The 57,671-nt window shown below is 46.3% G+C and carries 55 protein-coding genes (2 of these 55 cut by a window edge); 37 read left to right on the top strand and 18 right to left on the bottom strand.

Going from position 1 to position 57,671, the window contains the following annotated elements; all coding sequences use genetic code 11:
* The 3 genes from HFD99_RS18980 to HFD99_RS18970 all read right to left on the bottom strand — a co-directional run.
* Positions 1 to 24, bottom strand: the 5' end (the start) of a protein-coding gene (locus HFD99_RS18980; protein WP_123797667.1) for an ABC transporter permease. It extends 1,227 nt beyond the left edge of the window; only the first 24 of its 1,251 coding nucleotides appear in the window; it begins with the start codon at positions 22 to 24; the stop codon falls past the left edge of the window.
* Positions 8 to 1,327, bottom strand: a complete 1,320-nt coding sequence (locus HFD99_RS18975; protein WP_025365889.1) for an HlyD family secretion protein — start codon at positions 1,325 to 1,327, stop codon at positions 8 to 10. The genes HFD99_RS18980 and HFD99_RS18975 overlap by 17 nt, the downstream gene beginning before the upstream one ends.
* Positions 1,328 to 1,463: 136 nt before the next feature.
* Entirely contained in the window at positions 1,464 to 1,997 is a 534-nt protein-coding gene (locus tag HFD99_RS18970) for a MarR family winged helix-turn-helix transcriptional regulator (protein WP_017425590.1), read from the bottom strand.
* Between the two features lie 240 nt (positions 1,998 to 2,237).
* Here HFD99_RS18970 and HFD99_RS18965 point away from each other — a divergent pair, with 240 nt between their 5' ends.
* A complete protein-coding gene (locus HFD99_RS18965) occupies positions 2,238 to 3,413 on the top strand; it encodes an alanyl-tRNA editing protein (RefSeq protein ID WP_025365888.1) in 1,176 nt (391 codons plus the stop codon).
* 12 nt (positions 3,414 to 3,425) lie between these two features.
* Here HFD99_RS18965 and HFD99_RS18960 read toward each other — a convergent pair whose 3' ends face one another.
* On the bottom strand, positions 3,426 to 4,127 hold the full coding sequence (locus HFD99_RS18960; RefSeq protein ID WP_025365887.1) for a YoaK family protein: 702 nt from the start codon (positions 4,125 to 4,127) through the stop codon (positions 3,426 to 3,428).
* Positions 4,128 to 4,320: 193 nt separating this feature from the next.
* Entirely contained in the window at positions 4,321 to 4,839 is a 519-nt protein-coding gene (locus HFD99_RS18955; RefSeq protein WP_017425587.1) for a DJ-1/PfpI family protein, read from the bottom strand.
* 149 nt (positions 4,840 to 4,988) lie between these two features.
* Between HFD99_RS18955 and HFD99_RS18950 the strand changes: the two genes are divergently transcribed.
* The gene (locus HFD99_RS18950) at positions 4,989 to 5,381 is read left to right on the top strand and encodes a winged helix-turn-helix transcriptional regulator (protein ID WP_016820397.1); all 393 of its coding nucleotides are present in this window, start codon (positions 4,989 to 4,991) and stop codon (positions 5,379 to 5,381) included.
* A gap of 170 nt (positions 5,382 to 5,551) precedes the next feature.
* On the opposite strand, the gene HFD99_RS18945 is transcribed toward HFD99_RS18950, so the two are convergent.
* The gene (locus HFD99_RS18945) at positions 5,552 to 5,887 is read right to left on the bottom strand and encodes a winged helix-turn-helix transcriptional regulator (protein WP_013312049.1); all 336 of its coding nucleotides are present in this window, start codon (positions 5,885 to 5,887) and stop codon (positions 5,552 to 5,554) included.
* Between the two features lie 256 nt (positions 5,888 to 6,143).
* On the opposite strand from HFD99_RS18945, the gene HFD99_RS18940 reads away from it, so the two are divergent.
* The 6 genes from HFD99_RS18940 to HFD99_RS18915 all read left to right on the top strand — a co-directional run bounded on the left by HFD99_RS18940 (position 6,144) and on the right by HFD99_RS18915 (position 15,200).
* The gene (locus tag HFD99_RS18940; RefSeq protein WP_025365886.1) at positions 6,144 to 7,241 is read left to right on the top strand and encodes an FAD-dependent monooxygenase; all 1,098 of its coding nucleotides are present in this window, start codon (positions 6,144 to 6,146) and stop codon (positions 7,239 to 7,241) included.
* An 83-nt stretch (positions 7,242 to 7,324) separates the two neighbouring features.
* Positions 7,325 to 8,089: a GTP cyclohydrolase II gene (locus HFD99_RS18935; RefSeq protein ID WP_016820395.1), complete on the top strand. Its 765-nt coding sequence runs from the start codon at positions 7,325 to 7,327 to the stop codon at positions 8,087 to 8,089.
* Complete coding sequence (ribD, locus tag HFD99_RS18930; RefSeq protein ID WP_016820394.1) at positions 8,086 to 9,186, top strand: bifunctional diaminohydroxyphosphoribosylaminopyrimidine deaminase/5-amino-6-(5-phosphoribosylamino)uracil reductase RibD; 1,101 nt, start codon at positions 8,086 to 8,088, stop codon at positions 9,184 to 9,186. Before HFD99_RS18935 ends, ribD begins: the two co-directional genes overlap by 4 nt.
* A gap of 617 nt (positions 9,187 to 9,803) precedes the next feature.
* A complete protein-coding gene (locus tag HFD99_RS18925) occupies positions 9,804 to 12,728 on the top strand; it encodes a glycosyl hydrolase (RefSeq protein ID WP_123797666.1) in 2,925 nt (974 codons plus the stop codon).
* 42 nt (positions 12,729 to 12,770) lie between these two features.
* Entirely contained in the window at positions 12,771 to 13,400 is a 630-nt protein-coding gene (locus tag HFD99_RS18920) for a class I SAM-dependent methyltransferase (RefSeq protein ID WP_025365884.1), read from the top strand.
* A 681-nt stretch (positions 13,401 to 14,081) separates the two neighbouring features.
* Positions 14,082 to 15,200 (top strand): slipin family protein, encoded by a 1,119-nt coding sequence (locus tag HFD99_RS18915; protein ID WP_017425580.1) that lies wholly within the window; start codon positions 14,082 to 14,084, stop codon positions 15,198 to 15,200.
* Positions 15,201 to 15,256: 56 nt separating this feature from the next.
* Here HFD99_RS18915 and HFD99_RS18910 read toward each other — a convergent pair whose 3' ends face one another.
* Entirely contained in the window at positions 15,257 to 15,670 is a 414-nt protein-coding gene (locus tag HFD99_RS18910; protein ID WP_025365882.1) for a chemotaxis protein CheW, read from the bottom strand.
* A gap of 274 nt (positions 15,671 to 15,944) precedes the next feature.
* On the opposite strand from HFD99_RS18910, the gene HFD99_RS18905 reads away from it, so the two are divergent.
* The 16 genes from HFD99_RS18905 (at position 15,945) to HFD99_RS18830 (ending at position 31,195) form a co-directional block, all read left to right on the top strand.
* Positions 15,945 to 16,880 (top strand): sugar-binding transcriptional regulator, encoded by a 936-nt coding sequence (locus tag HFD99_RS18905; protein WP_017425578.1) that lies wholly within the window; start codon positions 15,945 to 15,947, stop codon positions 16,878 to 16,880.
* Between the two features lie 209 nt (positions 16,881 to 17,089).
* Complete coding sequence (gene deoC, locus HFD99_RS18900; RefSeq protein WP_016820387.1) at positions 17,090 to 17,752, top strand: deoxyribose-phosphate aldolase; 663 nt, start codon at positions 17,090 to 17,092, stop codon at positions 17,750 to 17,752.
* A gap of 30 nt (positions 17,753 to 17,782) precedes the next feature.
* Entirely contained in the window at positions 17,783 to 18,178 is a 396-nt protein-coding gene (locus HFD99_RS18895) for a cytidine deaminase (protein WP_016820386.1), read from the top strand.
* A 75-nt stretch (positions 18,179 to 18,253) separates the two neighbouring features.
* On the top strand, positions 18,254 to 19,432 hold the full coding sequence (locus tag HFD99_RS18890; RefSeq protein ID WP_016820385.1) for a NupC/NupG family nucleoside CNT transporter: 1,179 nt from the start codon (positions 18,254 to 18,256) through the stop codon (positions 19,430 to 19,432).
* 29 nt (positions 19,433 to 19,461) lie between these two features.
* Positions 19,462 to 20,646, top strand: a complete 1,185-nt coding sequence (gene deoB / locus HFD99_RS18885; RefSeq protein WP_180361613.1) for a phosphopentomutase — start codon at positions 19,462 to 19,464, stop codon at positions 20,644 to 20,646.
* A 90-nt stretch (positions 20,647 to 20,736) separates the two neighbouring features.
* Positions 20,737 to 21,444, top strand: coding sequence for a purine-nucleoside phosphorylase (gene deoD / locus HFD99_RS18880; RefSeq protein WP_013373173.1), 708 nt, complete (start codon positions 20,737 to 20,739; stop codon positions 21,442 to 21,444).
* Between the two features lie 32 nt (positions 21,445 to 21,476).
* Positions 21,477 to 22,778: a pyrimidine-nucleoside phosphorylase gene (locus tag HFD99_RS18875; RefSeq protein ID WP_019688661.1), complete on the top strand. Its 1,302-nt coding sequence runs from the start codon at positions 21,477 to 21,479 to the stop codon at positions 22,776 to 22,778.
* A gap of 201 nt (positions 22,779 to 22,979) precedes the next feature.
* Complete coding sequence (locus tag HFD99_RS18870) at positions 22,980 to 23,552, top strand: TetR/AcrR family transcriptional regulator (RefSeq protein ID WP_017425574.1); 573 nt, start codon at positions 22,980 to 22,982, stop codon at positions 23,550 to 23,552.
* Between the two features lie 48 nt (positions 23,553 to 23,600).
* Positions 23,601 to 24,791, top strand: a complete 1,191-nt coding sequence (locus tag HFD99_RS18865) for an MFS transporter (RefSeq protein ID WP_123797665.1) — start codon at positions 23,601 to 23,603, stop codon at positions 24,789 to 24,791.
* Between the two features lie 145 nt (positions 24,792 to 24,936).
* Positions 24,937 to 25,251, top strand: a complete 315-nt coding sequence (locus HFD99_RS18860; RefSeq protein ID WP_016820380.1) for a hypothetical protein — start codon at positions 24,937 to 24,939, stop codon at positions 25,249 to 25,251.
* A 60-nt stretch (positions 25,252 to 25,311) separates the two neighbouring features.
* Positions 25,312 to 25,809: a hypothetical protein gene (locus HFD99_RS18855; RefSeq protein WP_025365878.1), complete on the top strand. Its 498-nt coding sequence runs from the start codon at positions 25,312 to 25,314 to the stop codon at positions 25,807 to 25,809.
* Positions 25,810 to 25,925: 116 nt separating this feature from the next.
* A complete protein-coding gene (locus HFD99_RS18850; protein ID WP_025365877.1) occupies positions 25,926 to 26,609 on the top strand; it encodes a hypothetical protein in 684 nt (227 codons plus the stop codon).
* Between the two features lie 366 nt (positions 26,610 to 26,975).
* Entirely contained in the window at positions 26,976 to 28,040 is a 1,065-nt protein-coding gene (locus HFD99_RS18845; protein WP_025365876.1) for a sulfate ABC transporter substrate-binding protein, read from the top strand.
* Between the two features lie 79 nt (positions 28,041 to 28,119).
* Positions 28,120 to 28,953, top strand: coding sequence for a sulfate ABC transporter permease subunit CysT (cysT, locus tag HFD99_RS18840; protein WP_016820376.1), 834 nt, complete (start codon positions 28,120 to 28,122; stop codon positions 28,951 to 28,953).
* 73 nt (positions 28,954 to 29,026) lie between these two features.
* Positions 29,027 to 29,902 carry a sulfate ABC transporter permease subunit CysW gene (cysW, locus tag HFD99_RS18835; protein ID WP_013373166.1) on the top strand — a complete coding sequence of 292 codons (876 nt, stop codon included), beginning with the start codon at positions 29,027 to 29,029 and terminating at the stop codon, positions 29,900 to 29,902.
* A gap of 162 nt (positions 29,903 to 30,064) precedes the next feature.
* Positions 30,065 to 31,195, top strand: coding sequence for an aminotransferase class V-fold PLP-dependent enzyme (locus HFD99_RS18830; protein ID WP_025365875.1), 1,131 nt, complete (start codon positions 30,065 to 30,067; stop codon positions 31,193 to 31,195).
* Between the two features lie 85 nt (positions 31,196 to 31,280).
* Here HFD99_RS18830 and phnE (HFD99_RS18825) read toward each other — a convergent pair whose 3' ends face one another.
* From phnE (HFD99_RS18825) to HFD99_RS18810, 4 genes are all read right to left on the bottom strand, one after another.
* Positions 31,281 to 32,078, bottom strand: a complete 798-nt coding sequence (gene phnE, locus HFD99_RS18825) for a phosphonate ABC transporter, permease protein PhnE (protein ID WP_016820374.1) — start codon at positions 32,076 to 32,078, stop codon at positions 31,281 to 31,283.
* Complete coding sequence (gene phnE, locus HFD99_RS18820) at positions 32,075 to 32,929, bottom strand: phosphonate ABC transporter, permease protein PhnE (RefSeq protein ID WP_019688655.1); 855 nt, start codon at positions 32,927 to 32,929, stop codon at positions 32,075 to 32,077. The genes phnE (HFD99_RS18825) and phnE (HFD99_RS18820) overlap by 4 nt, the downstream gene beginning before the upstream one ends.
* Positions 32,926 to 33,696, bottom strand: coding sequence for a phosphonate ABC transporter ATP-binding protein (gene phnC / locus HFD99_RS18815; RefSeq protein ID WP_023990372.1), 771 nt, complete (start codon positions 33,694 to 33,696; stop codon positions 32,926 to 32,928). The genes phnE (HFD99_RS18820) and phnC overlap by 4 nt, the downstream gene beginning before the upstream one ends.
* 101 nt (positions 33,697 to 33,797) lie before the next feature.
* Positions 33,798 to 34,766 (bottom strand): phosphate/phosphite/phosphonate ABC transporter substrate-binding protein, encoded by a 969-nt coding sequence (locus HFD99_RS18810; RefSeq protein WP_019688653.1) that lies wholly within the window; start codon positions 34,764 to 34,766, stop codon positions 33,798 to 33,800.
* 254 nt (positions 34,767 to 35,020) lie between these two features.
* Here HFD99_RS18810 and HFD99_RS18805 point away from each other — a divergent pair, with 254 nt between their 5' ends.
* The 4 genes from HFD99_RS18805 (at position 35,021) to HFD99_RS18790 (ending at position 41,524) form a co-directional block, all read left to right on the top strand.
* Entirely contained in the window at positions 35,021 to 36,928 is a 1,908-nt protein-coding gene (locus tag HFD99_RS18805; protein ID WP_025365874.1) for a bifunctional 2',3'-cyclic-nucleotide 2'-phosphodiesterase/3'-nucleotidase, read from the top strand.
* Positions 36,929 to 37,174: 246 nt separating this feature from the next.
* Positions 37,175 to 38,581 (top strand): hypothetical protein, encoded by a 1,407-nt coding sequence (locus HFD99_RS18800; protein ID WP_025365873.1) that lies wholly within the window; start codon positions 37,175 to 37,177, stop codon positions 38,579 to 38,581.
* A gap of 197 nt (positions 38,582 to 38,778) precedes the next feature.
* Complete coding sequence (gene thiD, locus HFD99_RS18795) at positions 38,779 to 39,588, top strand: bifunctional hydroxymethylpyrimidine kinase/phosphomethylpyrimidine kinase (RefSeq protein ID WP_025365872.1); 810 nt, start codon at positions 38,779 to 38,781, stop codon at positions 39,586 to 39,588.
* Between the two features lie 238 nt (positions 39,589 to 39,826).
* On the top strand, positions 39,827 to 41,524 hold the full coding sequence (locus HFD99_RS18790; protein ID WP_123797664.1) for a M3 family oligoendopeptidase: 1,698 nt from the start codon (positions 39,827 to 39,829) through the stop codon (positions 41,522 to 41,524).
* Between the two features lie 161 nt (positions 41,525 to 41,685).
* Here the strand turns inward: HFD99_RS18790 and HFD99_RS18785 are convergent, their stop codons facing one another.
* Positions 41,686 to 42,657: a ring-cleaving dioxygenase gene (locus HFD99_RS18785; protein WP_102997610.1), complete on the bottom strand. Its 972-nt coding sequence runs from the start codon at positions 42,655 to 42,657 to the stop codon at positions 41,686 to 41,688.
* Between the two features lie 262 nt (positions 42,658 to 42,919).
* On the opposite strand from HFD99_RS18785, the gene HFD99_RS18780 reads away from it, so the two are divergent.
* On the top strand, positions 42,920 to 43,459 hold the full coding sequence (locus HFD99_RS18780) for a GNAT family N-acetyltransferase (RefSeq protein ID WP_123797663.1): 540 nt from the start codon (positions 42,920 to 42,922) through the stop codon (positions 43,457 to 43,459).
* Between the two features lie 98 nt (positions 43,460 to 43,557).
* Here HFD99_RS18780 and HFD99_RS18775 read toward each other — a convergent pair whose 3' ends face one another.
* From HFD99_RS18775 to HFD99_RS18760, 4 genes are all read right to left on the bottom strand, one after another.
* Positions 43,558 to 46,104 (bottom strand): ABC transporter permease, encoded by a 2,547-nt coding sequence (locus HFD99_RS18775; RefSeq protein WP_123797662.1) that lies wholly within the window; start codon positions 46,102 to 46,104, stop codon positions 43,558 to 43,560.
* A complete protein-coding gene (locus HFD99_RS18770; protein WP_025365868.1) occupies positions 46,101 to 46,778 on the bottom strand; it encodes an ABC transporter ATP-binding protein in 678 nt (225 codons plus the stop codon). Before HFD99_RS18770 ends, HFD99_RS18775 begins: the two co-directional genes overlap by 4 nt.
* Positions 46,779 to 46,885: 107 nt before the next feature.
* Complete coding sequence (locus HFD99_RS18765; RefSeq protein WP_117290010.1) at positions 46,886 to 47,803, bottom strand: sensor histidine kinase; 918 nt, start codon at positions 47,801 to 47,803, stop codon at positions 46,886 to 46,888.
* Positions 47,804 to 48,481: a response regulator transcription factor gene (locus HFD99_RS18760; RefSeq protein ID WP_025365866.1), complete on the bottom strand. Its 678-nt coding sequence runs from the start codon at positions 48,479 to 48,481 to the stop codon at positions 47,804 to 47,806.
* Between the two features lie 323 nt (positions 48,482 to 48,804).
* On the opposite strand from HFD99_RS18760, the gene HFD99_RS18755 reads away from it, so the two are divergent.
* From HFD99_RS18755 to HFD99_RS18725, 7 genes are all read left to right on the top strand, one after another.
* Positions 48,805 to 49,758 carry an ABC transporter permease gene (locus tag HFD99_RS18755; protein ID WP_019688644.1) on the top strand — a complete coding sequence of 318 codons (954 nt, stop codon included), beginning with the start codon at positions 48,805 to 48,807 and terminating at the stop codon, positions 49,756 to 49,758.
* Positions 49,748 to 50,698: an iron chelate uptake ABC transporter family permease subunit gene (locus HFD99_RS18750; RefSeq protein ID WP_025365865.1), complete on the top strand. Its 951-nt coding sequence runs from the start codon at positions 49,748 to 49,750 to the stop codon at positions 50,696 to 50,698. Before HFD99_RS18755 ends, HFD99_RS18750 begins: the two co-directional genes overlap by 11 nt.
* Positions 50,692 to 51,450 (top strand): iron ABC transporter ATP-binding protein, encoded by a 759-nt coding sequence (locus tag HFD99_RS18745; RefSeq protein WP_025365864.1) that lies wholly within the window; start codon positions 50,692 to 50,694, stop codon positions 51,448 to 51,450. The genes HFD99_RS18750 and HFD99_RS18745 overlap by 7 nt, the downstream gene beginning before the upstream one ends.
* Positions 51,451 to 51,462: 12 nt before the next feature.
* The gene (locus tag HFD99_RS18740; protein ID WP_031462258.1) at positions 51,463 to 52,443 is read left to right on the top strand and encodes a siderophore ABC transporter substrate-binding protein; all 981 of its coding nucleotides are present in this window, start codon (positions 51,463 to 51,465) and stop codon (positions 52,441 to 52,443) included.
* Between the two features lie 32 nt (positions 52,444 to 52,475).
* A complete protein-coding gene (locus tag HFD99_RS18735) occupies positions 52,476 to 53,219 on the top strand; it encodes an alpha/beta hydrolase (protein ID WP_025365862.1) in 744 nt (247 codons plus the stop codon).
* A gap of 158 nt (positions 53,220 to 53,377) precedes the next feature.
* Positions 53,378 to 54,289: an aldo/keto reductase gene (locus HFD99_RS18730; RefSeq protein WP_025365861.1), complete on the top strand. Its 912-nt coding sequence runs from the start codon at positions 53,378 to 53,380 to the stop codon at positions 54,287 to 54,289.
* A gap of 152 nt (positions 54,290 to 54,441) precedes the next feature.
* Complete coding sequence (locus HFD99_RS18725) at positions 54,442 to 54,768, top strand: thioredoxin family protein (RefSeq protein WP_019688638.1); 327 nt, start codon at positions 54,442 to 54,444, stop codon at positions 54,766 to 54,768.
* 125 nt (positions 54,769 to 54,893) lie between these two features.
* Here the strand turns inward: HFD99_RS18725 and bacA are convergent, their stop codons facing one another.
* A complete protein-coding gene (gene bacA, locus HFD99_RS18720) occupies positions 54,894 to 55,691 on the bottom strand; it encodes an undecaprenyl-diphosphate phosphatase (protein ID WP_017425548.1) in 798 nt (265 codons plus the stop codon).
* 127 nt (positions 55,692 to 55,818) lie between these two features.
* Positions 55,819 to 57,183 (bottom strand): hemolysin family protein, encoded by a 1,365-nt coding sequence (locus HFD99_RS18715; protein WP_017425547.1) that lies wholly within the window; start codon positions 57,181 to 57,183, stop codon positions 55,819 to 55,821.
* Positions 57,184 to 57,407: 224 nt separating this feature from the next.
* Here HFD99_RS18715 and HFD99_RS18710 point away from each other — a divergent pair, with 224 nt between their 5' ends.
* Positions 57,408 to 57,671: the start of a DUF1836 domain-containing protein gene (locus HFD99_RS18710; RefSeq protein ID WP_025365859.1), read on the top strand. The gene runs 537 nt beyond the window's last position; 264 of the gene's 801 nt are visible here — the first part of the coding sequence; it begins with the start codon at positions 57,408 to 57,410; its stop codon lies beyond the right edge, outside the window.

Here is a 57,671-nt window from a genome sequence, read left to right as displayed (position 1 = left end):
CCATTCATCACGAAGTGATTTCATTCGTATTCACCTCAACTGTCATGCCTGGTAGCAAAGCGGCTTCTCTTGTTACATATACACGTACTTGGAATGTGGCGGTATCTGCCTCACCTTTTTCACGGGACATCTTTACATTAGCGAATTGCGGCGCAGCGGTCACATAACGTACGGTACCTTTCAAGTCCTTGTTGAGAGCAGATACTCGGGTTTTAACTTCTTGATTGGCCTTGAATTTACCCGCTTGTTCCTCATTGACATACAGATCGTAATATAAATCGTTGGTTTCCAGGGTAATCACAGGCGCTCCTTGCGCGACATTTTCCCCGACTTTTGTACTAATCGAAGTAACCTTGCCATCCTGTGGTGCCTTTAATACCAGTCGCTCTTTTTTGAGCAGCAATGTTTTAAGCTGAACTTCCTGTGTGTCTTTTTGTTGCTTTAAAAGGTCGATAGCCAACTTCTGATCTGCCAACTGTTGACGGCTTTGCTGAATGGTTTCCAGTTGGGTTCTGGAACGATTGACGGACAATTGGGCACCACGGATTTCCTCCTCGGCTTGTTTTACCGCAACCGCTGCTTGTGTGGTCTGTTCACTGGCCTGCATACGTTCTTCAGGAGTAGCGCCATGGAGCAGCTTTTGAAGAGACTCCTTTTGCTGGCTCAACTGATTTGTCGCTAAAGTCAATGAGGATTCAGCATCATCTAACACTGCTTTGGATGCACTTCCTGCATCATAAAGTGCTTTATTACGTTTGTAGTTAGTCTGAGCCGTCTGAACGTTTTTGGTGGCAGAAGCTACGGCAATTCGTTGCTGCTGAACATCTTCATCCCGAGCACCATTATTGACCTGTTGTTCCGCAGCAGTGGCTTGACGCTCAGCTGCCTGTGCCCGCAGCAGTGCCGCTTGGCTTTTGCTCTCAGTGACTTGAGCTTGCGCGATATCCAGCTGTGCTTGTTTTTCCTGAGTTGTTGCTCGTGTGTACCCTAATTGGATGGATTGTTGCTGTTGGCTGATCTGTGTATTGAACTGCGCAATTTGTGTCCGCAGCTGCTCAATTTGCAAATCCACATCTTTGGAATCCAAAGCCATAAGGACAGTTCCTTTTTTCACTTTCGTTTCTTCTGTTACCGGGATGTTTAGGACTTTGCCGCCTACTTGTTCAAAAGATACATGAATGCTATCAGCATTGAGCGTTGTGCCTTTAACGGATCGCGAAGCAGTGACTTGATCTTGTCCGTTAGTCTGAAGCAGGAACCCCCCGCCGATCAGACAGGCAATAGAAATGACAGGGATGATAAGGCTGGTGACTTGTGTGCGATTCATGGGTAATATGCTCCTTAAGTTCATAAAATGGATTCAACCTAGACTCGAATAAATATCCTGATTATGTACATTTTATTTATTCTATTATTTAATAATTTAGATGTTAGCCGGCTAACTAAAATGCAAAAATTAAAACTTACTCTGGCTTTGCTGCTTTATATATCTCTTTTGCTTCAGGGATGCCGCTTTCTATTTTTTTCAGTAATGTCAGGAGCAGTTCTTTTTCATCGTTGGATAGATGGCTCATCAGTGTGGAAGTGCATGTAAAATGTACAGGCAGCAGTCTCTCCATCATTTCTGTTCCTTGTTCGGTCAGTTTAACAATACTCATACGGCGGTCGGAAGGGTGAACGGATCTCATAATAAGCCCATCGCGTTCCAGACGGTCAAGCAGACCGGTAACGGTAGGCTTGCTAACCCCTACTTTCTCCGCAAGCTCTGTAGCCAGCAACCCTGTTTGAATGTTGCGATACAGGAGAATTAATATTGAAAATTTTCCGTGAGATATACCAAACTTCTCAAAGCCTTCAAAGCTGACTTTAAAAAGACTGGAGGATACGCGCATAAAAAATAGCATCGCTTCTGTCGCTCTTACATCAATCTCTGGGATACGCATAGAAAATTCTTGCAGCGCTTCACGAGTGGGCAAATCCCGTAAATCAAAATCCATGAGGTTCTCCTTTCTTCTTACATTGTGTTCCAGTCGACAAATTAGTTAGTCGACTAATCTTAATCGATTCAAAAATGAATTTCAAGCTAAATTTTGTTAATCGTCATGCAGATTTTTCACTATATGGAGGTTGTCCGTGCAGTAGTTTAAGCTATTCACTACATTGATATTTACAGTGAAGTGCTTGATAATAAGTGGATATCGCACGAGACAAAGATACCCAAAAGTGAGGGACCTGACATGGCGACAAAATTATATTACACCGCTCCAAATCTTACGGAGTGGGACACTCATATTACACAGAGCATGGAAAGAGACGGAGCATTTTTTGTTATGCTCAAGGAAACGGCCTTTTATCCGCATGGCGGAGGTCAGCCATGTGATACAGGAACGATTCAGGGCATCCGTGTATTAGATGTGGTTCTTGAGGATGGGGACATTTGGCATCAGGTAGAACGTTTGCCAGAGGAGGAGAAAGTGGCCTGCCAATTGGATTGGGAGCGCAGATTTGATCATATGCAGCAGCATAGCGGGCAGCATTTGCTGTCAGCGATTTGTCTGGAACTGTTGGGTGCGCGTACAGAAAGCTTTCATTTGGGACAAGAGTACGCCACAATTGATGTCAACTGTTCTGATATAACATCCGCGCAGCTATCGGCAATCGAGCAGGAAGCAAATCGGCAAATCTACAATAACCGCAGCATAAAAAGTTATTTTGTAACCCATGAGCAATTGAAGGACATTCCGCTTGTGAAAATGCCTAAAGTAACAGAAAATATTCGGATTGTTGAGATCGAAGGCATTGAATATAATGCTTGCGGCGGTACACATGTGGCTCAGGCCGGGGAAATCGGGATGATTAAATGCTTGAAATGGGAAAAGCAAAAAGGGATGGCAAGAATCCATTTCAAATGTGGTGCTCGCGCACTCCAGGACTTTAATGAGAGTGTTCGGATTTTGGACGTGTTGTCTGCGAAGTTCAATACTGGGCGAAAGGATATTTTGACTCGATTCGAAAAATGGGAGCAGGAGCATAAGCAGCTCAAGGCGCAAGTGGAGTTTCTACAAGAGGAAAATGCATCGTACCAAGCGAAAGAGCTGCTGTCTGCTGTACAGGGGCATGTTCTTGCTCATGTATTTGAACAAAAATCCATTCAGGAGATGCAGCAATTGGCTGCCAAGCTGACAGCTGAGCATGATTTGCTTGTTTTATTTGCCACAACAGCCGAAAACAAAATCATTCTGGCACATAATGGTAGCCAATCCGTTAGCTGCGGAGCGTTTTTGAAAGAGAATCTGGGCGCGTTTCAGGGCAAGGGGGGCGGTAGCAACCAATCTGCTCAGGCAGCATTTTCGTCCCGCGAGAACCTCTTGAATTTCTTTGAAACGGCCCAGCGGCAGTTCATTCAGGGCTAATATAATGGAGGATTAGTGACGCAGCGGTAGCTTCCACTTTTCCTCTTCTGTAAATAAAATAAAAGAAAAAATAAGTGCAACAACAGCGCCCCAAACGGCTTTATCCCCAATCGTCAAAGTCAGAAATCCCCCCAGCAAGGCTCCTACCAAGAAGGCAGCCAGGATGACACCATAACGCATCGCTCGAATGGCAGCGTTCGTGTCCTTGGTCGTTACAGCGACATACACAGCCTCGATAGCTGATCGAAGGTTACCGGTGCTGACCGTGGAGGTGTACGGCACATCAATGAGCTTGCGGAAGGAAGTCATTTGCACGGAAGCGACGAATGAGACGATCACCACTACTACCGTATTGGGAACTCCTTGCGGAATCAATCCCACGATGAAAAAAATCGCGATTTCCAGTAAAAGAATTGTGCGGGTCCAGTCTGGAGTTAAACGGTGGGTTGATTTGCGTTTAATCCCTTCAGCAACAAAAACCCCCAGTGAAAAGGCGATCAGAGGCGGGATATAGGATAATGCCTGAACCCAGTGCCCCTGAATGACTTTGACAGCCAGCAGGACGATATTGCCTGTCTGTGCGTTGGCGAAAACACCGCCTCTTCCAACAAAGGTATATGTGTCCAAAAAGCCCCCTACTAATGATAGTAAGGCGCCCAGTCGTAACGATTCGGACGTTACCTGATGTAAATGGATTTTGCCTTTCATAAACACGGCATATAAGCCTCCTATACTAAACGTCGATTCTTTAAAGCTAACACGAAAATCCAGGACCATACAATTAAATTAATCACTTAAGCATGAAAATGACACAAAGAAGCCACATCAGGTCCCATACAATAGAAAGGACGCGATGCGGCTTGTTGGAGTGCTGCTTAAAGTGCCATCTGGAACTTCGAGAATATGCTTATTGCAGAGCTTGAACGAGTGCTTTACCAAACTCCTGTGCACCATCTGGGCCGTCGGCTGTAATAATATCGCTATGAGCGACGACATGCTGAGCGACATAGTCGGCTTGATGCGATTGGAGCTGATCCTTTTGCACATCCACGGGGTAGCATGTAGCCGTTCTGCCAGAGAGCAGGCCGGTTTGAGCCACAGCTACAGAGCCTGCGCAGATGCCAGCCACTAAAGTCTTTTGCTCATGAGCTTGTTTCAGCAGAGCTTGGAGATCCGCGTTATTCCACAGATGATCATTTGTTCCTGATCCGCCGATTACAGATACCACATCATACTCAGCCGGCACAGCGTCTGTAAAGACAAGATCAGCCGTCGCTTTACCGTTGTAGTCACCCATGATTTCGCCTGTTTTTGTACTGGCTAATGTTACAGTAACACCTGCTTGCTCCAGCGCTTCTTTTGGTTTAAATAATTCATCCTCATTAAAGCGCTCTGGGGGTATAATAAAAAGAGCTTTTTTACTCATACTCTATTCCTCCTTGAGTGTGTAACGTTATTTACTATTGTAGGGTGGCTTCGTCGGGCTGTGAAGAATGCACTTTCAAGTACGGAGGTTACCTGCAGGTTACTATTCATGTGGAAGATCATGATGATTTCGAAGGAGTTAATTGATATATGTCTGATACGCTGAGAGAAGAAATACGGGAGAAAATTGTAAACGGAGACTACAACTGCGAAAAGGAATTAACGCTATCTGTGCTGAGCGGGAAATGGAAGGTCGTTATTTTATGGCATCTGGGTGTCGAAGGGCCGCACCGGTTCAGTGACCTGCAAAGGTTGTTTCCGAAGCTGTCGCATAAAGTGCTGACCAACCAGCTACGGGAGTTGATGGAGGACGGTATTGTACACCGGGAAGTGTATCCCGAAGTGCCTCCAAAGGTGGAGTATTCGATGACTGAGCTGGGGATGACGATTTTACCGATTGTGGAGATGATGTATGACTGGGGGAAAAAACGGGTGCAATCCATCCGTGAGGAAATGCAACGCAGCAGTGAGGGAAATGTTTAAATCTTGGATGCGATCTTAGATGGACCTTTAACACTCCGTCATATAAAAAAATAGAACGCCTTGCACGATGAGTACGAATTGTACCTAGAGCAAAGGCGTTCTTTGGCACGTTAGCAGTCTGTGTGTCTTGATCATGTTAGTCTAGGAAAAATAGCTGTAGCCCATATGGATCATTGCTGTTCAAGGGCTGGTAAAACCTCAATCCAGCGTGTAGCCCAAGTACCAATATGGTCAAATAAAGGAGCTAAATCGCGTCCCTTATCCGTAAGGGAGTATTCAATCCGCACAGGCTTTTCAGGATAAACCATACGTTGAATGATTCCTTCTTCCTCCAGCTCTTTCAAACGGTCCGAAAGGACTTTTCCACTTAAGTTAGGAATTGAATTCTCAATAGCGACGAAACGCTGCGGACCATTCGTTAGTTGAAATACGATCAACACCGTCCAACGCTTGCTCAGTAGCTCCATAGCCTTTTCAAACCGTGGGCACATCTGCGGAATATTCATGTGATCACCTCATGCTCCTATTATTAACGATTCACTGTTAAAAGTAAATGATTTTACTTTACATAAATTTATTACTTGACGAAATCGAATGATATAAATATACTTTGTTACATAAAGTAACTTGTTAGCTTTGATACGGAGTTTAAGATGTAAATGCTTAAAATTTGAACTTAATTTGATATGATTAATGATGTAATTAAATGAACAGATACGGACGAATCGTTGAGGTTATGGTTTGGGTGCAGGGGGAAGTCGGATGAAGCTAGAATGTGAAGTGTGCGTAGTTGGAGGGGGACCCGCAGGGACTTTGTTATCCTGTCTACTGGCGGAGCAGGGTGTTTCAACGATATTGGTTGAGCGGCAGAGCGTGCCCGGAAAGGCTTTCCGCGGTGAAATTTTAAACGATGAGGGTCAGGAAGTGATCCGCAAACATAAACTGCTCGAACAAATTCATGAGGATCATATTCTCGCCTCCACAAGAATCGAATATTGGCAGCATCAGCAGCAGGTCAAGACGGTTGAGCCAGCTTCAATCCATGGTAATGTAGGGGTGCATATTCCACAACCTCGATTTTTGGAAGCTCTGCTCAAGCAGGCGTCCACCTACGAGTCTTTCCGTTACCTGGCAGGTACAACTGTGAATGCGTTGGAGGGTGACAGCGAGCAGGGGTACACGGGCTTGACCGCCCGCGATAAGAACGGTCATGAGATTACGATTCACAGTTCTTTGATTGTGGGGGCAGACGGACGCTATTCGACTGTGCGCAAGCTAGCGCAGATGCCTGTGACGAACATTCGCCACGGCTATGATCTGCTATGGGCCAAAATCACGGCACCTGCCGGGTGGGAGCCCATCACTCGTCTGGCTCTGGTCAACGGAGGTCAGTTGGCTTTATTCTCGCAGGCTGAGGGTTATATCCAAATTGGCTGGAATGTGGAGGAGGGGAGCTTTTCCACCCTGTTTAAGCAATCTTTTGAACCATTTATACAGCTGTTTACGGAGGCTTTTCCGGATTTAGAGCATAGTGTGCATGATCACATTCGTTCATGGAAGGACTTCGTACCGTTGGATATTTTCAGCAGCCGTAGTGACACATGGGCACAGAATGGACTGGTCCTGATTGGAGATGCGGCGCATACCATGACACCTACGGGAGCTTTTGGTTTGAACGCTGCTTTGAAGGATGCCGATGTGCTGGCCAGTGAGCTTCTTCGTTTACGCCAGCAGGTATATACGGCAGAAGACCTGAAGGCTTTCGAAGACGGACGACGGCAGGCTGTCACCGAGCTTCAGGAGCGTCAACTGATCATGGAGTCCACGTTTCATGAACATTTTTTACACATAGTTAAATGATATAAAACCCTGACAACAACGATTAGCCTGAGAAATGCGAGGCATTTCATATATAGAGTTTATATAAAGGATGGTGCAGAGAGATGAACATTAAAGATGTAGCTACGCTACTTAACGATAAAATCCAAACTGTTCGTGGAGAGCAATCCTCGACGATTTTGGTAGGACCGATCAAGCTGCCAGTTAATTTGGAAGGGGAAACGGTTGTTTTTCAATGGTATTGCTGGCTACCTGTACGGGACGAGGAAGATCGCCAGAACTTACTGAATGCCAATGCTGAGACGATCGTGAAGCGATTGTCCACACTGAACTTGGCGGAGGGACAACAATCAAGTGTATTGGTGTACGGGGATCTCCAACAGTCCGAAAATGCATTAGTTCGCATGCATAGTATTTGCCATACTGGAGATATTTTTGGTAGCAAGCGTTGTGATTGCGGATTTCAACTCCACCAGTCGATGAAAATGATTGTGGAACATGGAACAGGTGCATTGTTCTATCTGGCAAATCATGAAGGTCGCGGAATCGGTTTGTTTAGTAAAGCCATGGCTTATATTCTGCAAGAAGAAGGCATGGATACCGTCGAAGCCAACCATCAGTTGGGTTTTGAAGATGATACACGCAATTACGCGGATGCCATTAGTGTGCTTCAACATCTGAGACAAAAACCAGTAACTCTGATTACAAATAACCCTAAAAAGCTGGATGCCTTGAAGAAGTCGGGTATGAATGTGGCGGGACGTATGCCGCTCTGGGGCGATGTGTCACAATATAATGAACGGTACTTGAATACAAAAGTAGAACGATCCGGCCATTTGCGGGATTCCGATCTCAGGGAGGTTCTATGAACACTCACGAAAAATATATGCGCCTGGCACTGGAAAATGCCAGAAGTGCCAAAGGGCAAACAGAACCGAATCCGCTCGTCGGATCAGTCATTGTTAACAATGGCCGTATCGTTGGGATCGGCGCTCATTTGAAGCCTGGTGAGCCACATGCCGAGATTCATGCCTTGCGTATGGCGGGGGAACACGCTCAGGGAGCGACGATCTACGTAACGCTGGAGCCGTGTTCTCATCACGGCCGGACAGGCCCATGCGCGGAAGCGATTGTGAAGGCAGGCATTCGCCGGGTGGTGATTGCAGCCCTGGACCCAAACCCGCTGGTTTCCGGCAGAGGGGTACAGATTTTGAAAGATGCGGGCATTGAGGTCATTGTCGGCGTATGTGAGCAGGAATCGATCCGCATGAATGAAGTGTTCAATCAATATATCGTGAGCAAGCGACCTTTTATTACAATCAAATCGGCAGTAACGCTGGACGGTAAAATTGCAACTCGAACCTCTGAAAGCAAGTGGATCACATCTGAGGCTGCACGGGAGGATGTGCATCGTCTTCGTCACGAGCATGTAGGCATCCTGGTCGGTGTACAGACTGTGATTCATGATAATCCTCAGCTTACGACTCGTCTACCAGAAGGACGGAATCCGATTCGTATCATTCTGGATAGTAAGCTTCGAATTCCATTGGATGCTCGTGTCATTACAGATGGAGAGGCGCCGACCTGGATATTCACAGGGCGGGCTTATGATGAAGGCAAGCGAAGCCAGCTGGAACAGCTCGGTATAAAGGTTTATCCGACACAGGATGAAAACAGTGAGCGGGTCAACCTTCCGCAAATGCTGGACATTCTGGGGGCGGAGGAGGTCTCGTCCGTATTCGTGGAAGGTGGGGCCGAGGTGAACGCTTCGTTCGTGCAGCAAGGCCTGGCAGACAAGCTGGTGCTGTATATGGCGCCGAAGCTGGTTGGAGGGCGCGCAGCCCCGGGCTTTCTCGGGGGAGAGGGCGTGTCTGCGATGAGCGATGCAGTGGCCTTGCAGGATTTGAGCGTAACACAGGTTGGCGTGGACTGGAAAATAGAAGGGTATTTTGGGCGAGGAAAATGAGTGAGTTGTTTCGGGTGGAGAAGGACGCTCCGCGAAGGGGTTGATCTTCCGATCGCTGTTGCAGTGGGATTCTACGATTGTATAAGAGATTTAAAGGTAAGAATCCCACTGCAAAGGCGAACGCTTCCGCTTCTCCAGATTCAACCCCTCCGCTCCGCTGCTGCCTACCGCAAAGTCACTCATTTTTCGAAATGGTGTGGAGCATGGGAAGGGCAGGAGAAACTAAACACTTAAAAGCTCAAACTCATTGATTCAAAAACTTATAAATTCAAAAGAACAGAGGATCTGAAGGGCTAAAGGCCTGGAGGGTCTTTTTTATATACTAAACGGTTAGTAGGGTGAATGGTTAATGGGGTGAATAACTCATAAGGTGAACGTCTTATGGGGTGAAATCAAAATGACATAATTACTTAATACAAAATGACATAATTTTCGGGTTTTTCGTCCTGGTTTCTTGTGTATTTTTAGAGACTTTCGCCTCGTTTAGTTAGATTTTAGAAATATAAGGATTGACCTGGAAATAGAGATCAAGCACAATGAAGTTGAATTCAGCTTGGAAGAAAAGGGAAAAGCCTTGCAAGGAAAGGGATAAGAGAATTCAAAGGAGGATGTTGGTTGTGAAAAAAATGATATTATGCTTGTTAAGTGCCAGTCTGATATGTTTAGCTGCACCGGTTTCTACTAAAGCCTTTTCGGGTGAGGTCACACAAGGCACAGGCTCCTATTCAACCACACTACCTGCCGGAGCAGCTACACCGCAAAACGAAATTTACAAGACAGCGAATGTAACTAGCCCAATGCCTACCAACGACTGGTGGAGCAGCCTGGCCTGGGTGCCCCACTCCGAGGCTCAATATCCACATCCGCTTGCCTTGAAAAATCAGCAAAATGGTTTACGCATCTTTAACCCAAGCGGAAAAATTACGGTGAATCCGGGATACATTGCAGGCTGGATGGATGATGTGAATGATTTTACCATCGGACATTCTGAAAGCGCTTCATTTCCGGATGCCAAGGTGGATGGCTTCAGTGACTGGTTTGTCAAATCGTTATTTCAAAGCGGCAGCAACAAAATGAGTGCTACCTATGGGCATGGCTCTCCTTATGTTTTTTTCGAGTTTGGCGGCGGTAATCCCAAGCTCTCGTTCAATGAGGTACCCAAGGTCTGGTCTGGCTCAGCTACTTCCCCTGTGCTTGGCATTACGATCAATGGCTCACACTATGGTCTGTTTGCTCCTTCCGGCAGCACCTGGTCTGGTCTTGGGACGAGTACTCTGATCAATCAATTGAACGGGAAAAACTATTTTACAGTGGCGGCTTTGCCTGACAATACAACGGCGACCTTGGACAAATTTCAGCAATATGCCTATTCTTTTGTTACAAACTCCAAAGCACAGTACAGCTACAACGAAGCTTCTTCCGAAGTAACAACCAACTTTACCGTTACAACAACCGCGAAGCAAGGTACACAAGCGGGTACTATTTTTGCCTTATATCCACATCAGTGGAAAAACTCATCACAGTCCCTGCTGGGCTATACGTACAATTCTGTACGTGGTCTGATGAAAACAGCGGAAGGGGCTTCTTTTCAAACGAAGATGAAGTTTACAGGCGTGCTCCCTTCTTTGCCCGATTTGGGGTCTTATGATAAAAATAAGCTGAATAGTTATATAGACGAAGCGAAAGCGGAAGTCTATTCTGGCGATGGTGACACATACTGGACTGGAAAACGTTTGGGCAAGCTAGCAGCCTTGGCGCCAATTGCTGACCAGGTGGGCAATACTGCAGCAGCGACCCAGTTCCGCAATGAGATTAAAAGTCGGCTACAGGACTGGTTTAAGGCCAGTGACAGCTCAGGAAACCTGAAAAGCTCAAACCTATTTGTGTACAATAGCAATTGGGGGACATTAATCGGTTATCCCGACAGCTTTGGCAGTGCGGTAGAATTAAACGACCATCATTTCCATTATGGATACTTTATTAAGGCTGCGGCCGAAATTGCACGGGTGGACAAGAGCTGGGCATCCAATTCACAATGGGGGCAGATGGTGCAGCTGCTCATTCGCGACATTGCCAATACAGACAGGTCTGATTCTAAATTTCCGTATTTACGTAATTTTGATCCCTATGCCGGTCACACCTGGGCTTCCGGTCATGCCAAATTTGGCGACGGCAACAACAATGAATCCTCCTCGGAAGCGATGAATGCCTGGGCCGGTCTGATTTTATGGGGCGAGGCGACGGGAAATACCCAAACTCGTGATCTGGGCATCTATCTATATACAACGGAAATGAATGCGATTAACGAATACTGGTTTGATGTACAAGGTACAAACACCCCTTCAGGGATGCAAAGTGCGACGGCAAGTATGATCTGGGGTGGTAAAACGGTGGGGAATGCTACATGGTGGACCAATAACCCCACAGAGGTGCATGGCATCAACTGGCTGCCGATTACTTCTGCTTCCTTGTATCTGACACAATATCCGGAATATGCGGCTAAAAATTTTAGCAATCTGCTGCAAAAAAGCGGTGGGAATTTCAGTCCGTGGGAAGATATCGTGTATATGTACAGAGCGATTTCGGACCCGTCCGATGCCAAGGCCAAATTCAGTACACGCGTAGCGGCGATGACACCGGAAGCTGGGAATTCCAAGGCGAATGCCTACCACTGGATTTATAATTTGGATGCTGTTGGCAACATCGACCGTAGCGTCACTGCCAATTCACCTATTTATGCTGTATTTCATAAGAACGGTGTAAAAACCTATGTGGCCTACAACTTTACCAACCAAGAGAAAATAGTAACCTTTTCAGATGGACATAGTATTACCGTGCAGCCGAACAGCTTTAATATCGGAAATGGAAACGGGGGCGGCAATCCACAACCTGATATAGAGGCCCCAACCAGCCCGGCCAATGTGCGAGCTACGGCCAAAACGGCTTCGGCGGTTACACTGGAGTGGGAGGCAGCTACAGACAATGTTGGCGTTACGGGATATATCGTGTATAAGGACGGGACTCAGGCGGCAGAGATAAACGGCACTTCCGCTTCAATTACAGGACTGAATGCAGCGACCGCTTATAGCTTTACCGTCAAGGCTCGTGATGCAGCCGGTAACCTGTCTGCGGCAAGTCGTGCTGTATCGGTAACTACGGAGGCAGCATCTGGCGGCAATGAGGGTGGCGGAGAAACGGAAGATTACACCGTACGGGCCCGCTTTGTCAGCGATCGTGAAGCACTGATTCAATTTACCCCTAAAACAGCCTCAGCCTATGTTGACGTGCATTATACTTTAGCAGGTGGGCAACAGCTCAACTACCGGATGACCAACAACGCCGGTGTTTGGGAGCAGCGGGTTAAAGACCTCACCATTGGAAAGGCCGTCAGCTATTGGTTCACCTATGAAAAGGCGGGATTGCAATACGAGACCCCTTCATTCAGCTATACCCACCCGACGGCCTCTACAACGACAGGGGTTTCCGAAATTTCCGCGACCGAGGCGTTGGACACGTCCCAGCCCGGGCTTGCTCCTGAATAAATTTGAAATTATGGATATGATAATTATAGAGGAGATAAAAGTATGACAGAATTTTGGGAATCAAGCTTTATAGAAAATCAAATGATGTGGGGCTTTGAACCTTCAGACTCAGCAATTCTGACCAAGGACTTTTTCATTGAAAAGAACGTTAAGAATATATTGATACCTGGTATTGGATATGGTAGAAATGCCAAGGTTTTTATGGACAACGGAATACATGTTACAGGTATTGAGATTTCAAAAACAGCGATTGATTTGGCAAGACAAAAAGGGCTCAATATTAGTATTTTTCATGGCTCCGTAATGGATATGCCTTTTGATAACAAGCTTTATGACGGCATATTTTGTTATGCGCTTATTCACTTATTGAATAAAAGTGAGAGAGAGAAATTTATTAAGGATTGCTATCATCAGCTAAAGCCAAATGGATATATGGTTTTTACGACTATTTCAAAGGAAGCTCCGATGTTTGGAAAGGGAAAGCAGCTAGGTAAAGACTATTTCGAGATCATGGAAGGGGTAAACATGTTTTTTTATGATGCTGACTCGATAGAACAAGAATTCGGAAAATATGGATTAACAGAAATTTCGGAAATTGTTGAGCCACATAAAAATATGGAAAGCAAACCTCCATTCAAATTTATCATGGTAAAATGTCACAAAGAGCTGTAAGGTGAATGGTGAGAGAACGACACGAGGGAAGCACATATGCTTCCTCCGTGTCTTTTTTTGTTTTTTATGGGGTCGTAATACTTTCGCCATGTTCGTGAGTGCAAGGGTGCGCAATAATGATAAAGGCTGATACAGGAAGATATTACCGAGGCGAGGATTTCCAAAGGTCCCGCAGTGCCTGCCCTAATCGGATCAGGTATCCTGTAAATCTGATGTATCCACCAACAATTAGGGTTCGATTCCCAATCGCCTTCCAAGCGACTTTTGGTAGAGTATTCGAATGGACGAATAAAACACTGAAAAGACCCCGATAAGAGTATCCCATGTCTGGTCTTGATGACAGATGCCGGAGCGATGGCTATGCGGTCAGCGGATACCGGAGAGAGCAAGCGCCGACAGGACCCGAGGCTACAGGAATACGGATTCACAGTCGATGTTGGGCTGGTGAATTCCATCCCCGAAACACGGGAACAGGCGGCTCCTTTCTTTTTCCTTAAGCTTGGCCCCGCCCTCCACACGGAGGGATGCTCTGCAAGGGTCACTAACCCACTACAACAGATAAAAATAAAAAATCCTCATTTTAAAAATGTGTTTTAACTCAACGTGCGAATAAGCGGAGCCGCCATACATACGAAGAAGCCTATTTTTAAGTTGAGGATTTTAAATACTAGGAGTGATACGATGTTTAAGAAGATAACGATTAAAGCCGATGAGCGCGGACTGTTGTTCAAAAAAGGAAGCTACCACAAGTTGTTGCTCCCAGGTACCTACCTATTGAAGACATTTCAGCAGGAAGCTGTTGAAATTTTGAATGTAGCCGAATCATTTTTTGTACCAGATCATGATATTCGTTTGTTTTTGACAGATCCTCTATTGCTGGAGCAATTGACTGTCATCGATGTAGAGGATCATGAATATGTGCTGCATTATGAGGATAATCGGTTTGTAGAGCTGCTGACAGCCGGGAAATATGCATTTTGGAACATGCTCAAGGAGCATCGTTTTGTTCGTGCAGATACCCGGCAGCCTGCCATTGATAAGGCTTTGGGGCAAGCATTCTTGTCCAAGACACCGGGCTTCTGGAAAGCCCTTCAGGTGGCCAGTCATGAATTGGGCTTTTTGTATTACGATAATGTGCTGCAAGGTGAACTGAAACCAGGCAAATATTATTTCTGGTTGTCCACGGTGAATACAGAGATCAAAACATTAGATATGCGACAGCAGCAGATGGACCTGATGGGGCAGGAAATCATGACTGAAGACAAAATCACGCTGCGTCTTAACTTCGTCTGTCAGTACCGGATCATTGAGCCGCTACGGGCGTTGGAATTCAGAGCATACGAGGAACAAATATACATTATGCTTCAACTGCTGCTGCGTGAATACGTGGGCACAATGAAGCTGGATGATTTGCTGAAAATGAAGCAGGAGATCGCGGAATATGTCTTGACACGACTGAATGAGCAGAGCGGTGAATATGGGGTTACTTTTACATCCGCAGGGGTGAAGGATATTATTTTGCCGGGGGATATCAAGGATATTCTGAATACGGTGCTATTGGCAGAGAAGAAGGCACAAGCCAACCTCATCACACGACGTGAAGAGACGGCATCCACTCGTAGTTTGCTCAATACGGCCAAGCTGATGGACGAAAACGCCACCCTCTATCGTCTCAAAGAGCTGGAATTCATGGAAAAAATCTGCGAGAAGATTGGTACGATATCGCTGACTGGCGGAAATACGCTGCTGGAGCAGCTAAACACGTTGGTTCATATGAAAGAGGGGCAGGGACTCCAATAACGGAAAATACTCCCGAACGATGAGTGCAAGCTGGCTCAAGGTTCGGGAGTATTTTTTTAGTTCGTCTTGGTGGATGCGAGAAAAGCGTCCATATCGATCACCGGAATGAGAGTACCCCGATGCTCCATCACAGTAGGAAACAATTCGCGTTGCCATTCATCCTCATTGCTTTGTAGCTGACTGTCTTCAGCAGATGCCGTATCCTCCACCTGATCGACAAGCAGGGCAATCTTCGCACGACTGAGCAAAATCATTTTGTCCTCGGAGGAGTCGCTTGATGCGGGGAGAAACAGTTTCTTGCGTAGGTTAAGGATTGTAAATACATCGCCACGAATGGTCACCATTCCTTCATGCCACGCCTCGGAAAAGGGGAGCGGTGTCCCTTTTTTGGCATTCATGACTTCTTCGACTTCCAGAAAGTTTAACGCGAACTTCTTGTCCGCCAGACTGCACACAATATATTCAGACATAACAATTCTCCTTACATATTCAGATAAGTCCATCACAAGTTGTGAACTAGCGATAAATTGGGTTAACTATTGCGTTTTAACAGACGGAACGATAAAGTGGAGGATGCGGTAAATGGTTTTAGTTAATCACAGAATATCACAAACGAGCAGTTAAATCTTCCAAAATAACAACCAACCGGACAAGGCGTGGCTTCGAATTTCCCTTCATATATAGTGTTTGGAGCTGAGGTCGTGTCCGATGCACTACATTTTAAGATAAGCGGGTTGAGGTAGAATGGATCATGAAAAGCAGCGGTTAAGTATCGAGGCAGCCAGATTATACTATCTGAACGACTATAGCCAGCAGGATATCGCGGTCAGACTCGGAGTTTCGCGGCCTACGGTATCGCGGTTACTTCAGGCTGCCAAGGAACAGGGATACGTGCGGATCAGTATTGTGGACCCCATGGAGGATATGGACGCGCTCGGAGAGCAGGTGAAAAAGAAATACGGGCTGGATACCGTGCTGGTCTGTTATTCGCCATTAAATGAATATCAGGAGATCAAGAAGCATATTAGCAAAAAAGCAGCCGATTATTTGCATGAAACGGTACAGGATGCTGATATTATTGGAGTGACATGGGGAACAACCATGCATGCGGTGGCGCTTCATCTCCAGCAAAAGCAGGTCAAGGGAGTTGAGGTAGTTCAGCTCAAAGGAGGCGTAAGCCATTCACATGTCAACACTTATGCCGTGGAAACCGTAAATTTGTTCGCAGAAGCCTTTAACACCATAGCTCGGTATTTGCCGCTGCCTGTAATTTTCGACAGTCAAGCTGTTAAGAAAATGGTCGAGGAGGATCGGCATATCCAGCGTATCATTGAACTTGGCAAGCAGGCGAACATTGCGGTGTTTACGGTGGGGACGGTCAAGGAGGATGCGCTGCTGTTCCGATTAGGCTATTTTAACCATGAAGAGCAGAAGCTGCTGCAAAAAATCGGCAAGGGCGATATTTGCTCGCGCTTTTTTGACGATGAGGGCAACATATGCAGTCAGGAAATCAACAGCCGCACCGTTGGAATTGATTTACCTGAGCTGCGAAAGAAGGAGAAGTCCATCCTTGTAGCTGGAGGCCAGCGCAAAGTAGAGGCCATTCGGGCATCACTGCGTGGCAAGTATGCGAATATCTTGGTGACGGATCAGTTTACAGCACAAGCACTTTTGCAATAGAACCTGTGGAGCTCAATTCAATTAAACATGGTTACGGAGTGTGCCTACAGGGTAACATGAATTGTAGGTGAACGGCCTGTGTACAAGCGTGAACATAATTTCAAAATGTGTTTTACATATGTTCAGAGCCGTGCTATGATGGTCTCATCACAGAGAAATAATCGATTCATTTTCTTCACACTATTTATTAAATGAAGGAGCCTTTAGATATGAACATTGCAGCATTAATCGACCATACATTGTTGCGTGCAGATGCGACGAAGGATGAAATTACAAAACTGACTGCTGAGGCAAAAAAATACCAGTTTGCTTCCGTATGTGTGAATCCGGCGTGGGTAGCTTATGCAGCCGAACAGCTTGCAGGCACAGGCGTGGCTATCTGTACGGTTATCGGATTTCCACTGGGAGCCAATACATCGGCAACGAAAGCGTTTGAAACCAAAGATGCTATTGCTAACGGTGCAACTGAAATTGATATGGTAATTAACATAGGCGCTTTGAAGGCGCGCGATGTACAGCTTGTCGAGCAGGATATCCGTGCGGTTGTGGAAGCGGCTGCGGGTACACTGGTAAAAGTAATTATTGAAACCTGCCTGCTGACAGACGAAGAGAAGGTACTGGCGTGTGAGCTGTCCGTCAAAGCCGGAGCAAATTTTGTGAAAACTTCGACGGGTTTCTCTACAGGTGGAGCTACTGTGGAAGACGTAGCGTTGATGCGCAAAACAGTAGGACCTGATATTGGTGTTAAAGCTTCTGGCGGCGTACGCAGCCTGGAGGACGTACAAAAATTAGTAGAAGCTGGCGCAAGTCGGATCGGTGCAAGTTCCGGTGTGAAAATCATCGAGGGCGAGCAATCAACATCTTCCTACTAAGTTTATTTTAAAGTCATGGAGGGATTCGCGATGAAGGATCAATTGATTCAGAAAGCGCTTGAGGCGCGTAATCAGGCATATGTTCCGTATTCGAATTTTCAAGTGGGTGCTGCGGTTCTTGGGAGCGATGGCACGATTTATCACGGATGCAATGTGGAAAACGCCTCCTACGGCTTATGTAATTGTGCAGAGCGGACAGCGATTTTCAAAATGGTATCCGAAGGCTGCCGAAAAATTGATTCGATTGCGGTAGCAGCTGATACGGAAGGACCTGTGTCTCCATGTGGGGCCTGTCGTCAGGTCATTTCCGAATTTGCTCATCAAGATACCAAAATTTATCTGACAAACCTTCATGGCAATACGGAAGAGTGGACGGTGGATCAATTACTGCCGGGTGCCTTTCGACCTGCGGATCTGGGGAAATAAAAAAAAGAATGCCTCTTTGGGGCGCATTCTTTTTATGGGCAATGTAAGCGCTTAATGTAATGAGGGGGAATTGAAATGAAATATGTAATCGCTTTGGTGGGATTGCTCGTTGTATTTGCACTTACTTACGTTGCCAGCAGTGACAAGCGTAAAATCAGGTATCGTCCGCTGATAGTTATGGTTGTTCTGCAAGCAGCGCTTGCTTTCGTATTGCTGAATACAGAGATTGGTGAAATTCTAGTCAAAGGTTTTGCAAAAGGTTTTAATAGTCTGATTGGTTATGCTATGGAAGGGATTAACTTCGTTTTTGGCGGAATTGCGAATGAAGGAGCAGCACCGTTCTTTATCGGTGTACTGCTGCCAATCGTGTTCATATCCGCACTGATCGGGATTTTACAATATGTAAAAGTGCTTCCTTTTATTATTAAATATATCGGGCTTGTCTTGAGCAAAGTAAACGGAATGGGTAAACTGGAATCCTACAACGCTGTAGCTTCGGCTATCTTGGGTCAATCCGAGGTGTTTATTTCCGTTAAGAAACAAATTGGTCTGCTGCCAAAACATCGGCTGTATACATTGTGTGCATCTGCGATGTCTACGGTGTCCATGTCGATTGTGGGAGCCTACATGCAAATGTTGAACCCCAAATATGTGGTTACCGCATTGGTGCTGAACCTGTTTGGCGGCTTTATTATCGCTTCCATTATTAATCCGTACAAGATTGAGAAGGAAGACGATTTACTGGAGGTTCAAGAGGAAGAGAAGCAGTCCTTCTTCGAAATGCTCGGGGAATATATTATGGACGGTTTCAAGGTTGCTATTACGGTAGCTGCGATGCTGATCGGTTTTGTGGCGCTGATTGCCATGGTTAACGGTATTTTCTCCTGGTTGTTTGGGATCAGCTTTCAGGCGCTGCTTGGCTATGTGTTTGCACCGTTCGCCTTTGTTATGGGGATTCCGTGGAATGAGGCAGTGCAGGCGGGCAGCATTATGGCTACCAAGCTCGTATCCAACGAATTTGTGGCCATGCTGGATCTGACCAAACAAACAGGCTTGTCCGAGCGTACGGTCGGAATCGTATCGGTATTCCTCGTATCTTTTGCAAACTTCTCATCCATTGGTATCATTTCTGGGGCTGTGAAGGGTCTGCATGAAAAACAGGGAAATGTAGTGGCCCGTTTTGGTCTGAAGCTGTTGTACGGAGCGACGCTGGTTAGCGTGCTGTCGGCAACGATTGCAGGGTTGTTTTTGTAAAAAAAACAGCGAATCAGGAAAGGATTTTTATGATGTCTAAATTTAAACGGATTCACTTGGTCGTTATGGACTCGGTTGGTATCGGCGAAGCACCGGATGCTGCCCAGTTTGATGATTATGATGTAGATACACTCGGTCATATTGCGCGCGAACGCGGCGGTCTGAACATGCCGAATATGGGTAAGCTCGGTCTGTCCAACATTCGTTCCATAGAAGGGGTACCGGTGGCCGATAAGCCACTCGCATATTACACCAAAATGCAGGAAGCCTCCAACGGCAAGGACACAATGACAGGTCATTGGGAAATCATGGGGTTGAATATTGCAGTTCCTTTCCGTGTATTCCCGGATGGGTTTCCAGATGAGCTGATCCAGCGCATTGAGGAGCATACAGGTCGTAAAGTTATTGGCAACAAGCCAGCCAGTGGCACGGAAATCATTGACGAACTGGGCGAAGAACACGTCAAAACAGGTGCACTCATCATCTATACCTCAGCAGATTCAGTGTTGCAAATTGCGGCACACGAGGAAGTTGTACCTTTGAAGGAGCTCTATGAGATTTGTGAGTTCTGTCGTAAAATCACGCTGGAAGATCCGTACATGCTGGGTCGCATTATTGCCCGTCCGTTCGTAGGTGAAGCAGGGAACTTCTCTCGTACCTCCAATCGACATGACTATGCGCTCAAGCCATTTGGTCGTACCACAATGAACGAGCTGAAGGATGCAGGTCTGGATGTAATCGCCTTGGGTAAAATCTCTGACATTTATGACGGCGAGGGTGTAACGAAAGCAGTGCGCACAGTGTCCAACATGGACGGCATGGATAAGCTGGTGGCTACGCTGGACGAGGAATTCACCGGATTAAGCTTCTTAAATTTGGTGGACTTTGATGCTGTATACGGCCACCGCCGTGATCCGCAGGGGTACGGTCAAGCCTTGGACGATTACGATGCCCGTCTGCCCGAGGTATTCGCCAAAATGAATGATGACGATCTGCTGATCATCACCGCAGACCATGGGAATGACCCAACATATCGCGGAACGGATCATACTCGCGAATATGTGCCTTTGCTGGCATATTCCCCTCGTTTTGCTGCTGGAGGCAAGGAACTGGCGGTTCGCAAGACGTTTGCGGATATTGGGGCGACCGTAGCGGATAACTTTGGTGTAAAACTGCCTGAACACGGAACTAGCTTTTTGGCAGAGCTTCAGTAATCTAGACGCCAGCAAGAGTGCAGGCAGGATGATTAGTAACGATATGAGTAACAATATGAGCACGGACAAATGGGACGGAGGAATAAAAACATGAGTGTACACATTGGAGCCAAACCTGGAGAAATTGCAGAAACGATTTTGCTACCAGGAGACCCGCTACGGGCAAAATTTATCGCTGAAACGTATCTGGAGGACGTGACCTGCTACAACGAGGTACGCGGAATGCTCGGATTCACGGGAACGTACCAAGGCAAACGTCTGTCTGTACAGGGAACCGGGATGGGGCTGCCTTCCATCAGTATTTATGTCAACGAACTGATTAGCGAGTATGGTGTGAAAAACTTGTTCCGTGTGGGTACTTGCGGCGGAATGAAGGAGCATGTGCACGTTCGTGACGTCATTTTGGCACAGGCATCCTGTACAGATTCCGGCATGAACCGCCATATCTTTGGCGGCTATGATTTCTCACCGATTGCCAGCTTCCCTCTCTTAAAGGGCGCTTATGATCGCGGTGTTGCCAAAGGCTTGAACATGCATGTCGGCAACGTATTCAGCTCAGACAGCTTCTACCGTGATGACAAATCAGTGGTACAAAAGCTGATGGAATACGGCGTGCTGGGTGTGGAGATGGAGACTTCGGCTTTATACACGCTAGCAGCCAAGTTTGGTGTAAACGCACTGACCATTCTGACGGTAAGTGATCATTTGCTGACAGGTGAAGAAACGACGGCAGAAGAACGGCAAACCACGTTTAAAGAAATGATGGAAGTTGCACTGGATACAGCAGTATCCCTGTAAACGATCATACGCACAGTGAGGAGAAATGACATATGAGAATGGTAGACTTGATTGAAAAAAAACGTGACGGAAAAGAACTGAGCACTGAGGAAATTAACTTTATTATCCAAGGCTATACTCAGGGTGAAATTCCTGATTATCAGGTCAGTGCATTGGCGATGTCTATTTTCTTCAAAGATATGAACGAACGGGAACGTGCTGATTTGACCATGGCAATGGTTCATTCAGGAGATACGATTGATTTGTCCGCAATTGAAGGTGTAAAGGTAGATAAGCACTCCACTGGTGGTGTGGGTGATACGACCACACTGGTACTGGCTCCGCTTGTAGCAGCCTTAGACATTCCAGTAGCGAAAATGTCAGGTCGCGGCCTTGGGCACACGGGCGGAACGATCGACAAGCTGGAGGCCATTGCAGGCTTTCACGTAGAGATCACTAAGGATGAATTCGTAGATTTGGTGAATCGCAGCAAAATTGCGGTCGTCGGACAAAGTGGCAACCTAACTCCTGCGGATAAAAAATTGTATGCTTTGCGTGATGTTACAGCAACGGTAAATTCGATTCCGCTGATTGCCAGCTCGATTATGAGTAAGAAAATCGCTGCCGGCTCTGATGCCATCGTACTGGATGTCAAGACAGGTGCGGGGGCATTCATGAAAACAGTAGAAGATGCCAAAGAACTGGCACATGCCATGGTAAGCATCGGGAACAATGTGGGTCGCAAGACTATGGCGGTTATTTCCGACATGAGCCAACCGTTGGGGCTGGCCATCGGGAACTCGCTGGAAGTTAAAGAAGCAATTGATACATTGCGCGGCGAAGGCCCCAAAGATCTGGAAGAGTTGTGTATGGCTTTGGGCAGTCAGATGGTATTTTTGGCCGGGAAAGCAGACTCTCTCGAAGACGCTGAAGAGAAGCTCAAAGAGGTCATTCGTAACGGCAAAGCACTGGAGAAATTCAAAGAGTTTATTGCAAATCAGGGCGGCGACGCTTCTGTAGTGGATCATCCAGAACGGTTGCCACAGGCGCAGTATCTTATTGAAGTACCTGCAAAGCAGGACGGCGTGGTAGCTGAAATCGTGGCTGACGAAATCGGTACCGCTGCGATGCTGCTGGGAGCAGGTCGTGCGACCAAAGAATCCGAGATCGATTTGGCTGTCGGCTTGATGCTGAACAAAAAAGTCGGCGATGCAGTTCAAAAAGGCGATTCGCTGGTTACTATCCATGCCAACCGTGAAGACGTAGATCAAGTGCTGGAGAAAATCTACGCAAACATCCGTATTGCGGATCATGCGGAAGCACCTGTGCTGATCTATGGAACGGTGACAGAGTAAGCTGTAGCTGTATAGTATAAGGCGTTAGCAGATCAATAGTTATAGAGCCGGAGCCCTTACATTAGAGGGCTTCCGGCTTTTTTTGTTCTTAGCTCAGGCAACTGAGCGGTGGAATTAAAAAAGCGGTTGTCAATTTCTAGTGAGGGAACTATACTAAATTTATAAACTGACGACCGTTCGTAAGGTAATTGGAGGGAACACATGACACTACAGAAAATTAAAACAGCAAGCCTAAAGCAATTTGCGAGAAAGGGATACGATGCCGCCTCCCTACAATTGATTGCTGATGAGGTAGGAATCAAAAAGCAGTCTATTTATGCTCATTTTAAAAGCAAAGACGATTTGTTCTTAGACATATTTGCGGACGCGGTAGACCAAGAGATTTTGGAGCTGGATCGTTATTTTCAAGCTCAAGCTGAACAATCACTTGAAGCTGTACTGCGAGGATTGATTATTGAATTCAAAGAACGCTATGAGAGTGCCATGAATCTGCGATTGATTCTGTATGTCGGATTTCTGATTCCATCTGCGCTGGAAAACCAGGTTCAGGCTTTGGTTACACGCTATGTACAGCACAAAACCAGCTTGGTATATGAGCGGCTGGCAGCCGAAACGTCGGTTAAGCTTCGTGTTCCAGTTCAATCTGCCACTATAGCCTATATGAATTTGATTGAAGGGATGCTGGTAGAACTGGTGTACAACGGCACCGCTGGTTTTGATCCGCGTCTGGAAAGCTCCTGGGATATTTACTGGCACGGCTTGGTTCAGGTCTGATCATCTAAGCCTTTAAAGTAAATATGATTGTATTGGGGGAAGAGAGCTGTGTCTGTGAAAGAAACCTTTTGGTCCAGAAATTTTATATTTTTGATGATATCCAACGCTCTATTATTTATGGCATTTGAAATGCTTATGCCCACGTTGCCACTGTTTGTGGAAAGTCTTGGCGGCAGTCCATCACAGATTGGCTTGGTGACAGGCGTGTTTATGTGCTCAGCTATATTGATTCGTCCATTCTCCGGCACACTGATCCAGCTTTTGGACAAGAAATATGTACTGATTATTGGAGTTGTGATTTGTATGCTGGCAACAGGAAGCTACATGCTTTCCACCAGTTTGGTATTGCTGTTAGTCTTTCGGCTAGTACATGGTTTTGGATTCGGTATTGCGAGCACATTGTATGCCACCTCAGCCTCAGATGATCTGCCTCCTCATCGTATGGGGGAAGGAATGGGCTACTTTGGCGTAGGTGAAACCGTAGCGATTTCAGTCGGCCCCCTGCTCGGCATATGGATGCTTCGCGCGGCAGGATTTAGCGGGCTATTTTCCACGGGGGCTATAATTTTGCTGCTGTCGCTTGTGATGAGCATATTGGTTCGTCGCCGTTCTGCGAACCCCACGACGGCAGATACAGCAAAGGACAAAAAGAAGGTTCCCTTTAAATTATTTGAAAAAAGAGTGCTGCTGCAATCTGGTCTTGTGCTGCTAATTGGCGTGGTGGCAGGGGGAGTGATGTCTTTCGTGGCCTTATTTGCCAAGGAGCAGGGTTTTAACAATGCGGCCTGGTTCTTCTTTACGGTGGCAATGGCAAGCTTCCTCGTTCGGCTGGTGTCCGGTAGGATTTTTGATACTAAAGGTCCAGCTTATATCTTGATCCCCGCAGGAATTGTGCTTATCGTCGCCATCGTTTTGGTGGCTTCATCACGGACCGAGCTACAATTTTTGGTTGCTGCTGTGCTGTATGGTTTGAGTTTTGGCGCTATTTTTCCAGCTTTACAGGCTTGGGCTATCAGTGTAGTCGGAGAAGATGAGCGAGAGGATGCTGTAGGCTCCTTTTATAATTTTTTTGATTTAGGGATTGGTGGCGGTTCTTTGATTCTAGGGATGATTGCCGGATTAACCTCTTATAAAACAATGTATCTATTTTCCACTTTGCTGATTGCGGCTTATTTAATTATCTTTGTGGTGTATAGTGTGCTGGATAAGAAAAAGTCTCGTAACACGTTGAACGTGTAATCTACTAATATGGATGATCTAGATAGAGAGCCACCGTATGGATTCCTTTGAACAAGTTTGAAAAATATGACAGCCAGACTCATAATAGATATGAGTTTGGCTTTTTTTATTGTTAGGGTGCAGGACAGCACAGAGGAGGAGAGACATGTTCCGATTATACAGCGATGTTCGTGGGACAGCTTATGAAAGACTGATTGATTATGCTATGGAACGGGCAGATACATTTATGCTAGGCGTACATAACTGGGTAACTGAGGATGACAATGGAGTCGCCGACAAGGATGTTTTGTTCGAGAAATTGTTACAGCAATTGAATCCTTTTTTGCTGTCCACGCACTCCTATGAGGAAATAAGGGGAAAGCATTCCATTGCCTACACAGCCGGAACCTTTTACCAGTACCAATGCACGCCTGAGGCTGGAAGAGTATTAAAGCATGCGGCGTCCAGCCTGTTTTCCTGACGGTGACAAATGACTTCATACAGCATAGCTTCAGTATATTTTGTGAAGGAGGGACATGAAATGGTGGAAAAATGGGTTTGGATGGGTGTGGCGGGGGTGATCGTAGGCTATGTCGCTTTGGCCAATATGAGCGTTCCAACGAACACCTATACATCAACGGGGGGTGCAACGCACCAGACAGCTCCGCTTAGCATGCAGAATAAGCAAGGGGAAACAGCGAAGCGTATCGTACATGACCAAAGAATGCAATTCGGAGGACAAGGACAAACAGAATTTAGATTTGAAGAGGGGCGCAAGCTGTATATCAGTATCAAGAATACAGGAAAGCAACCCGTACGATACAAGCTCAACAGTTCGAATGGATCAGACTTGCAAGGCACAACGAGCGGGTTTTCTAGCCGAACGTTACAGCCGGGAGAACGCCACGATCTGCTGTTTATCAAGCCAGAGGGGCAGAATGAGGCTGCAAATGGCTCCTTGAAAGAGCTGATTTTGAAAGTAAGTACGGACGACGGATCACGAGGAGACATCAAAACCTTCGCATATATTACACTGTAAGCTCCTTCCAGAATGGGCACGACATGCGGTCATTAGTCTACTTATGTTACAATAGAACGGTTGAAGACTTAATGAACAGAATAGGTCAGAGTAGAAAGCAGAAAGGATGACCCGTTGTGCCCAAAAAACATGAATCCGATAATCACAAAATGTCACGGAGGCTGTCACTTACAGCCATTTTACTTACACTTACATTTGTAGCTCTTACTGGCTGCGGCCAGGATAATAATGCTGAACCGAGTGATGCTGGAAGCAGTACAAGCATGATCGAGAACAGTGCTGGAGGCAATCAGAGCGGTTCAGCACAAAATGACAAAGCAGCTAAAGAGAGCGAGAGTGCAGAAAACAGCGGTACTGATGCGAAAAAGTCAGCTCCTTCCGTCCCAGCTCCTTCAAAGGATACATCTTCTGCTCCGGCAGCCTCCAATACATCTCAAAATCCTTTTGAGGTAGCAGGTATTCAAGATCCTAAAGCATTTTTGAACACATTCAAAGCGTTGCAGAAGGCTGTTGCCGACAATGATAAGGAGAAGGTAGCCAATTTTATTTTGTACCCTCTGCGTGTCAATGATAGTGAAAAGTCGCTAACGATTCCGAACAAAAAAGATTTTCTGGCTAAATATGATCAGATTTTTACGGACGCGATTCGTGAAGCGCTAGTGAACCAAAAGACAGATGAGTTGTTTGTTAATTATCAGGGAGTTATGGTGGGATCGGGTGAGCTGTGGCTGAGAAGAGCTACGGACAATCCGAAGCATTTTGGAGTCTTTTCGATCAATCTTGAAACGGTAGCCAACTAAGTCGTATTCCACGTGTGCCCATGCCCTCTAGGCGGTCGGAAACGTATACAATGTTTCTGACTGTCCCCCCTTGAAGAAAGCGATTTATAGATCATCCCATTCCAAAAAAAGGTTTGACATCCCTCATAAACTCTCGTATTATATCCATATAACTCATTAAACAGGTAGGAATTAAAGTGTTAAAGTATAACCTCGCCATTCTGGCGGAGAACCTCTAGGAACAGCAGGCAGACACTGTCCAAGCGACAGGTTTGACCTATCAGGGCTGCATCAGGGAATTCTCCGCCCTTTTTTTTGATTATGTCTGTAAATAACAGGCGTAAATGAATGGGTATTTACAAATTACATAGAATGAGGGGTGTCTTGATGAAGAGGAATTATAAAACTGGACTTATTCTCGGACTATCTTTGGTTTTAACGATGGTGCTAAGTGCTTGCGGGGCAAGCAAGGAAGGGACGCAAGCGGATGGTAGCTCTGCTTCCGGCTCCAAGGACGTGGAGTTGCTCAATGTTTCTTATGATCCGACCCGTGAGTTGTATGAGGCATATAATAAAGCGTTTGCCGCCCATTGGGAGAAGGAGAAAGGACAGAAGGTTACAATCAAGCAATCCCACGGGGGATCTGGCAAGCAAAGCCGCTCTGTGCAGGACGGGCTGGATGCAGACGTGGTTACATTGGCCCTGGGCTATGATATTGATGCGTTACAGGAGAAAGGGCTTGTTAAAGAAGGATGGCAAAGTAAATATGAGCATAACAGTTCCCCATACACCTCAACCATCGTGTTATTGGTACGTAAAGGGAACCCGAAGGGGATCAAGGACTGGGATGATCTAGTCCGCGGCGATGTACAGGTCATTACACCGAACCCTAAAACCTCGGGTGGAGCCCGCTGGAACTATCTTGCAGCCTGGGCCTATGCGCTCAAAAAGAACAACAACGATGAAGCCAAAGCCCAGCAGTTTGTACAGGAGCTGTATAAGCATGTGCCGGTATTGGATAGCGGAGCGCGTGGAGCGACGACGACTTTCGTAGAGCGTGGAATTGGCGATGTGCTGATCGCTTGGGAAAATGAAGCACTGCTGTCTGTGAAGGAGCTAGGTGCGGATAAATTCGATATCGTATATCCGTCGATCAGTATTTTGGCTGAACCTCCGGTAGCGGTGGTCGATAAAGTGGTAGATAAAAAAGGTACACGCGAGGTGGCGGACGCGTACCTGAAATATTTGTACAGTGAAGAAGGGCAGACCATTGCTGCCGAAAATTATTATCGCCCCACATTAGAGAGTGTGACGGCAAAGTACAAGGATCAATTTCCTAATCTGGAGCTTGTAACCTTGAAGGATGTATTCGGGACATGGAAAGAGACACAGCAAAAGCATTTTAGCGACAAGGGGATTTTTGACCAGATTTATGTACCTGGTAGTTCATAACATAAGTGAAGTGTAAAGGCGAGAGGATCAGTTGGCGCGAGTGCCATAGTCAAAGGATGCAGAGAGGGATGGACAGAACATGAGTCAAATGCAAGCCACCCGAAAACGCGTACTTCCCGGTTTCGGGTTAACGATGGGTTATAGTGTGCTGTATCTCAGTCTGGTGGTGCTGGTGCCATTATCAGCACTGCTCCTGAATTCAACCGGGCTGACGTGGGAGAAATTTTGGGACGTGGCGACGGATGCCAGAGTGCTGGCTTCCTACAAGGTGAGCTTTTTGTGTGCCGCAGCCGCGGCGCTGATCGATCTGTTTCTCGGTTTATTGATCGCCTGGGTACTGGTGCGTTATGAGTTTCCAGGGAAACGAATGTTTGATGCGGTCATCGATCTGCCCTTTGCATTGCCCACGGCGGTGGCAGGGGTTGCGTTGACCGCTCTATATGCACAGAACGGCTGGATCGGCTCACTGTTCGAACCGCTTGGGTGGAAAATGGCATACTCACAGACAGGGATTACGCTCGCGTTGATGTTTATTGGCATTCCGTTCGTCGTACGGACAGTTCAGCCGGTGCTGGAGGAGCTGGACAAGGATGAGGAAGAGGTGGCTGCTACGCTGGGAGCGGGCAGATGGCGTACCTTCCGCAGCGTTATTGTGCCGGAGCTGGTACCCCCGCTGCTGACGGGTTTTGCGCTTGCCTTTGCCCGCGGCATTGGCGAGTACGGATCTGTCGTCTTCATTTCTGGCAATATGCCGATGAAGACCGAGATTGCTCCGCTGCTCATTATGTCCAAGCTGGAGCAAAATGACTACGCAGGGGCTACGGCGGTGGCATTGATGCTGTTGGTCATTTCGTTCGTACTGTTATTCGTGATTAACAGTTTTCAGCGCTGGTCACGGCGCCGTGCAGTCTAACGCAAATGTCTAACGTTAGCATGCAGACAGCAGAGGCCTGCGCATTAACCCCGTGTTCAAGGAGGGATACATCATGTCACAAGCGATAACTGGGCAGGAGCTTGCTTCTGCACCAGTGCCTTCATCCGCACCGCCCAATAGGGTTACAACCGAAGCCCCTTGGGTCAAGTGGACGCTCATTGGTGCTGCTTTTTTAGCTTTGCTCTGGGTGTTGGTATTGCCGCTAATCGTCGTGCTTACCGAAGCACTCAAGCAGGGATGGAGCGTATACGTTGAAGCGCTACGGGACCCGGATGCCATGTCCGCATTGCGCTTGACGCTGCTGGTGGCAGCGATAACGGTTCCGCTGAATACGGTATTTGGTGTAGCGGCCGCCTGGCTGATCACAAAATTTCATTTTCGCGGCAAAGGTGTGCTGGTCACCTTGATTGATTTACCCTTTGCGATCTCGCCTGTCGTCGGAGGACTGATGTATGTATTAGTGTTTGGCGCACAGGGCTGGCTTGGGCCGTGGCTGGACGAGCATGATATTAAAATTATATTTGCTTTGCCAGGCATTATTTTGGCAACGCTGTTCATTACATTTCCTTTTGTTGCGCGCGAGCTTATTCCGCTGATGGAAGATCAGGGGCAGCAGGAGGAGGAAGCGGCGGTCACACTGGGCGCACGCGGCTGGCGCATTTTCTGGAAAGTGACGCTGCCGAATATCAAATGGGGTTTGCTGTACGGCATTATTCTGTGTAATGCGAGAGCCATGGGCGAGTTTGGTGCAGTGTCCGTCGTCTCGGGACATATTCGGGGCGAGACGAATACACTTCCGCTGCATGTTGAGATTTTGTATAACGAGTATCAGTTCTCGGCATCTTTTGCGGTGGCCTCGTTGTTGCTGCTACTTGCTTTGGCAACCTTGGTGCTTAAAAGCTGGTTTGGACGCAAACGCGTGCATTAATTAATAATTGTGTATATGATCCAACAGGGCCTCTCTTTGTGTCTATCGTCTGTTAACGGCGAGAAGATGGGAAGAGAGGCCCTTGTTCTAAGGTGGCTTATATGGATAATAAAATGATCATATCAAGGCACGTTGGTGTGCCCAGGAGGAGCGAAGGGAAATATGAAACATCCGTTTCAGTCCTACCGTCAGTTGTTTCCGGTGCTGTCCTCACATATCCATGTAGGAAGCTGTTCCCAGGGGGCGATATCGAGACCGGTTTCCGCTGCCATTGAGGAATATCATCGAAGCTTGCTGCAACACGGTCATAACGGCGACCTATCTATGGCACGGTTGGAGGAGGCAAGAGGACATTTTGCCAAGCTCATCGGGGCGGAGCCTGACGAAATTGCGGTGCTGTCCTCAGCCTCTGAGGCGATTGCTGGCGTGGCCACTGCCCTTTCTTATGTACCGGGAAAAGAAGGGATTGTGTATGCAGACACCGACTTTCCGACGGTGGGCCACATCTGGCAGGCACAGGAGATGTTCCGTGATCATATTTGCTGTATCCCTTCTACGGAGGGAGAAGTGACCCTAGAGCAGTATGAGGAGCATGTTACGGAGAATACTGCGCTCATTATGGTATCCCATGTGAATTATACCAACGGATTTCAGCAGGATCTCAAATCCATTGCACATATAGCTCATCGAAATCAGGCGTTACTATTCGTCGATGCCTATCAGTCTGCAGGAATGATTCCGATAGACGTAAAGGCGATGGGCATAGATATGCTGGTCGCGGGAGCACGCAAATATATGCTGGGGATACCGGGAGTGGCTTTTCTTTATATAAGTAAGGAGCGAATAGAACGCTTCAAGCCCCGTCTTACGGGCTGGCTTGGACAGGAGTCAGCCTCCCGGTTTGATATTGCTCATCCGGTTCCGGCGGCAGGCGCCCGGCGCTTTGAGACAGGATTACCTTCCTTCATTAGCATTTTTGCCGCCAATGCAGCCTTAAAGCTGCTGCTGGAAATTGGGGTCACGAACATTCAGACCTATATGAATGAGCTGTTGGACTTTTCTATTGAATATGGACGTAGCAAAGGGTTACACATACGTATACCTGACGGAGGAGACACATTACCAAGTCTGCTCGCTATTGAAGTAGCCGACGTGTCGGCGGTAGAGAGGCATTTGCGGAGCCGGAATATGATTGTGTCGGCACGAAAGGATGTCATCCGTGTGGCTCCGCATTTTTACAATACGGCAGAGGAAGTCCGGCGGGTCCTAGATGAACTAGGTGGGAGTTGTTGAACAGCAAAAACCTCTTCCGAGTCAATGGGAGCGTAGCATTTCCCTTTTACACAGGAGAGGCTTTTGTTAGGATAGAGATGTTTAATTATACAATCCGTTTGCGCAGCCAGCCGGATATCAGATCCGTCAAAATGATCAAGACTACAATACCGAGTAAAATGACGCCTACACGGTTCCAGTTGCGCATTTGGAGTGCAAACAGCAGCGGAGTACCAATACCACCTGCACCAACCAGACCGAGCGTGGTTGCGGACCGGATGTTAATTTCAAAACGATAGAGCGAATAGGAAAGAAACTGTGGAATCACCTGCGGCAGCACGGCGAAGAAAATGACCTGCCAACGGTTGGCACCGCACGCGATCAAAGCTTCCTGCGGTCCGTGATCGACGCTTTCAATCGTTTCTGAGAAAAGCTTGGCCAGCATGCCGATGGAGTGAATGCCGAGGGCAAGCACACCTGCAAACGAGCCGGGACCTACGGCTTTAATGAATAGAATGGCGACGATCATTTCGGGAAATACCCGAATGACACTAAGTACAAACTTCCCGCTGCCTGATAAGGGGCGTAGACGGGTCATATTGCTCGATGCCCAAAAGGCAAACGGAAGACAGACAAATGCGGATACGAAGGTTCCGAGCACTGAAATGACCAGTGTATCCAGCAACCCACGCAGCAAGTCCTCCCCCTCAGGGATGTAGACAAATGACCAGTCGGGATGAAGAAAGCCGTCCAATATTGCGACAGAGACGCTTTTGGCCGTCCCTTGTAATCCTTCAAACTGCATCCCGCGAAAAGCCCAAATGTAAATGATAATTAGCAGAATAGCTAACGCCCAAAAGCGCAGGCGGGAGCCAATAGGTCTGCGAAGCGTAGGATCATTCATAATAATTTCCTCCGTAGCAGGTTACTGCCGTAATCAATCGCAAGGACGATGACGAGGGTCAGTAGAATAATAATGCTTGCCCGGTCATATCGGAACAGCCCAAGGGAACGGTCAAGCAGCAGACCGATGCCGCCAGCGCCGACGAGCCCTAGAACAGAAGCTGCGCGCACATTAACCTCAAAGGTGTATAGCAAATACGACACAAAATAAGGCAGTGCCTGCGGAACCACACCAAAGGCGATGACTTGAATGCGGCTCGCACCAACAGCGGTCATGGCCTCCAGTGGCCCGGGATCAATGGCTTCAATCGCCTCAAAGGTCAGCTTGGCGATGATTCCGAAGGAGAAGAACAGCAGGGCAAGCATCCCTGCAAACGGACCGATGCCGAATACGGCCACAAAGATCGAGGCAAACAGCAAATCGGGAATCGTCCGTACCAGGTTCAGGATCGTGCGCATCGGCAGCGAGATTAGCTTGCGCGGCATCACATTATAGGCGCACAGCAACGCGACAGGGATTGCCAATATGGCTCCCAGTGTCGTACCGACAATAGCGATCTGGATCGTTTCCAGCATCGGTTTCCAGATGATAGGCAGGTAACTCCAGTCAGGAGGAAACATTTCTTCCAGCAATTTGCCCATCTCCGGTAAGCCAACGATCAATTGGTAAGGCGTGGCATCCGTATGAATGGAGCAGGCTATCAGCACCACGATAAAAATCATCCAGGTAGCGTAACGCTTATAACGTCCTGGCAAAGGTGGCCCTGCAGGCGGCTTGCTTGGCTGCGGTGGTCCAGCAGATGGTGACGGTTGCGTTGAAGAGAGCGGCTGGGCAGTAGAGTCGGGCTTCATGATCCCACTCCCAGCAGTTCATCATGCTTGATGGCCCGGCCGTAGATCTCCGCAAAGGCTTCATCCGTAGCCTCCTCCGGTGTGCCATCAAAGACGACTTCTCCCGCGCGTAATCCGATGATCCGTGTTGCATATTCGCGCGCCAGATCAATGAAATGCAGATTGACAATGGTCGTAATCTGCATTTCCCGGTTGATTCGCTGGAGATCGTCCATCACCTGGCGGGTGGTCAGCGGATCAAGCGACGCGACAGGCTCGTCCGCCAGAATGATTTTAGCCTCCTGCGCCAGAGCACGCGCGATGGATACACGCTGCTGTTGGCCACCGGACAGCTCATCGGCTCGGCTGTAGGCTTTTTCGCGGATATTTACGCGTTCCAGCGCCGTTAGTGCCAGTTCGATGTCTTCCTTCGGGAAGAGACCAAGAATGGTCCGCAGCGTCGAATGATAACCGACGCGGCCCGAAAGTACGTTGCGAAGCACCGTCGAACGCTTAACCAGATTGAAGCTTTGAAAGATCATGCCGATATCACGGCGAATGCGCCGCAGCTCGCTGCTTCCAGCAGACGTGACAGACCTGCCGCCTACAACGATGTCGCCGGACGTAATGTCATGCAGTCGGTTAATGGAACGCAGCAGAGTGGACTTACCCGCACCGGATAAGCCGACAATGACGACCATTTCTCCCTCTTGAATTGTCAAATTAATATTATTCAACCCTTTGGTGCCGTTCGGGTATGTTTTCGATACGTTTCGAAATTCGATCATATGCTCCCAACTTTCTCCCCGATGGGGTGGAATGAAAACAACACCGCCATGAATACATGGACGGTGCTGCCCTGTCATTCGTAAAGCCTGTTTCGTAGCTGTTACTTTACCGCTTGGCCGACAGCTTCGGCGTATTCACGCACAGAATCGAAGTTTTTATCGTCGCCCTTCTCATAACCTACATGGGTGTAAATTTCTTTAATGATTTCGCCGCCTTCAGGATCGTTGGCAATGTCCATAAAGGCTTGGGCGATTTTGTCTCTCCACGTTTGATCCATATCGGAACGTACGCTGACGGTGTCATTTGGAATTTTAGCTGTGTAATGAATGACACGTGTCTTTTCAAATACGTCCGGGATTTCCTTCTTCACTGTGTTACGTGCATCCTGGAAAACAGCGACAGCATCAACCTGACCGTTCAGCAGCGCCAGAATAGCAGCGTCGTGGCCTTTGATCGTCACACCCTGCACATCTGTGTCCGGGTCCACGCCAGCTTTTTTCAGCTCTGCTGCGGGGTACACATAGCCTGCGGAGGAGGTTACATTTTGCCAGCCAACCTTCTTGCCTTTCAGATCAGCCAGACTTTGAATCGGAGAATCCTTTTTCACCACGATCATTGCTTTATAAAAGTTTACTTTTTCAGTCGTGTCCTTGCCTGTAGCATCTTCAATGCCATAGCGTTGAGCTTGCAGGAGCAAGTCGGCCGCTTTACGGTTATCGTGTGCCAGTACATAAGCGTTCGGCGGAAGGAATCCTACATCGACCTGTTTGGAAGACATGGCTTCCACAATCGTATTGTAATCAGGAGATACGGTTACTTTTACCGGGATTCCGAGCTTGTCCCCCAGCAGCTTTTCGAGCGGTTTTGCCTTGGCTTCGAGGGTATCTGCATTCTGAGAAGGAACGAATTGTACCTTTAGCTCCTTAGGGACATAGGCTGTGCTTTCGTTTTTAGAGCCATCTGTACCCGGAGTGGAGGCGCTGTTGTTATTGCTTGCATTTGAGCCACAAGCGGCTAAACCCGCTGCCAGTGTGAAGGTCATGCACAAGGTCAGTGCTTTTTTGAACAAAATAATTTCCCCCTAAACATCGTAATAACGAAAATTTAAAAAACCTGTAAATTCAGTGACAAACCAAATCTTAACAGCTAGTCCTGCAGCTAGGGTAAAAACCACTCCTGACTTTGGTAAAAATGATGTAAAATTTATCATTTGCTAGAGACCATAAGCGGTATTTATACGAATTGCATATTTTAACATTCTCTTAACAGTGCTCTGTTAGACTTGTTCAAGCTCTATGACCGAAGCTGAGGGAGAGAACAAGATTGGATAATTTGGACATTAATGATAAGACAGAGCAGGAAAATACAGGTGCTGTGAGGGCGAAATTCCGCATTATGGTTACAACCGATCTGCATGTCAGCTTGTGGAATTATGATTATTATACAGATCAGGAAACGCTGCATTACGGTCTGGCGCAAACCGCTAGTCTGATTCACACGGCTCGGGCAGAGGTGCCCAATCACCTGCTGCTGGATAACGGAGATGTGATTCAGGGAAATCCGATGGGAGATTATGCTGTACAGCGGCTCCAACAGGACCCAAGCGAGGTGCATCCCGCCTATAAAGCCATGAATCTGCTGGGGTATGAGGCAGGCAGTATTGGTAATCATGAATTTAACTATGGGTTGGAATATTTGCAGACTTGCCTTCGAGGAGCACAGTTTCCTTATGTGAATGCCAACATCTATATAGCGGGAGAGGAAGAACAAAACTACTTTACGCCTTATCTATTGCTGGATAAGACGGTAGAGGATGAAGCAGGCCGTAAGCATCTGCTGAAGGTGGGGGTCATCGGCTTTGTGCCCCCGCAAATTATGCAATGGGACAAGGCGTGGTTGGAAGGGAAACTTATCGTCAAAGATATGCTGGAAACCGCAAGACGGTTTATCCCAGAAATGCAGGCGGAGGGAGCCGATCTCATCATTGCGATGCCCCATGCAGGCTTTGAGGATATTCCCGAAATTCCCAATATGGAAAATGCGGTGCTGCATCTGAGCAGGGTGGAAGGGATCGATGCCATTGTGTTTGGTCATGCCCATAAAGTATTTCCCGGCCCTTCATTTATAGGTATGACAGGTGTGGATACAGAGCAGGGCACCATCCATGGCATTCCAGCAGTAGAGCCGGGCTTCTGGGGAGATCATCTGGGTATCATTGATCTGGATCTGGCCCTTATTGGAGGGAAGTGGCAAGTGACTGCATCTGCTGCCGAGGTACGCCCGGTGTATGACCCGATACGCAAGGAAGCCCTCGTCCAACCAGATACTGCTATTCAGCAGGCAGTAGCAGCTGAACATGCGGGAACCCTAGATTACATCCGTGCACCTGTAGGTCAAACGACAGTAGCAGTGAACAGCTTTTTTGCCCAGGTGATGGATGATGCTTCGGTTCAGCTCGTCAATGATGCACAAATTTGGTATGTGAAGCAGCAGCTACAAGGGAGCGAGTATGAAGGGTTGCCCGTTCTGTCGGCAGCAGCTCCTTTTAAAACAGGTGGCAGATATGGTCCGGCGTATTATACCGATATTCCCGCAGGGACGCTGGCGATCAAGCATGTCGCCGACCTGTACAATTTTCCGAATACGCTGCATGTCGTTCGACTGAGCGGGGCAGAAATTCGGGAATGGCTTGAGTGGTCGGCCGGTCAATTCAGGCAAATTGACCCTTTGGCAAATGAGGAGCAAGAGCTGATTAATTCTGATTTTCCGAGCTTTAATTTCGATATCATCGATGGCATCACGTATCAGATTGATGTAACACAGCCAGCCAGATATGATGCTGCCGGGGAATTAAAGGACCTAGAAGCGCACAGAATCATTCATATGTCTTTTGAAGGGGAACCAATGGATATGCAGCGGAGCTATCTGGTTGTTACGAATAACTATCGCGCATTCTCCTCTGCGCTGGTTAATCCGGGTGGAGAGCGAATTATACTGGCTTCCCCGGATGAGAACCGACATGTGCTGACTGAGTATGTGCGGCATATGAAGACGTTGACGCCAAAGGCCGACGGTCACTGGTCCCTCGCCCCATGGTCGGGTCGTCCACATGTGACCTTCCTAACCTCGCCGCAAGCAACGAATATTGCCAATGCTTATTCTGAATTGCTTTATGAAGGGCTGACGGTAGAAGGATACGCTAAGTTTGCCCTTGATTTTCGGCGGTTTTAAATCATCTTGCAAGTTGTTATCCTCTAAGTCCACAGCATCAAAATAATAGAAAAAGACTGTCTCTCAGAGGACGGTCTTTTTTCATAAAAATGATTTAAAATCGTACGAAATTCGTGATTTTATATGTCCTGAGTCGTGTTTAAAGTTATTGACCTCTCGTATAATTAGACATATACTTTGATTAAACAAATTTTGGTTTAAAAGGTAATGAAAAAGTCACCATCATTCGTTTGAGGGGGTGTCCCTTTGGAAAAAAACACCACGATCCGCGCAGAGATAGAAAAGTATATTCAAAGTGAAGGCATTTCGATGCAATGTTTTGCAGATGCTTCTAAGGTAAATCCGGGTACACTTAGCGGTATACTTAACCGAAACCCACCACGGCCTATTTCAGTTAATCAGCTTGATCTGATTACTGAGGCGATGGGATTGGAAGAAGGATCTTTGTTCGAGATGTATGTTGATGAGTGTTTTATTCATTCCTTGCCACACTGGAGAAGGCTGCGTCCGTTTCTTCTTCGTTGCTCAGAGTTGAACAAGCTGGACTGTATACGCAGTGTGCTTGGTTATTTGATGGACGATTTATCGAATGTTCCGGCTATTTTTGAGACTGCAGAAGCGATGTTTGAGGATGGTCGACATGAAGCCTCCATGCTTTTGTATGATTGTGTCATTGAGAGTGAGAAGTATACCCACTCCGAACGGTTGGCGATTAGCTATTTTCGCATATTCCAGATTCAGATTAAGGATAACCAACGGAACTTGAAGGCTGCTGTACAATTCCATTTGTACCGTAGTCGTCTACCGGAAATTTATGCACTGGAAGGCTTACATATGCTATCTCAAGTGTTTGCTTTAAAAATGCAATGGTCCGAGATGGAAATGTATGCGGACGAGCTAAGAGAGTTGGCGCAGGCATTGTATCGCAATCGGAACCGCTTTGGAGATGAGCACCTGGAGCTGATTAAGCCGCTCGTTTATTACTATGCTCAAGGGCATCTGCTTAAGGCCAGCTGCTATGAGTTTCAGGGTAGATATGAGGAATCCAAGCAATGGATTGAAGGTTACGCAGATTTGAGCTGGTTTGAGGGTTTGGACGAGGAAGGTTGGAAAGTGGTCAACCTGCATCGTGTATATGCACAGGGCAACCGACTTTGTATTGAAATCAAAATGGGCAACACTTCTGCAATCTATGAATATATTACTTACCTGCGGGAGCATCCGGATGAGACACTGGAAGGCCTGAATACGTTGCTCGAATCGGCGAACCGGTTTGGCTATTTCGTAGATGCCGAGCTGGAGCTGTTCAACCAGCAACTCAAGAGATTCTGGGAGCTTGCACCGGAGCAATGGGACACACATTATCGCAAGCACTTTAATGCATTTCGTTTTGCTTCTTTTTGCAAGGTGTATGCGGAATATTATTTTCGAAAAGGCGATTACCCCAAGGGCTTGGGACAAACACTGCATTGCCTGCAATTGTCTGTCGATAACAGCTATACCGAACATATCATTGGTTGTATGGCTTTATTTGAGCAGCATCGAAATTTTGCTACCCCGGAACAGCAGCAGTTGTATCAGAGTCTTTGCCTCGGCGTACGGGCAAACGAAAAAAACCATGCCTATGATCACAGTGCTGGTGGGTATTTATAATTCTAAAATTCATTCAAATTCTTCATATAACACGTACTTACGAGGATGTTCTCATTTCAAAGGGGGATATTCTCGTTTTTTAGCTGTTGCTGGTTCTTGTGACTTTTCGTATGGAAAGGACCGTTTTGCGCGTTGACAAGTTTCGCATGCAGGATTAGGATAAATGCAGCACAGAAAGTGAAGGAGAGCATGTACTAATGACGATTCCCAAAACACTAACGATAGCCGGCTCCGACACAAGCGGCGGAGCAGGTATTCAGGCGGACCTGAAAACCTTCCAGGAGCTTGGCGTATATGGCATGACTGTATTGACTACCGTAGTTGCGATGGAACCTAAAACCTGGAACCATCTTGTATATCCTGTTGCGTTGGACGTGGTTGAGGCGCAGCTGCGTACTGTATTGGAAGGTATCGGTTTTGATGCAATGAAGACCGGTATGCTGGGTTCCGTAGATATCATCGAACTGGTGGCCAGCTACTTGAAAAAGCATGATCTGAAACGGATTGTGATTGACCCGGTTATGGTCTGCAAAGGCACGGATGAAGTGCTTCAACCGGAAAATACAGAGGCCATGCTGGAATTGTTGATTCCTGGCGCTGACCTGGTAACACCGAACTTGTTCGAGGCTTCGCAGCTGGCGAAGAATGGACCGATCACGACACTGGAGCAGATGCAGGAAGCGGCTGCTATTATCCACGAGCGTGGTGCTAAGCATGTACTGATCAAGGACCGTGGCAAAATTCGCGCTGGTAAAGCGATGGATCTGCTGTATGACGGAATCACTTTTGACTGGTTTGAAGCGGATGTTGTACAAACCAACTTTACACACGGTGCAGGCTGTACCACTTCGGCTGCGGTAACGGCTGGTTTGGCACAAGGGCTGACTGTGCGTGAAGCTGTGGATCAGGCCAAGAAATTCATTACACAGGCCATTGAAGGTGGCTTCAAGTTAAATGAATTTGTCGGTCCGACCCTGCATGTGGCACATCGTTTGCAAAATCAATAAAGCATGAAGGGCTGCCATATGAAGGAGACTTATAAATCTCCACCAGACTGTATATATATTGAGGTTACTTTAGATAACGACATCTATGATATATGGAGTTAGCCTAGGCTCAAAAGCCGCAATACATGGTATTGCGGCTTTTGAGGTTGTATTATTTTGGTATTTCAGCTTCCAGTTTGGTCTAATCGTACTGTATAATAGGCATCAGATTTATTACATTAAAGGGGGAAATGAAGCAATGACATTATTCAGCGAAATGGCTTACAGCCGGCCAGAGCAACCTGAAATTGAACAGCGGTTTAAAACGCTGTTGCAGCAGTTTCGTGAAGCGGACAGTGTAGAACGTCAAAATGAAGTTATTCATGCGATTAACAAGCTGCGCAGTAATGTGGAAACGCAATTGCAATTGGTGGAAGTTCGGCACTCCATTGATACGGAGGATGCCTTTTACAAAGCGGAGCAAGAGTACGCTGATGATTTCATGCCGGTTATTCAGGAGTATGTAACCGATTACTACCGAGCATTGGTGGATTCTCCATTTAGAGCCGAGTTGGAGAGCCAATGGGGCAGCCAGCTTTTCAGTATTGCCGAGGTAGCGCTCAAGTCGTTCCACCCGGATATCATTGAGGATTTGCAGCAGGAAAATAAGCTGACCTCGGAATATGCTCAATTGATTGCCTCAGCGAAGATCCCGTTCGAGGGGGAAGAACGCACATTGTCTCAGCTCCTGCCTTTTGAAATGGCAACCAATCGCGAGACCCGCAAACAGGCCTCCGAGGCCAAATATCAATTTATGAGTGAGCATGAGGATGAGTTGGACCGGATTTATGATGAATTGGTGAAGGTTCGTACACGCATGGCACACAAGTTGGGCTATGACAATTTCGTAGAATTGGGTTATGCCCGCTTGGGACGTACAGATTACAATGCAGAGATGGTAGCCAATTTCCGCGAGCAGGTACTGAAGCACATCGTTCCTCTGGCGACCAAGCTGAAAGAGCGCCAACGCGAGCGGATCGGAGTAGATCAGCTTCGCTATTACGACGAGGGCTTCAACTTCTTGTCAGGCAATCCTACGCCCAAAGGCGATCCGGACTGGATTCTTCGTAATGGAGCACGTATGTATGAGGAGCTTTCACCGGAAACACATGAATTTTTCAGTTTTATGGTTGAGCGTGGACTGATGGATTTAATCAGCAAAAAGGGTAAGCAAAGCGGAGGCTACTGTACATTTTTGAGCGAATATGGCACGCCATTTATTTTCTCCAATTTCAATGGGACATCCGGTGATATCGACGTATTGACACATGAGGCAGGTCATGCCTTCCAGGTCTATGAAAGCCGGCATTTTGAAATTCCCGAGTACCACTGGCCAACCATGGAGGCGGCTGAAATCCATTCGATGAGTATGGAGTTTTTCGCATGGCCTTGGATGAAGCTGTTCTTTGAGGAAGACACGGACAAATATCACTTTGAACACCTATCTTCAGCGCTGCTGTTCGTGCCTTACGGCGTAGCCGTAGACGAATTCCAGCATGCTGTATATGAACATCCAGACTGGACCCCGGCCGAACGTAAAAGTGCATGGCGTTCCATTGAACGCAAGTATAAACCGCATCTGGATTATGAAGGCAACGAGTACCTCGAAAAGGGCGGATTCTGGCACAAGCAGGGACATATTTTTCAATCTCCGTTCTATTATATTGACTATACACTGGCACAATTATGTGCATTCCAGTTCTGGAAGCGTATGGGCGAAGACCGAGTGGCAGCGTGGGAAGATTATTTGAAGCTGTGTCGTGCCGGAGGAAGCCGATCTTTTACCGGATTGGTTGAGCTGGCTGGACTGATTTCGCCTTTCCAAGATGGCTGCATCGCCTCTGTGATCGGAGAAATTGAAGCATGGCTGAACAGTGTGGATGATAAAAAGCTGTAAGTACAGCCAAAAAGGGCATTTCGCTTGCCTCTCAAAGCTGGAAAGCTTGTAGATGAGATGCTTTTTTAAATGAAAACAGAGCAATTACACGAAAAAAGCCGGGAACCTCTACATGATGTAGAAGTCCTGGCTTTGTGTGATTCTAGAGCAAATATACCCTATTAATGCTTGGTGTTGAGTGGTTTGAGATTGGCTTCAATCGATGCACGGCGCGACTCCAAGAATGGAGGCAATGCCAGAGATTCGCCCAAAAACTCCAATTCCTCGTCGGTGTCAAAGCCGGGTCCATCGGTAGCCAATTCAAACAGAATGCCATTTGGCTCACGGAAGTACAAGGAACGGAAATAAAAGCGATCTACAAAACCAGAGTTGGAAATTTGCAGCTGCCCAATACGGTCTACCCACTGTTTGAGCTCTTCCTCGGTTTCAACACGGAAAGCGACGTGATGCACACTGCCGCGTCCTGGTCGCTCTTGTGGCAGATCGTTGCGCTCTTCCAGATGAACTTCAGTTCCTGTACCGCCTTCACCTGTTTCGTAGATAACCACATCCGGTTGTCCGGCAACAGGGGAAGGGTAGGAGCCTTTTTTACGGAAGCCCATCACTTGTTCAAGAATAAGAATGGTATTCTCCGCTTTGGGAATGGTCAGATGAACCGGACCAAGTCCAACGATGCCGTATTCCGCAGGAACAGGGCTTTTCTCCCAAGGCGTACCGCCGCGCACTCCGTTGTCATGCTCATCTGAAACGAGGAAGAAGCGTTGTCCTTCAAAATCCTCGAACGAAAGCGCCAAGCGTCCTGCTTGATCTATAATTTCGCCATGCTTCACATCCAGCTGCTCGAAGCGGTTTTTCCAATAATTCAACGCCTTGTCGTTCGGTACACGCAGAGAGAGCGCTGAAATACTGTTATTGCCTGTACGCGTTTGTCCCGCATGTGGAATTTCAAAGAAAGTGACTTCCGTACCCGCGGTTCCACGCTCATCTCCGTAAAAGAGGTGATACACACTAACATCGTCCTGGTTCACCGTTTTCTTGATCAACCGAAGTCCCAATACCTGAGTATAAAAATCAACATTTTTAGCCGCTGCCGCTGTAATCGCCGAAACGTGATGCAATCCTAACAGTTTCATGTTATTTGCCCTCCTTGGTTTTTATATGATTAGGTTTGTCAAAGCAAAATAAACCGTCGTCGTAAATTTTTCTTTATATTTATTATCTTGATATTAAGATATATTATTTTTGATTGTTTGTCAACATGAATTGCGATCTTGCTACAATACAGTTTCATGATGAACAAAAATTGAATCCGAAATAATGCAAAAGCAGATACAATAAGGGATCATATAACCTAACATAGAAATGAGCATTTTATGATTTAAAGGGGTGTGCGCGATGTATACGGATAGGAATTTAACGATTAGGCCTGTTACAGAACAAGACCTACATGCGCTGTGGACGTTAACTTATAAGGAAGAAGCACCGGAATGGAAGCGATGGGATGCACCCTACTATGAACATAAGACGCTTTCTTTTGACGAGTATTTAAAAGAGAAGGAAAAGCGAATCGGGCAAGATGACTTTTGGATCATTGAAGTGGAAGGCAAGGTCATTGGATCTGTGAGCTACTATTGGGAGCATAAGCCTTCGCAATGGCTTGAAATGGGAATAGCTATCTATGATTCGGGGTATTGGAGCGGTGGCTATGGTACGAGAGCACTTCGATTGTGGATCACGCATTTGTTTAATACATTGCCTTTAGTAAGAGTAGGTTTTACAACCTGGTCAGGAAACCAGCGGATGATGAAGGTTGGAGAGAAGCTGGGCATGACGCTGGAAGGCAGACTACGCAAATGCAGATATTATAATGGAAAGTATTATGATTCGATCCGAATTGGGCTTTTACGGGAAGAGTGGAGTCGTCATGTTCTGTGAAAAAGACCTTTCTAGGCATAAAAAGATGACCTCTGAATGTGATCAGGAGTCATCTTTTTGACGCTCATGGTATTTTGCTTGCTTATTTTTAGGTGCAACTACTCTGATTCTCGAAGTCGCTCCACAATACTTTGTTTGTTATTCATAGAATAGACTGCTACTGGTATCAGTATCCCAAGCAAGAACAGTAAAGGCAACAAGACCAGAAGTGGCCAAAGTATAAAGTGATAGCTTAAAAGCCATAGCAAGCTGCAAAACGGTTTTACAATCAAAAGAGAAAATAAGACTGCCAATAGAATAGAGGTCAGGCTAGTGGCGAAAACATAATACAGTCCTTCATAAATCAGCATTCCCCGCAATTGCCGTTTAGTCATGCCTATGCTCTGCAACATAGCAAATTCATTGCGCCGGGTCAGTATGCTGGTTAAAATCGCATTTACAAAGTTCAGGATACCTATCAGGCCAATAATCAAGCTAAGCGTGCCACCGATCAACTCAACAGTGGTTTGCATACCTGATAAAGCGTCCTTTGACGTAATTTTGGATTCGTAGTTCATCATCGGTTCGATTGTTTCAGTATAGCGCTTCAAAAAGCTCTGCATTGACGCTTCCTGATTTGAGGATACATTAAAGGCGTAGCTCATCACAGCAGGCTCTTTTACAAGTGATTTGTATATTTCCGCCGGGAGGTAAAAGCTATTATAGCTCGAAAGGCGATTCGAATTGGTGGATTTGATACCCACATGACCAAGCACTGTAAACTTTTGTGTAATATACTCTCTACCCAATGGAGCATCATCTACTGTTCTCACATAACTATGCAAAGTAACGGTTTCGCCCACTTTATGATGAATGCTTTCCATGTAAGGCTTGTCGTTATCGTTCAGTTCGACTCCCTCCAGGATATACTTACCGGAAGCTAGTTTCTTAAAATCAAGCTCGCTATCAATCAATTGCAGCCGATGCAAGGGTAAATCTTCGAGCCCATACACGTCTACAAGGAAGTTGCCGCGAGCGTCAGTGTTCTGGGTATCATCCGTGATTCCCTTTGTATTCTCGGCCGTGAAAGCTGTTGGGTCACCGTACAATCGACCGCCTTCTTCGAAGCCTGGTTGTGCCTGTACAGCCTTAATAAAACTTTCGGTGGTCCCATTTTCTTGCCCACTAAAACTGGTGGGAATCTGGAAATATTCAGCATGGGCAATGAGAAAATCGGTATCATTAAATTTGGCTAAAAATTTATCCATATCAAAGCTCCGAGATAGTGTGAAGGCAGTGTTCAGAAGGACCAAGCTTAAAGAAAGACTAATAACCACTAGAACGGTGCGTTTTTTATTACGCCCCAAATTGGAACGAGCCATGAGGTGTATTTTTGCACCTCCGGTTGATTTTTTCAGCTTACCATTGCTCTTGTTTACTCCACCTGTGTATCTGACTGCTTCTACCGGCGATACGGACGAGGCAACTCTGCCTGGCTTGAAAGTGCTGATCATTACGGTAATGAGGGCGAACAAAGCCGATCCTATAAAAATCCATGGGTTGGGGGATACCGATACCTCGGTACCGTTATATACACTCATATTTATGATAAAAGGCACGAGTGATTTACCAATAAAAAAACCTGCTATCAATCCGATCGGGATTCCTAGCGCTGATAGAATCAGTGCTTGTCTACGAATAATCCGGCGTATTTGCTTACGGCTTGTACCGATCGTCTTTAAGAGACCGTAAAAACGGATATCTCGCATCACTGATATTTGGAAAATATTATATATAATCAAATAACCAGTAAACATGATCAGTAACAGGGCAGAAGTTAACGCTATGATGGTCTCTGTATCTAAACTAAAATTAGTCGAGATGTATGCCCAATTTGCATTATTTGCGATATAGTTCGGTGCATCTTCGTCAAGTGAATAACCGCTTTCGGTAATCACTTTATTGAGCTTTCCTTGCAAATCAAAACTGTTGTCGAACATCATATATGCACTAATGGTTCCTGTATGGAAGTGATCCTTTTTATAGTTGCTTTGTAATTCCTTGGCATGAGCATCGACATAGGCTTTAGAAGCGCATATTTGCCCTACGTTAACCACAGGATCACTTTTCCACCAGCCGGAGAGGATAAAATCACGCTGTACTTCTTTACCTCGCAAGTCAAGTTTTAGCCTCAAAGGTGCTCCAACCTCCAGTGGAACCCCCAATAGCTGCAACGTCTTGGAGTCTGCAATTACTTCGTTTTTCGCCACAGGCTTGTGCCCCGCATTAAGTTCAATTAAACCGAGCTTCAACCCTACATCATCGTAATACCAGAATTCCGTATGGCGTTTTAGGAATTTGTCGTTTATAACTCTGTCGCTTAATATACGGTTATAAGCTATTTCCTTGATCAATGGATGATCCTTGACATGATTAAATTCATCATCCGTTATATATTTGAGTACGGCATGTCCATCTCCACCGGACTGTCGCATAGTTGCCCGCTGTAAGTTTTCCATAGCACCAAGCCCCAAGGTGTACAACGTCGTAAATAACAATGAAGTGAGCGCTATGGCAACAATGGCAAAGAGGTTACGGGCTTTGTTTACTTTGAAGCTCTTATCTGCCAGATTACGAATCGTTTTTTTATTTCTAACCTGAATCATTTGCCTTCACCACCGACCATTTTACCGTCCTCAATCCGTATAATCCGGTCTGCCATTTGCGCAATTTCCTCGTTGTGCGTAATCATCACCATCGTTTGGTGGAACTGTTGACTGGATACTTTGATGAGCCCCATCACATCCAGACTGGTTTTACTATCCAGGTTTCCAGTGGGTTCATCTGCCAGGACAATGGCGGGTTTGGCTGCCAGTGCTCTGGCAATGGCTACACGCTGCTGCTGGCCTCCTGAAAGATGGTTGGGCAGATTATTCAGCTTATGGTCAAGGCCCAAGGTATGTACAATTTTATCTATGTGGGTTTTGTCCGGTTCTTTACCATCCAGTTCAATAGGAAGCACAATATTTTCGTAGACATTTAAAACAGGCACTAGGTTGTAATTTTGAAATACGAAGCCAATTTTCCGTCTGCGAAATATAGTCAATTCTTCATCTTTCAATGTGAAAATATCTTTACCGTCAATCGTAACGTTTCCACTTGTCGGACGATCGAGTCCACCCAGCATATGGAGAAGGGTAGATTTGCCGCTCCCGGACGTACCGACAATGGCCACAAATTCTCCGCTTTCCACCTCCAGGTTCACCCCATCTAGGGCATGAACAGCAGTATCCCCGTTACCATAATACTTCTTCAACTCCTGAGTTTTTAACAGAGTCATTCATTTCTCCTCCATGAAAAATAGTCTGTATCACCATACTTCGCAATACAGACTTTACCATATGAATCTTTCTACAATCTTTCTGAAATCTAACAGTGTTGTAAGAATTACTTGTCTATGGGGAGAAAAATCGAGAAGGTGGAACCACTGCCGCGGCGTGACCATAGTTTGATGTATCCGCCCCCAGCTGAAACAATTTCTCTTGCTAAAAATAGTCCAATCCCGACACCTTCTTGCGAGATTACAGTTTGTGACCGATAGAAACGCTTGAAAATCTTGCTGTGTTCTTCTTCTGCAATCCCAATGCCATTATCAGTAATATCAATCCGGCAGAATAAATCATAAGCACTCACTCTAATAAATATATTCCCGCTCATTTCTGTATATTTGACGGCGTTATCCAAAATATTATAGATTGCCTCAACCGTCCATTTTAAATCAAAAGAAGCCTGAATTTCTTTACTCTCCATAGTAATCGACATCCCTTTAGCGTTTGCCTTCGGCATAATTTGCTCCAGTGCAGTAGTTAGTAGCCTTTGAACTGACTCCTGCCTTGACGACAATTTGATAATCCCTGTTTCAAGCCGTGATGTTTTTAATAAGGAATGGATCAGGAAATGAAGCTTTTCGGCTTGTGTGGATAAAGCTTTTACACAAGTGGAACCTTCCGGTGGCAAATCATATTCACTAAGCAGTTGTGAGTAGAGGAGGATGTTAGCAATAGGTGTTTTCGTTTGATGCGAGATATCAGAAATAAGCTCGTTTATTTTATTTTTTTCTGCTAACAAATTTTTCGAGGAAACGGAGCAAATGGAAAGAAATTGCGCAAGCTTGGCCTCTACTGCTGATATGACGGATTCGTCAAAAACATGCTCTGAAAACTCTCCACTAATTGCAGCTTCAATCATATGATCCATAGTTTTCATTGTTTTATGTACGTTCTTACGATAGAGAAGAATGGTAACCCCGGCTATGAAAAGAGCAGTAATAGCACTTCCAAAACACGCATAATTCAGGATCGTCATTCATTTCACCGCCCAAGTGTAGCCGATACCGTACACAGTCTTAATGTACAGAGGAGAGGAAGGATGGTCCTCCAGCTTGTCACGTAGCCTTTTTATGGTGACTGACAACGCATTTTCGCCCACATACTCAGCGCCATCTGTCCAGATGCTGTCTACCAAATGATCACGCGAAACGGTATTTCCTCGATTGTTGATTAGGATGCGCAACAATTTTTGCTCCGTTTTACTTAGTTCAATAGGTGTACCATTCTTAATAAATTCCATTCTCTCGAATGAAAAAGAAAAATTGTCTAGCTGAATGGAGTCCGCAAGCGAGTATCTGGATTTCTTTAGCTGAACACCAACCCTTGCTCTCAGTACCATCAGACTGAAAGGCTTGGTGATGTAGTCGTCAGCACCCAGCTCAAGACCAGTGACAATATCTGTTTCCATATCATTTGCTGTCAGAACGATGACGGGAATCATTGTTTTTTTTCGTAAATGGGTTAAAAGATCAAGCCCGTTTCCATCTGGTAAATTAATATCAAGAATGACTAAATCAAAAGCAGTGATGTTCAATTGTTCTTTTGCAGCAGCAATTTCATACGTTTGTGTAAATACATTGTTAGGTTCTTTAAGAGCAAGAACAATACCGTTACTCAAGGCGATATCATCCTCGACAATTAATATGTGATTCATCATTCTCCTCCTATTTTTTAATTCATCAAGTTAATGAATCTCGAATTCCAAGAATTGCTTACAGTAAAAATGAGAAACGGGTAATCCTAAATCTTCCATCCTTATTTTACAGGATATTGCTCTTATTTGCTCATTCACTCTTCAGACTATTCAGGTTTTGCTAACACCTTTTTTGACATGGCTTATTCATTGCAAAAAATTTGACAGATACAATATCACTGATATAATTTATCCTAGTTGTTTTGATAATGATTATCATTATTGGAGGGGAGGACAGGGCCGAAGCTTGGTACAGGTTATTGGACAGGCTCCCTTAGTTAGAAATGAAATTGCGCTATTTAATACTGGCTTTTATCGTACTGGCCTTCGCCTCGGTGTTTATCGGTGTGCATGATGTAACTCCACTTGATTTGTTCCACTTATCCAACGATCAAGCGCAGGTGCTCCTGATTAGCAGATTCCCACGTTTGGTCAGCATCATTATCGCAGGGGCGAGTATGAGTATTTGCGGGCTCATCATGCAGCAGCTTACCCGGAATCGGTTTGTTTCGCCGACCACCGCAGGCACGATGGATGCGGCACGATTAGGTGTGCTGATGGCTATTATGGTGTTTGGAGCGGCAGGATTTTGGACGAAGATGCTGACGGCTTTTGGATTTGCTCTAGGGGGAACCCTGGTTTTCATGAAGATACTGGATAAAATCCGTTTTAAGGACCCGGTATTTATCCCGCTTGTCGGTTTGATGTTTGGAGGCATTTTAAATTCGGTGACGACTTTTTTTGCTTACAAATACAATCTGATTCAGGGCATTTCTTCGTGGATGCAGGGGGATTTTTCTCTCATTATGAGTGGTCGCTACGAAATGCTGTATCTCAGTGTTCCTTTGGTCGCGTTGGCGTACATATATGCGAACCGTTTTACAATTGCAGGCATGGGTGAGGATTTTGCAGCCAATTTGGGCGTACATTACAAGCGCACTGTCAATGTTGGTTTGGTGATCGTGGCTTTGGTGTCCTCTGTTGTCATCTTAACTGTCGGGACGATTCCCTTTTTGGGACTGGTTGTACCCAATCTGGTCAGTATGTACATGGGGGATAATCTGAAAAAAAGCCTAGCACATACAGCGATCTTGGGTGCCGTGTTTGTGCTGTTTTGCGATATTTTGGGACGGGTGATCATTTACCCATATGAGATTTCTGTAGGGCTTACGGTTGGTGTAATCGGGAGCGCGTTGTTCTTGTATTTGCTGCTGAGGAGAAGGGCTTATGAATCCTAAATTAAAAATCGGAATATTAGCCGCTGCCGCACTTGTGTTGATTGCTGCTTTTGTGTTTATAGATCTTCCGCACACCTGGCATTACGCGCTGCCACGACGATTGAAAAAGGTCGCAGCCTTCATTCTGACCGGTGGCTCCATTGCTTTTGCAACTGTTATTTTCCAGACGGTCACGAATAACAAGATTTTGACCCCGGGTATTATCGGGCTGGATTCACTGTATATGCTGATTCAGACGACAATACTTTTTGCATTTGGTTCCGTCCCGCTGATTTCGACCAGCAAAGAATTAAACTTTTTGCTGTCGGTGGGGATGATGGTGCTGTTCGCTGGATTGCTATACAAGTTAATTTTCCGCAAAGATGGACGGGGAATTTATGTGCTTTTACTGATCGGTCTGGTGTTTGGTACATTGTTCAACAGCCTGTCTACCTTTATGGAGGTGCTAATTGATCCGAACGAATTTGCGAAAATTCAGGACAAGAGCTTTGCCAGCTTTAGTAATGTAAACACCGAACTGTTATGGCTTTCTGTATTCGTGCTCGTGCTCGTATTTGCTTATGCGTGGAGATTCATTAAGTACCTGGACGTGCTGTCGCTCGGACGGGAGCATGCGATTAATTTAGGTCTTCCTTACAGTTATATCATCAAAAGATTGCTGATTATTGTAGCGATTCTCATCTCCATATCTACGGCACTTGTTGGACCGATCACATTTCTTGGATTAATTGTGGCCAATGTGGCTTATCAGGTGATGAAGACGTATCAGCACCGTTATATAATTCCGGCCTCCATCTGTGTTAGTGTCATCGCATTGGCAGGATGCCAACTGCTGGCAGAGAGAGTATTCGACTTGTCGACAACAGTCAGCGTCATTATTAACTTTATCGGGGGGGTGTACTTCCTGTACCTTTTGCTGCGGGAGAATAAATCATGGTAGAAGTCAAAAACGTAACCAAACGCTACGGGAATAAAAATGTGGTGGAGCAGGTATCCGTCACTGTACCTAAAGGCACCATTACCTCCTTTATTGGACCTAACGGCGCTGGAAAAAGCACCTTGTTGTCGATGATTAGTCGCCTAACTGACAGTGATGAGGGAGAAATCCTGATTGACGGGCAGGCCGTGAACCTGACGAAAAGTGAGGAGCTAGCCCGGAAGATATCCATTTTAAAACAGACTAATGATGTCAACATCCGCTTAACCGTAAAGGAGCTGGTCAGCTTCGGCCGTTTTCCGTATTCCAAGGGCAGATTGAACAGCGAGGATCGCAAAATGGTGGAGCAGTCTATGGCTTACATGGGATTGGAGGATATGAAGGACAAGCATATTGATTTGCTCAGTGGAGGACAGCGGCAACGGGCTTTTATTGCTATGATTCTGGCACAGGACACGGAATACATCCTGCTGGATGAGCCGCTGAACAATTTGGATATGAAGCATTCGGTTCAGATTATGAAGACGCTACGCAATTTAGTGGATGATCTGGGCAAAACGATTCTGGTGGTGCTTCACGATATTAACTTTGCTTCCTGCTATTCGGACCATATTGTCGGGATGAAGAATGGTAGATTGCTAAAACAAGGAACGGCTGACGAGATGATAGATAGTCAGGTATTAAAAGATTTGTACGATATGGATATTCCGATTCAACAGATCGGTGATCATAAAATTTGTGTGTACTTCACTTAGGGGGAATGTAAAATGAAGAAAAATTTGATGTTTTTAACACTGATGCTTGCATTGGTACTGATCGTATCGGCCTGTGGCAAAGCGGCTCCGGCAACACAAGAAGCGACTGGGAACGGCTCCTCGACTGCAACAACGGAATCCAAAACCGTCTCGGTCAAACACGCACTCGATGAGAATCCAGTCCAAGTCAAAGTTAATCCGAAAAATGTCGTTGTTTTTGATTTTGGTTCATTGGATACGTTGGATAAGCTAGGAGTAGACGTTGCGGCGGTAGCGCAGCAGGATCTTCCTACGTATTTGAGCAAATATAAAGATTCCAAATATGCAAGTGCGGGTACGCTGTTTGAGCCGGATTATGAGAAAATCAGTGATCTCTCTCCTGAACTGATCATTATCGGCGGCAGACAAGCTGATGCATATAAAGAGTTGAGCAAGATTGCACCGACTATTTCGATGGCTGTAGACACCAAGGATTATATCAATTCCTTTAAGAAAAACGTTGAAACCTTGGGTCAAATCTTCGATAAAGAGGATGCTGCCAAACAGGAACTGGCTGCGATTGATAGCTCCATTAAGGCTGTACATGACAAGGCGGTAGCGAGCAAGGCTAAAGGCTTGATCGTACTGACGAACGAAGGAAGCCTGAGCGCATATGGCTCACAATCCCGCTTCGGTATCATTCATGATGCTTTTGGCGTAACTCCTGTAGATCCTGACATTAAAGTATCCACGCATGGACAAAAGGTTTCTTTTGAATATGTACAGCAAAAAAATCCAGATTATATTTTTGTCGTTGACCGTGGGGCTGTGGTGGTCGAGGAAGGCAAGGAACAGGTTACAGGTAAACAAACCATTGAGAATGAACTGGTGAAGAAAACCAATGCATATAAAAATGGACATATTGTATACCTTGATCCTAACTACTGGTACCTTTCAGGTAATGGTCTGGAATCCGTATCTGAAATGATCAAGGAAATAGATGCTGCACTGTAATGCTACATTCACATCATGGGGGACTGCGTAAGATGAAAGGTCATGTAGATGAAATTTCATTAGATGGGTATCTTCTACACATCTATACACCTCCCGTATCTGTGAATCCTAATGAGCTGTATCCTGTGCTGTATGTGCAGGATGGCAGCTCTTTATTTCTAAACGGGTTGGATGAGCTGGAAAGAGGTATTTCTACGGGAGAGCTGCCCCGTGTGATACTGGTGGGCATTCAGCCCGTGAATCGGCTGGACGATTATACGCCTTGGAAGGCAGCTGCTTTAGTAGAGGGAAGACCTGCTTTTGGCGGTGGCGGAGATGCCTATCTGGCGTTTGTGGTTACAAAAGTAATGCCCTATGTCGAGGCAAAATATCCAGTGCAAACTGGGCTGGAGCATACCGGGCTGATCGGTGCTTCGTTGGGTGGACTGATTTCCATGTATGCGGCCTTCCAGTATAAGCACATATTTGGACGCATTGGTTCGATCTCGGGCTCATATTGGTTTCCCGGTATGATCGATTATATGCAATCTGCATCATTTGCCACTGTAATGGCTGGGACACACCGGGTATATATCTCTGTCGGGACCCGTGAAGGGGAAGGGAAGACGAATGTACAAAAAGACATGGTTCCGCTGACCCTTCAGGCACACGAGGTGCTCCTGGCACAGGGACTTGACACAAAAGATGTGCTGCTTGAGCTGGATCAAGATGCGGTGCATCGTGTAGATTGTTTTCAGCGTCAGTTTCCTAAGGCCATTCAATGGCTGTTCGGATAGCTTTTAAGGGAATACGAATTTCATACAACAACTTCAAAGGATTGGAGAGCGTGGAGTCTCTATGTCTTTGGGGTTGTTTTTTTTGTATGTATTTTTCGTATAATAGAGAAATGTTAAAAATTTAAAGTTATACGTCATTGAAGTGAGGGGAGACAACGATGAAAAAAAACCGTCTGGGAGCTTCGGATTTGCTGGTAGGTGAGATTGGCTTGGGATGTATGTCGGTCGGTACGGAGGAGCAGCAAGCTGTTTACTTGATCCATGAAGCGTTAGACAGGGGCGTAAATCTGTTGGATACGGCCGATTTGTACCAGCATGGACGCAATGAAGAAATTGTGGGGGCAGCCATCCGTGGACGGCGCCAGGATGTCATCCTGGCGACCAAGGTCGGCAATCGGCGTATACCGGGGCAGGAGGGCTGGGGATGGGATCCGTCCAAGAAGTATATCCTGTCAGCCGTGAAAGAGAGTCTGCGCCGCCTGGGAACGGACTATATCGACCTGTATCAGTTGCACGGAGGGACGATTGATGATCCGATCGATGAAACCATTGAGGCTTTCGAGCAACTACAGCAGGAAGGTGTCATCCGTTACTATGGTATTTCCTCCATTCGCCCGCATGTCATCCGTGAATATGTGGAACGCTCGAATATCGTTAGTGTTATGAATCAGTATAGTTTACTGGACCGGCGTGCAGAGGAAGAAGTACTGTCTTTGCTTCAGGAGCGGGGAATTAGTGTGATTGCACGTGGACCCGTGGCGAGCGGCGTATTGGCTGACAAGGGGGAAGAAAAGGCAGCGAAGGGATACCTAGACTACGAAGAAGCAGAGCTACTGGACGTGCGTAAGCAATTAAAGGCATTTGCAGGGGCGGACCGTAGTATGGAGCAGACAGCGATCCGTTATAGTCTGTCTCATCCGGCTGTCGCTGCTGTGATCCCGGGTGCAAGCTCTTTGGGGCAATTGGAGCATAATATTTCCGCTGCCGACATTGCGCCGCTAACTGAGCACGAGCGAGAGACGCTACAGCATATCAGCCGGGCCAATCGTTATGATGCGCAATACCGCTGATCCGAGCCACAATAGTATAAGTACATGCTCAAACATGTACTCATTCCAGTTGCAATATATAAAAGAATCATTACAATATAGGAATAAGCCTGATTTATCATTCATATGTGAATGTGAAGATATTATCAATTCACTCTAGGAGGGACCAACGAATGGAACGTATCGAATCTGAGCAGCAATATCAGGATTTAATTAACGGTGACGGTCTAACCGTCGTGAAATTTGATACCAGCTGGTGTCCAGATTGCAAGACGCTGGATAAATTTATGGACGGCATTATGAAGGAGAACGCGGATAAGCGTTTCTTTGCGCTTGATGCCGAGAAGTTTCAGCCGATTGCTGAAGAAAATCAAGTACGCGGCATTCCGAGCCTGCTCGTGTTCCGTAATGGCGAGAAAATTGCTCATTTGCACAGCAAATATGCCAAAACGCCAGCTCAAGTTTCGGAATATCTGACTACGCTGGAATCCAAACAGTAATCAGTACGCATGGTAGATAGATCAGGACGATCTACCCAAGCTCGCAAAATAGCAAAAGGGATATCCAAGGCTGACCTTAAGGCCACTTGGATATCCCTTTTTGGTTATAGGATACCAAACAATGATTACAAAATAATGAAAAAGAACACAGCCGCCAACACGAAACGATAGATGGCAAACGTAGTCAAGCTCAAGCGTTTGAGCAGACCGAGGAACGTTTTGATTGCCAGCATCCCGACGATAAAGGCAGTAATAAAGCCGGCTGCGAACACCGGGAAATCACTCATAGACAGATGATCCATACTTTTAATCATATCAATCCCCGATGCACCCAGCATGACCGGAACAGATACGAGGAATGTAAATTCTGCGGCTGCCGTATGGCTTACACGTGCGAATAGGCCCCCAGACATAGTTGAACCTGAACGAGAGAAGCCTGGCCACAGAGCTAGGACTTGGAACACACCGATGGTAAATGCTTGTTTGTACGTGATCTCATCCAACGTATGTGATCTAATAGGCGGATGGAATTTTTCAGCCGCGATCATGAGCAAGCCCCCGATAACCAAACTGTACAAAACCGTTTCAGGACCAAACAAGTATTGCTTGATCACATCACGGAACAGTACACCAATTACTCCCGCAGGGATCATGGCTAAAATAATATGTAACAGGTTTAGACGTGGCTGGGATGAGATTTTGCGTCTGAAATCAAACAAGCTAAGGAATCTGCGCCAGTATAATACAACGACCGCCATCACAGCACCTAATTGTACGATAACCTCAAATGTTTTGACCGTATCATTCTCGGTGTTCAACCCTAGAAGATCAGCCGTAAGGATCATGTGACCCGTCGAAGAGACCGGCAAAAACTCTGTCAGCCCTTCAATAATACCCATAATAATAGATGATAAAATATCCAATTTACTAGCTCCTCCTTACACGCATGTAGGGCAAACAACCTGAGTCGTTTGCCCTAAAAATATGTCATTTCAGTAGGAGTGAACGCAAGTGCCAAGTGCAGTATGCTGGTCGCTCAGATCACAAAGTTCACTCCTGGGAAGAAGTGTCCGACTCCATTTCCGAGATCGGGGATTTGTGGTGTAAAATAATTTCCACCCGACGAATACGATTTTTACCCATTTCACGAATGATAAATTTCACATCATCTTCTATGAATTCCTTGCCCTGTCTCGGTTCCGGAACCCGGCTATACACCCACCCTCCGACAGTATCCACGTCTTCATCGTCCAATGTCAAGCCCGTCAGATCACTCAGATCGGAAAGCATCACTTTACCATCCATCAAATAACTGTTCTCCGTCAGTTTCTCGATTTCCTTCCGTTCATCCTTATCAAATTCATCCCGAATTTCGCCAACAATCTCCTCCAGAATGTCCTCAATGGTAATCAGACCAGAGGTTCCACCATATTCATCGACCAGGAGAGCGATATGAACCTGCTCCTTCTGCATACGTTTCAACAGCGTGTTGACGGGAATAACTTCCGGAACGGTCAAGATCGGTTGAATCAGGCTATCGAAAACAAGCTCGGGATTGCGATCATACTCAAGGAATAGCTGCTTGGTATTAATCATACCAATGATCTGATCCTTGCTGTCTGTCGCTACCGGAAAACGGGTATACTGTTCTTCGTGAATAGTCTGCATGTTTTCTTTGAGCGAGCGATTCGTAAACAAGCATACCATATCTGTACGTGGCACCATAATTTCTTTGGCAACGGTCTCGTCAAAAGCGAAGATACGATTTACGTAGCCATATTCGGTGTTATTGATCTTACCACTTTCCACGCTTTCGGACAAAATGATCTGAATTTCTTCCTGAGAGTGCGCTTCTTCATGCTCAGTAGCCGGTTGAAGACCGAACAGACGAACCAGGCGATTGGCCGAGCCGTTAAGGAGCCAAATAAACGGATACATAATCCGGTTAAACCACACGATGACTGGAGAGGTTAACAGGCTGACAGCTTCCGCTTTGCGGATCGCCAATGTTTTGGGAGCCAGTTCGCCGATCACCACGTGCAGGTAAGTTACAATGACAAATGAAATAATAAAGGCCAGGATATGTGAAAACTCCCCATTGATGTTGAGCTGTTGAAAGAGAGGCTCCAGCAGTTTGACTACAGTTGGTTCACCGAGCCAACCGAGTCCTAACGCTGTAATCGTAATACCAAGCTGACAGGCAGACAGGTAGCCGTCCAGATTATTGACGACTTTTTGTAGCGCCAGTGCGTTTTTACGGTTCTCCACCACCAGCTGATCTACCCGGCTGGAACGGATTTTAATAATCGCAAACTCGGTAGCCACGAAGAAAGCACTAAATAAAATCAACACCGCAAACAAAAATAGACTGACACCTATACCCATATAATTTTCACTCATCCCTTTTTCGTTCAATTTTTTAAGGAACTCTATTTTGAGTTCACTTGAACTTATTTTAAGAACTTAAAAGAAAATATACAAGGTTCATATGGAATCGTAGCAGGTCACCTACCTCTAATTTACACGAAAAATAAGGCATAATAGTACCCGCACGGCTCATTGCTTCACTTTACAAGCCTAGTTTAAGGGCGTATGATGAGTTCGAATGAACTTGAAATGTAATAAAGGGAGGAAAGCAGATGGAGTCTTTTACCCTCACTCGCCGTGATATGGCCCATTTGTTGCTGGCCATGGAAGGCCGCAGCGAATTGCAGCCTTTGGCTGTTCTTCAGGACGCCTGGAGGCGCACTCATAGCCATCTTGCCCGTTCCGGTAGTACCATGCCGACATTTCTATATACCGAAGTGACGCCTGTGCTGGATAAAATCATCAAGGGCAAGCACAGCGCAGCCTTTTCGCTGCAGGAGATCGTTTCTTTAGGCCAACTGGTGGAATATAGCCAT

The organism is Paenibacillus sp. EKM301P, from assembly GCF_011800295.1.
Taxonomy (GTDB): domain Bacteria; phylum Bacillota; class Bacilli; order Paenibacillales; family Paenibacillaceae; genus Paenibacillus; species Paenibacillus polymyxa.
The sequence above is the reverse complement of the archived record's forward strand: the minus strand, read 5'-3'. Positions and strand labels throughout refer to the sequence as shown.

Bases quoted from the DNA above. Each gene is read 5' to 3' on its own strand.
- HFD99_RS18975 (WP_025365889.1), bottom strand. From the start codon at position 1,327: ATGAATCGCACACAAGTCACCAGCCTTATCATCCCTGTCATTTCTATT.
- HFD99_RS18970 (WP_017425590.1), bottom strand. From the start codon at position 1,997: ATGGATTTTGATTTACGGGATTTGCCCACTCGTGAAGCGCTGCAAGAA.
- HFD99_RS18965 (WP_025365888.1), top strand. From the start codon at position 2,238: ATGGCGACAAAATTATATTACACCGCTCCAAATCTTACGGAGTGGGAC.
- HFD99_RS18955 (WP_017425587.1), bottom strand. From the start codon at position 4,839: ATGAGTAAAAAAGCTCTTTTTATTATACCCCCAGAGCGCTTTAATGAG.
- HFD99_RS18950 (WP_016820397.1), top strand. From the start codon at position 4,989: ATGTCTGATACGCTGAGAGAAGAAATACGGGAGAAAATTGTAAACGGA.
- HFD99_RS18945 (WP_013312049.1), bottom strand. From the start codon at position 5,887: ATGAATATTCCGCAGATGTGCCCACGGTTTGAAAAGGCTATGGAGCTA.
- HFD99_RS18940 (WP_025365886.1), top strand. From the start codon at position 6,144: ATGAAGCTAGAATGTGAAGTGTGCGTAGTTGGAGGGGGACCCGCAGGG.
- HFD99_RS18935 (WP_016820395.1), top strand. From the start codon at position 7,325: ATGAACATTAAAGATGTAGCTACGCTACTTAACGATAAAATCCAAACT.
- ribD (WP_016820394.1), top strand. From the start codon at position 8,086: ATGAACACTCACGAAAAATATATGCGCCTGGCACTGGAAAATGCCAGA.
- HFD99_RS18920 (WP_025365884.1), top strand. From the start codon at position 12,771: ATGACAGAATTTTGGGAATCAAGCTTTATAGAAAATCAAATGATGTGG.
- HFD99_RS18915 (WP_017425580.1), top strand. From the start codon at position 14,082: ATGTTTAAGAAGATAACGATTAAAGCCGATGAGCGCGGACTGTTGTTC.
- HFD99_RS18910 (WP_025365882.1), bottom strand. From the start codon at position 15,670: ATGTCTGAATATATTGTGTGCAGTCTGGCGGACAAGAAGTTCGCGTTA.
- HFD99_RS18905 (WP_017425578.1), top strand. From the start codon at position 15,945: ATGGATCATGAAAAGCAGCGGTTAAGTATCGAGGCAGCCAGATTATAC.
- deoC (WP_016820387.1), top strand. From the start codon at position 17,090: ATGAACATTGCAGCATTAATCGACCATACATTGTTGCGTGCAGATGCG.
- HFD99_RS18895 (WP_016820386.1), top strand. From the start codon at position 17,783: ATGAAGGATCAATTGATTCAGAAAGCGCTTGAGGCGCGTAATCAGGCA.
- HFD99_RS18890 (WP_016820385.1), top strand. From the start codon at position 18,254: ATGAAATATGTAATCGCTTTGGTGGGATTGCTCGTTGTATTTGCACTT.
- deoB (WP_180361613.1), top strand. From the start codon at position 19,462: ATGATGTCTAAATTTAAACGGATTCACTTGGTCGTTATGGACTCGGTT.
- deoD (WP_013373173.1), top strand. From the start codon at position 20,737: ATGAGTGTACACATTGGAGCCAAACCTGGAGAAATTGCAGAAACGATT.
- HFD99_RS18875 (WP_019688661.1), top strand. From the start codon at position 21,477: ATGAGAATGGTAGACTTGATTGAAAAAAAACGTGACGGAAAAGAACTG.
- HFD99_RS18870 (WP_017425574.1), top strand. From the start codon at position 22,980: ATGACACTACAGAAAATTAAAACAGCAAGCCTAAAGCAATTTGCGAGA.
- HFD99_RS18860 (WP_016820380.1), top strand. From the start codon at position 24,937: ATGTTCCGATTATACAGCGATGTTCGTGGGACAGCTTATGAAAGACTG.
- HFD99_RS18855 (WP_025365878.1), top strand. From the start codon at position 25,312: ATGGTGGAAAAATGGGTTTGGATGGGTGTGGCGGGGGTGATCGTAGGC.
- HFD99_RS18845 (WP_025365876.1), top strand. From the start codon at position 26,976: ATGAAGAGGAATTATAAAACTGGACTTATTCTCGGACTATCTTTGGTT.
- cysT (WP_016820376.1), top strand. From the start codon at position 28,120: ATGAGTCAAATGCAAGCCACCCGAAAACGCGTACTTCCCGGTTTCGGG.
- cysW (WP_013373166.1), top strand. From the start codon at position 29,027: ATGTCACAAGCGATAACTGGGCAGGAGCTTGCTTCTGCACCAGTGCCT.
- HFD99_RS18830 (WP_025365875.1), top strand. From the start codon at position 30,065: ATGAAACATCCGTTTCAGTCCTACCGTCAGTTGTTTCCGGTGCTGTCC.
- phnE (WP_016820374.1), bottom strand. From the start codon at position 32,078: ATGAATGATCCTACGCTTCGCAGACCTATTGGCTCCCGCCTGCGCTTT.
- phnE (WP_019688655.1), bottom strand. From the start codon at position 32,929: ATGAAGCCCGACTCTACTGCCCAGCCGCTCTCTTCAACGCAACCGTCA.
- phnC (WP_023990372.1), bottom strand. From the start codon at position 33,696: ATGATCGAATTTCGAAACGTATCGAAAACATACCCGAACGGCACCAAA.
- thiD (WP_025365872.1), top strand. From the start codon at position 38,779: ATGACGATTCCCAAAACACTAACGATAGCCGGCTCCGACACAAGCGGC.
- HFD99_RS18790 (WP_123797664.1), top strand. From the start codon at position 39,827: ATGACATTATTCAGCGAAATGGCTTACAGCCGGCCAGAGCAACCTGAA.
- HFD99_RS18785 (WP_102997610.1), bottom strand. From the start codon at position 42,657: ATGAAACTGTTAGGATTGCATCACGTTTCGGCGATTACAGCGGCAGCG.
- HFD99_RS18780 (WP_123797663.1), top strand. From the start codon at position 42,920: ATGTATACGGATAGGAATTTAACGATTAGGCCTGTTACAGAACAAGAC.
- HFD99_RS18775 (WP_123797662.1), bottom strand. From the start codon at position 46,104: ATGATTCAGGTTAGAAATAAAAAAACGATTCGTAATCTGGCAGATAAG.
- HFD99_RS18770 (WP_025365868.1), bottom strand. From the start codon at position 46,778: ATGACTCTGTTAAAAACTCAGGAGTTGAAGAAGTATTATGGTAACGGG.
- HFD99_RS18765 (WP_117290010.1), bottom strand. From the start codon at position 47,803: ATGACGATCCTGAATTATGCGTGTTTTGGAAGTGCTATTACTGCTCTT.
- HFD99_RS18760 (WP_025365866.1), bottom strand. From the start codon at position 48,481: ATGAATCACATATTAATTGTCGAGGATGATATCGCCTTGAGTAACGGT.
- HFD99_RS18755 (WP_019688644.1), top strand. From the start codon at position 48,805: ATGAAATTGCGCTATTTAATACTGGCTTTTATCGTACTGGCCTTCGCC.
- HFD99_RS18750 (WP_025365865.1), top strand. From the start codon at position 49,748: ATGAATCCTAAATTAAAAATCGGAATATTAGCCGCTGCCGCACTTGTG.
- HFD99_RS18745 (WP_025365864.1), top strand. From the start codon at position 50,692: ATGGTAGAAGTCAAAAACGTAACCAAACGCTACGGGAATAAAAATGTG.
- HFD99_RS18740 (WP_031462258.1), top strand. From the start codon at position 51,463: ATGAAGAAAAATTTGATGTTTTTAACACTGATGCTTGCATTGGTACTG.
- HFD99_RS18735 (WP_025365862.1), top strand. From the start codon at position 52,476: ATGAAAGGTCATGTAGATGAAATTTCATTAGATGGGTATCTTCTACAC.
- HFD99_RS18730 (WP_025365861.1), top strand. From the start codon at position 53,378: ATGAAAAAAAACCGTCTGGGAGCTTCGGATTTGCTGGTAGGTGAGATT.
- HFD99_RS18725 (WP_019688638.1), top strand. From the start codon at position 54,442: ATGGAACGTATCGAATCTGAGCAGCAATATCAGGATTTAATTAACGGT.